The sequence below is a fragment of the Frankia sp. Allo2 genome, from assembly GCF_000733325.1.
Classification (GTDB): domain Bacteria; phylum Actinomycetota; class Actinomycetes; order Frankiales; family Frankiaceae; genus Frankia; species Frankia casuarinae.
Genome location: NZ_JPHT01000029.1, coordinates 1 through 57671, shown reverse-complemented (window position 1 = coordinate 57671; position 57671 = coordinate 1). Strand labels below are relative to the sequence as shown.

The 57671-nt window shown below is 70.1% G+C and carries 51 protein-coding genes and 5 pseudogenes (1 of these 56 running past the window's edge); 19 read left to right on the top strand and 37 right to left on the bottom strand.

Annotation, left to right across the window (positions count from 1 at the left end):
- From ALLO2_RS28350 to ALLO2_RS17510, 11 genes and pseudogenes are all read right to left on the bottom strand, one after another.
- Positions 1-321, bottom strand: a pseudogene (locus tag ALLO2_RS28350) (protein-tyrosine phosphatase family protein) (it extends 130 nt beyond the left edge of the window).
- 845 nt (positions 322-1166) lie between these two features.
- Positions 1167-2402: an MFS transporter gene (locus ALLO2_RS17555; protein WP_023840326.1), complete on the bottom strand. Its 1236-nt coding sequence runs from the start codon at positions 2400-2402 to the stop codon at positions 1167-1169.
- Complete coding sequence (locus ALLO2_RS17550) at positions 2399-2788, bottom strand: CrcB family protein (RefSeq protein WP_011436736.1); 390 nt, start codon at positions 2786-2788, stop codon at positions 2399-2401. The genes ALLO2_RS17555 and ALLO2_RS17550 overlap by 4 nt, the downstream gene beginning before the upstream one ends.
- Positions 2785-3132 carry a DUF190 domain-containing protein gene (locus tag ALLO2_RS17545; protein WP_035733534.1) on the bottom strand — a complete coding sequence of 116 codons (348 nt, stop codon included), beginning with the start codon at positions 3130-3132 and terminating at the stop codon, positions 2785-2787. Before ALLO2_RS17545 ends, ALLO2_RS17550 begins: the two co-directional genes overlap by 4 nt.
- Positions 3129-3650 carry a CrcB family protein gene (locus ALLO2_RS17540; RefSeq protein WP_011436738.1) on the bottom strand — a complete coding sequence of 174 codons (522 nt, stop codon included), beginning with the start codon at positions 3648-3650 and terminating at the stop codon, positions 3129-3131. Before ALLO2_RS17540 ends, ALLO2_RS17545 begins: the two co-directional genes overlap by 4 nt.
- 294 nt (positions 3651-3944) lie before the next feature.
- Positions 3945-4352: an arsenate reductase ArsC gene (locus ALLO2_RS17535; protein WP_035733532.1), complete on the bottom strand. Its 408-nt coding sequence runs from the start codon at positions 4350-4352 to the stop codon at positions 3945-3947.
- Positions 4353-4387: 35 nt separating this feature from the next.
- A complete protein-coding gene (locus tag ALLO2_RS17530; RefSeq protein WP_011436740.1) occupies positions 4388-5173 on the bottom strand; it encodes an MIP/aquaporin family protein in 786 nt (261 codons plus the stop codon).
- Between the two features lie 9 nt (positions 5174-5182).
- The gene (locus tag ALLO2_RS17525) at positions 5183-5704 is read right to left on the bottom strand and encodes an ArsI/CadI family heavy metal resistance metalloenzyme (RefSeq protein ID WP_035733530.1); all 522 of its coding nucleotides are present in this window, start codon (positions 5702-5704) and stop codon (positions 5183-5185) included.
- A 389-nt stretch (positions 5705-6093) separates the two neighbouring features.
- On the bottom strand, positions 6094-7536 hold the full coding sequence (locus tag ALLO2_RS17520) for an alpha/beta hydrolase (protein ID WP_160172418.1): 1443 nt from the start codon (positions 7534-7536) through the stop codon (positions 6094-6096).
- 647 nt (positions 7537-8183) lie between these two features.
- A complete protein-coding gene (locus ALLO2_RS17515; protein ID WP_011436745.1) occupies positions 8184-8564 on the bottom strand; it encodes a hypothetical protein in 381 nt (126 codons plus the stop codon).
- On the bottom strand, positions 8561-8818 hold the full coding sequence (locus tag ALLO2_RS17510) for a hypothetical protein (RefSeq protein WP_023840322.1): 258 nt from the start codon (positions 8816-8818) through the stop codon (positions 8561-8563). The genes ALLO2_RS17515 and ALLO2_RS17510 overlap by 4 nt, the downstream gene beginning before the upstream one ends.
- A gap of 146 nt (positions 8819-8964) precedes the next feature.
- Here ALLO2_RS17510 and ALLO2_RS17505 point away from each other — a divergent pair, with 146 nt between their 5' ends.
- On the top strand, positions 8965-9282 hold the full coding sequence (locus ALLO2_RS17505; protein WP_198031033.1) for a hypothetical protein: 318 nt from the start codon (positions 8965-8967) through the stop codon (positions 9280-9282).
- A gap of 72 nt (positions 9283-9354) precedes the next feature.
- Here the strand turns inward: ALLO2_RS17505 and ALLO2_RS17500 are convergent, their stop codons facing one another.
- The gene (locus tag ALLO2_RS17500; RefSeq protein WP_011436748.1) at positions 9355-9714 is read right to left on the bottom strand and encodes a type II toxin-antitoxin system PemK/MazF family toxin; all 360 of its coding nucleotides are present in this window, start codon (positions 9712-9714) and stop codon (positions 9355-9357) included.
- Positions 9711-9980 carry a hypothetical protein gene (locus ALLO2_RS17495; RefSeq protein WP_035733467.1) on the bottom strand — a complete coding sequence of 90 codons (270 nt, stop codon included), beginning with the start codon at positions 9978-9980 and terminating at the stop codon, positions 9711-9713. Before ALLO2_RS17495 ends, ALLO2_RS17500 begins: the two co-directional genes overlap by 4 nt.
- 658 nt (positions 9981-10638) lie before the next feature.
- Between ALLO2_RS17495 and ALLO2_RS17490 the strand changes: the two genes are divergently transcribed.
- The 5 genes from ALLO2_RS17490 to ALLO2_RS25845 all read left to right on the top strand — a co-directional run bounded on the left by ALLO2_RS17490 (position 10639) and on the right by ALLO2_RS25845 (position 14090).
- Entirely contained in the window at positions 10639-11844 is a 1206-nt protein-coding gene (locus tag ALLO2_RS17490; protein ID WP_011436750.1) for an acyltransferase, read from the top strand.
- Between the two features lie 96 nt (positions 11845-11940).
- Entirely contained in the window at positions 11941-12333 is a 393-nt protein-coding gene (locus ALLO2_RS23520) for an AMP-binding protein (RefSeq protein WP_011436751.1), read from the top strand.
- A 54-nt stretch (positions 12334-12387) separates the two neighbouring features.
- Positions 12388-13257, top strand: coding sequence for a tryptophan 7-halogenase (locus ALLO2_RS17485; protein ID WP_011436752.1), 870 nt, complete (start codon positions 12388-12390; stop codon positions 13255-13257).
- 2 nt (positions 13258-13259) lie between these two features.
- Positions 13260-13838, top strand: coding sequence for an alpha/beta hydrolase (locus ALLO2_RS17480; RefSeq protein ID WP_023840319.1), 579 nt, complete (start codon positions 13260-13262; stop codon positions 13836-13838).
- An 87-nt stretch (positions 13839-13925) separates the two neighbouring features.
- Positions 13926-14090, top strand: coding sequence for a hypothetical protein (locus ALLO2_RS25845; protein WP_023840318.1), 165 nt, complete (start codon positions 13926-13928; stop codon positions 14088-14090).
- Between the two features lie 51 nt (positions 14091-14141).
- Here the strand turns inward: ALLO2_RS25845 and ALLO2_RS24765 are convergent.
- Positions 14142-14804 (bottom strand): annotated as a pseudogene (locus ALLO2_RS24765) (transposase); the annotation flags it as partial.
- Between the two features lie 155 nt (positions 14805-14959).
- On the opposite strand from ALLO2_RS24765, the gene ALLO2_RS17470 reads away from it, so the two are divergent.
- Positions 14960-15436 (top strand): NUDIX pyrophosphatase, encoded by a 477-nt coding sequence (locus ALLO2_RS17470; protein ID WP_198031032.1) that lies wholly within the window; start codon positions 14960-14962, stop codon positions 15434-15436.
- On the opposite strand, the gene ALLO2_RS17465 is transcribed toward ALLO2_RS17470, so the two are convergent.
- Entirely contained in the window at positions 15421-16032 is a 612-nt protein-coding gene (locus ALLO2_RS17465) for a hypothetical protein (RefSeq protein WP_011436755.1), read from the bottom strand. The genes ALLO2_RS17470 and ALLO2_RS17465 overlap by 16 nt on opposite strands.
- Positions 16033-16106: 74 nt before the next feature.
- Positions 16107-17075 carry a tyrosine-type recombinase/integrase gene (locus ALLO2_RS17460; RefSeq protein ID WP_011436756.1) on the bottom strand — a complete coding sequence of 323 codons (969 nt, stop codon included), beginning with the start codon at positions 17073-17075 and terminating at the stop codon, positions 16107-16109.
- A 321-nt stretch (positions 17076-17396) separates the two neighbouring features.
- Here ALLO2_RS17460 and ALLO2_RS17450 point away from each other — a divergent pair, with 321 nt between their 5' ends.
- Positions 17397-18347, top strand: coding sequence for a site-specific DNA-methyltransferase (locus ALLO2_RS17450; protein ID WP_035733520.1), 951 nt, complete (start codon positions 17397-17399; stop codon positions 18345-18347).
- 32 nt (positions 18348-18379) lie between these two features.
- Here the strand turns inward: ALLO2_RS17450 and ALLO2_RS17445 are convergent, their stop codons facing one another.
- The 5 genes from ALLO2_RS17445 to ALLO2_RS17420 form a co-directional block, all read right to left on the bottom strand.
- Entirely contained in the window at positions 18380-18697 is a 318-nt protein-coding gene (locus ALLO2_RS17445) for a hypothetical protein (protein ID WP_011436758.1), read from the bottom strand.
- Entirely contained in the window at positions 18694-21444 is a 2751-nt protein-coding gene (locus tag ALLO2_RS17440; RefSeq protein WP_035733457.1) for a Tn3 family transposase, read from the bottom strand. The genes ALLO2_RS17445 and ALLO2_RS17440 overlap by 4 nt, the downstream gene beginning before the upstream one ends.
- Positions 21445-22028: 584 nt before the next feature.
- Positions 22029-23063, bottom strand: coding sequence for an AAA family ATPase (locus tag ALLO2_RS28345; RefSeq protein ID WP_035733453.1), 1035 nt, complete (start codon positions 23061-23063; stop codon positions 22029-22031).
- A 7-nt stretch (positions 23064-23070) separates the two neighbouring features.
- Entirely contained in the window at positions 23071-23394 is a 324-nt protein-coding gene (locus tag ALLO2_RS25840) for a hypothetical protein (RefSeq protein WP_023840311.1), read from the bottom strand.
- A 137-nt stretch (positions 23395-23531) separates the two neighbouring features.
- Positions 23532-24212 carry a histidine phosphatase family protein gene (locus ALLO2_RS17420; RefSeq protein ID WP_232235164.1) on the bottom strand — a complete coding sequence of 227 codons (681 nt, stop codon included), beginning with the start codon at positions 24210-24212 and terminating at the stop codon, positions 23532-23534.
- A gap of 446 nt (positions 24213-24658) precedes the next feature.
- On the opposite strand from ALLO2_RS17420, the pseudogene ALLO2_RS17415 reads away from it, so the two are divergent.
- Positions 24659-25216, top strand: a pseudogene (locus tag ALLO2_RS17415) (recombinase family protein); the annotation flags it as partial.
- A 52-nt stretch (positions 25217-25268) separates the two neighbouring features.
- Here the strand turns inward: ALLO2_RS17415 and ALLO2_RS17410 are convergent.
- Positions 25269-26678 (bottom strand): hypothetical protein, encoded by a 1410-nt coding sequence (locus ALLO2_RS17410; protein ID WP_041257900.1) that lies wholly within the window; start codon positions 26676-26678, stop codon positions 25269-25271.
- 2751 nt (positions 26679-29429) lie between these two features.
- Between ALLO2_RS17410 and ALLO2_RS17390 the strand changes: the two genes are divergently transcribed.
- Together ALLO2_RS17390 and ALLO2_RS23505 are read left to right on the top strand one after the other, a co-directional pair.
- Positions 29430-29609, top strand: a complete 180-nt coding sequence (locus ALLO2_RS17390) for a hypothetical protein (protein ID WP_023840308.1) — start codon at positions 29430-29432, stop codon at positions 29607-29609.
- Positions 29606-31528, top strand: coding sequence for a toprim domain-containing protein (locus ALLO2_RS23505; protein ID WP_023840307.1), 1923 nt, complete (start codon positions 29606-29608; stop codon positions 31526-31528). Before ALLO2_RS17390 ends, ALLO2_RS23505 begins: the two co-directional genes overlap by 4 nt.
- A 976-nt stretch (positions 31529-32504) precedes the next feature.
- Here the strand turns inward: ALLO2_RS23505 and ALLO2_RS17375 are convergent.
- From ALLO2_RS17375 to ALLO2_RS17340, 7 genes are all read right to left on the bottom strand, one after another.
- On the bottom strand, positions 32505-33557 hold the full coding sequence (locus ALLO2_RS17375; RefSeq protein ID WP_051875355.1) for a zeta toxin family protein: 1053 nt from the start codon (positions 33555-33557) through the stop codon (positions 32505-32507).
- Positions 33547-33858, bottom strand: coding sequence for a hypothetical protein (locus tag ALLO2_RS17370; protein ID WP_011436771.1), 312 nt, complete (start codon positions 33856-33858; stop codon positions 33547-33549). The genes ALLO2_RS17375 and ALLO2_RS17370 overlap by 11 nt, the downstream gene beginning before the upstream one ends.
- A gap of 50 nt (positions 33859-33908) precedes the next feature.
- Positions 33909-34487, bottom strand: a complete 579-nt coding sequence (locus ALLO2_RS23500) for a DUF4913 domain-containing protein (protein WP_011436772.1) — start codon at positions 34485-34487, stop codon at positions 33909-33911.
- The gene (locus ALLO2_RS17360) at positions 34462-36258 is read right to left on the bottom strand and encodes a type IV secretory system conjugative DNA transfer family protein (RefSeq protein WP_084588479.1); all 1797 of its coding nucleotides are present in this window, start codon (positions 36256-36258) and stop codon (positions 34462-34464) included. The genes ALLO2_RS23500 and ALLO2_RS17360 overlap by 26 nt, the downstream gene beginning before the upstream one ends.
- A gap of 508 nt (positions 36259-36766) precedes the next feature.
- Positions 36767-37453 carry a recombinase family protein gene (locus ALLO2_RS17350; protein WP_157493455.1) on the bottom strand — a complete coding sequence of 229 codons (687 nt, stop codon included), beginning with the start codon at positions 37451-37453 and terminating at the stop codon, positions 36767-36769.
- Between the two features lie 166 nt (positions 37454-37619).
- Positions 37620-38864 carry a nucleotidyl transferase AbiEii/AbiGii toxin family protein gene (locus tag ALLO2_RS17345; protein WP_035733439.1) on the bottom strand — a complete coding sequence of 415 codons (1245 nt, stop codon included), beginning with the start codon at positions 38862-38864 and terminating at the stop codon, positions 37620-37622.
- Between the two features lie 8 nt (positions 38865-38872).
- Entirely contained in the window at positions 38873-39400 is a 528-nt protein-coding gene (locus ALLO2_RS17340) for a hypothetical protein (RefSeq protein WP_011436777.1), read from the bottom strand.
- Between the two features lie 166 nt (positions 39401-39566).
- Here ALLO2_RS17340 and ALLO2_RS28340 point away from each other — a divergent pair, with 166 nt between their 5' ends.
- Positions 39567-40094 (top strand): HIT family protein, encoded by a 528-nt coding sequence (locus ALLO2_RS28340; RefSeq protein WP_011436778.1) that lies wholly within the window; start codon positions 39567-39569, stop codon positions 40092-40094.
- Positions 40095-40196: 102 nt separating this feature from the next.
- Here the strand turns inward: ALLO2_RS28340 and ALLO2_RS17330 are convergent, their stop codons facing one another.
- Positions 40197-42644, bottom strand: a complete 2448-nt coding sequence (locus ALLO2_RS17330; protein ID WP_035733435.1) for a Tn3 family transposase — start codon at positions 42642-42644, stop codon at positions 40197-40199.
- 87 nt (positions 42645-42731) lie between these two features.
- Between ALLO2_RS17330 and ALLO2_RS23495 the strand changes: the two genes are divergently transcribed.
- Positions 42732-43298, top strand: coding sequence for a Tn3 family transposase (locus tag ALLO2_RS23495; RefSeq protein WP_051875354.1), 567 nt, complete (start codon positions 42732-42734; stop codon positions 43296-43298).
- Here the strand turns inward: ALLO2_RS23495 and ALLO2_RS17320 are convergent.
- From ALLO2_RS17320 to ALLO2_RS17310, 3 genes are all read right to left on the bottom strand, one after another.
- Positions 43226-44110, bottom strand: a complete 885-nt coding sequence (locus ALLO2_RS17320; RefSeq protein WP_035733433.1) for a ZIP family metal transporter — start codon at positions 44108-44110, stop codon at positions 43226-43228. The genes ALLO2_RS23495 and ALLO2_RS17320 overlap by 73 nt on opposite strands.
- Positions 44111-44525: 415 nt before the next feature.
- A complete protein-coding gene (locus tag ALLO2_RS17315) occupies positions 44526-45911 on the bottom strand; it encodes a HAMP domain-containing sensor histidine kinase (protein WP_011436781.1) in 1386 nt (461 codons plus the stop codon).
- Positions 45904-46578, bottom strand: a complete 675-nt coding sequence (locus ALLO2_RS17310; RefSeq protein WP_035733432.1) for a response regulator transcription factor — start codon at positions 46576-46578, stop codon at positions 45904-45906. Before ALLO2_RS17310 ends, ALLO2_RS17315 begins: the two co-directional genes overlap by 8 nt.
- A gap of 212 nt (positions 46579-46790) precedes the next feature.
- Between ALLO2_RS17310 and ALLO2_RS17305 the strand changes: the two genes are divergently transcribed.
- On the top strand, positions 46791-48065 hold the full coding sequence (locus ALLO2_RS17305; RefSeq protein WP_011436783.1) for a hypothetical protein: 1275 nt from the start codon (positions 46791-46793) through the stop codon (positions 48063-48065).
- A 182-nt stretch (positions 48066-48247) separates the two neighbouring features.
- Positions 48248-48325 (top strand): annotated as a pseudogene (locus tag ALLO2_RS27400) (IS6 family transposase); the annotation flags it as partial.
- Between the two features lie 254 nt (positions 48326-48579).
- Here ALLO2_RS27400 and ALLO2_RS28335 read toward each other — a convergent pair.
- Positions 48580-48672, bottom strand: a pseudogene (locus ALLO2_RS28335) (recombinase family protein); the annotation flags it as partial.
- A gap of 354 nt (positions 48673-49026) precedes the next feature.
- On the opposite strand from ALLO2_RS28335, the gene ALLO2_RS17295 reads away from it, so the two are divergent.
- Positions 49027-50514, top strand: a complete 1488-nt coding sequence (locus ALLO2_RS17295) for a recombinase family protein (RefSeq protein WP_232235161.1) — start codon at positions 49027-49029, stop codon at positions 50512-50514.
- A gap of 102 nt (positions 50515-50616) precedes the next feature.
- Here ALLO2_RS17295 and ALLO2_RS17290 read toward each other — a convergent pair whose 3' ends face one another.
- The 3 genes from ALLO2_RS17290 to ALLO2_RS17280 all read right to left on the bottom strand — a co-directional run bounded on the left by ALLO2_RS17290 (position 50617) and on the right by ALLO2_RS17280 (position 54939).
- Positions 50617-50868 carry a hypothetical protein gene (locus ALLO2_RS17290; protein ID WP_023840299.1) on the bottom strand — a complete coding sequence of 84 codons (252 nt, stop codon included), beginning with the start codon at positions 50866-50868 and terminating at the stop codon, positions 50617-50619.
- A gap of 1846 nt (positions 50869-52714) precedes the next feature.
- Entirely contained in the window at positions 52715-53629 is a 915-nt protein-coding gene (locus ALLO2_RS24735; RefSeq protein ID WP_084588475.1) for an aminoglycoside phosphotransferase family protein, read from the bottom strand.
- Positions 53626-54939 (bottom strand): hypothetical protein, encoded by a 1314-nt coding sequence (locus ALLO2_RS17280; RefSeq protein ID WP_011436789.1) that lies wholly within the window; start codon positions 54937-54939, stop codon positions 53626-53628. Before ALLO2_RS17280 ends, ALLO2_RS24735 begins: the two co-directional genes overlap by 4 nt.
- Positions 54940-55990: 1051 nt before the next feature.
- On the opposite strand from ALLO2_RS17280, the gene ALLO2_RS23490 reads away from it, so the two are divergent.
- The 3 genes from ALLO2_RS23490 to ALLO2_RS17260 form a co-directional block, all read left to right on the top strand.
- A complete protein-coding gene (locus tag ALLO2_RS23490; RefSeq protein ID WP_011436791.1) occupies positions 55991-56584 on the top strand; it encodes an ATP-binding protein in 594 nt (197 codons plus the stop codon).
- A 44-nt stretch (positions 56585-56628) separates the two neighbouring features.
- Positions 56629-57012 carry a recombinase family protein gene (locus ALLO2_RS17265; RefSeq protein ID WP_011436792.1) on the top strand — a complete coding sequence of 128 codons (384 nt, stop codon included), beginning with the start codon at positions 56629-56631 and terminating at the stop codon, positions 57010-57012.
- On the top strand, positions 57009-57671 hold a 663-nt coding region (locus ALLO2_RS17260), incomplete at its 3' end, for a cytidylate kinase-like family protein (RefSeq protein ID WP_232235160.1). The genes ALLO2_RS17265 and ALLO2_RS17260, both read left to right, overlap by 4 nt.

Here is a 57671-nt window from a genome sequence, read left to right as displayed (position 1 = left end):
AGGACGGTGCCGGTGCGGCCGACGCCGCCCCCGCAGGCGACTTCGACCGCCGTGCCGGCCCGTGCCTGCTCGTGCAGCGCCCGGATGTGCCGGGCGGCCTGGTCCTGGTCACGGGGACAGGAGGAAGTCGGGCCAGTCGATCCACGTGCGCGGCCAGTCCAGCTCCCCGTCGTGGCGGCGGCGAAGACGGCTGGTTCCCAGGTAGAGGCGGATCCGGATCACGAAACCGGGCAGACTGGTGCCTTCACCGCCAGCCGGTCGAAGAACACGGGCCGGTAGATAGCGGAACGCTGGAAGAGCCCCTACGCAAAAATCTGACAGGCTCTCACTGCTACATCAGGCTGGAAATCCTCGCCAAATCCGACCCGGCCGGCGACGGACTCACACGACACGCACAAGATAGCCGTGATACCACGGCCACTCACCGCATAACCTGAACATGGAGGATCGCGCAGGGACGATCTTCTAACACCACACCAGCGGACGTGACCCGAACATCGATCGGGAGAGGAATCCGATGACGCGCAAGCACCTCGTCAGCACAGCAGCGAGCGCTGCACTTGCCGCCGGGCTGGCCCTGACCGGCGCAGCACCGGCCCGGGCAACTACCGCCCACGTCGCCCGCAGCGTGGCCACTCCCGACTCCCGCGCCTCCTACCGGCTGTGGACCCAGCGCGGATACGGGTACGCCGACGTTACCAAGACCTGGTCTGCCCAAAAGGGCTACCCGGGCTTCTACCATGGCACCGTCTCAGGCTGGGTCTACCATTACCACGCTCCCGCCAACCGCAAGGTCGCGGTGCAGGTGAGCGCCGACGGCCGTGTTTTTCCCCCGGAGGGCGCGACATCGAGCTACCGGTACTTCTCCGTCAAGTACGCCTACACCAAGCGGGTTCTGGTCCGCGCCTGCCTGTACCGCTCCGGCGCCAAGGGCGTGTCCTTCTGCGGCNCCTGGAAGTGACCAGCGGGCATTCCCCGTTGGCCGCCGTCAACTCCGCGCTCCGCGCGTCCTGCGACGCGCTGCCCGCGGCCAGGTGCGCGATCCACACCGGCCAGGTGAACCCGGGACAGGACGCCCGGGCGTGGAGTGGGTAGGCCTGTTGAGGTGGACGGGCGGGCCTCGCGTCCTCCTGCCCGACGATTAGCGTTAGCGTCGTTGTGCCTGCTCAGGGGCGGATGCGCCGGCTGGCCGCGAGGAGCGCCAGCGCCGCGACCTGCACGGCGGCGGTGACGGCGATGAGGGCGGGGATGGACAGGTCGTAGAGCGCGCCGGCCAACGCGCCGCCGCCGGCGGTGGTCGCGCCGACCACGCCGGCGAAGACGCCGTAGGCGCTGGCCCGGCGGGCGGGCGGGACGAGGTCGGCGACGGTGGCCCGCAGGGTGGATTCCTGCACGCCGATGGCCGCTCCCCACACCAGCGTCCCGGCGACGGCCAGCGCGGGGGTGTTGGTGAACGCCAGCGCCGGGACGGCGGCGGCCAGCGGCGGCAGCACGGCGAGCACACCGGGGCCGTGGCGGTCGTAGGCCCAGCCGGTCGCGAGCGCGGCGAGGGCGTCGACGCCCATGGCCGCGGCGTACACGACAGGCACCGCGGCCACCGGCAGCAGGCCACGGGTGACCGCGTGGAAGGACAACACGCCGAACGTCGCCAGCCCGGTGGTGGTCGCGGCCGTGAACCCGGCATACGTCCAGAAGGCCCGGGGTAGTCGGGCCCGGGGCGCGGCGGCCGGGGCCGGGCCGGTACGGGGGACGGGCACGGCCGGCGGCTCGTCCGGCTCGTAGCCGGCCGGGTCGGGCACGCGGGCCCGCAGCCAGAGCAGAACAGCAAGGACACCCAGGCCGGGCAGGGCCAGGACGCCGAGCGCCGGGCCGTAGCCGGCGCCGGAGGCGAGCACCGCGGCGACGAGCAGCGGCCCGGCCAGCGCGCCGAGCTGGTCCATCGCCTCGTGCACGGCGAACCCGCGGCCCCGGCCGGTGGCGGCGGTCGCGTGGGAGAGCAGCGCATCCTTGGCCGGGCTGCGAACCGCCTTCCCGACCCGTTCGGCGATCACCAACAGGCCGGCCGCCCACAGCACGCCGGTCACGCCGAGCAGGGGCACGGCGGCGACGGTCAGCGTGTAACCGGCGATCGTCCACGCCCAGAACCGGCCGGTGCGCTCCGCCAGCGGCCCGCAGACCAGCCGGGGCAGCAGCGCCGCGGCCTCGCCCACCCCGGTGACGACACCGACCACGACCGCCGACGCGCCGAGGGAGGCCAACAGCGGCCCGGTGACCGACCGGGCGCCTTCGTAGACGACGTCCGCCAGCATGCTGACCACGCCGAAGACCAGGACAAACCGCCACGGCCGTAGCCTGACCGCGGCGGCGGGCGCTGTGCTCGTGCCGTGCGCCGGTCGGATCATCCCCACACCGCCCGCGCCAGGGCCGCGCCGAGAGCGGCGGCGCCGAACGCGGCGAGCACACTGCCGGCGACGTTGGCCGCGGCCAGCAGCCGGGCGCCGTCCTCGGCCAGCCGCAGCGTTTCGTAGGAGAACGTCGAGTAGGTGCTCAACGCCCCGCACAGCCCGGTCCCCACCAGCGACACCACCTGCTCCGACGCCACCCACGCCGGCGGCGCGCCCGCGCCCGCGGCGCCGGCGACCAGGCCGAGGAGCAGACTGGCCGTGACGTTGACGGTGAACGTACCCCAGGGAAAGACCGTGTCGTGTCGGGTCTGCACCGCCCGGTCGGTCAGATAGCGCAGCGGCGCACCGGCCGCGGCCCCGGCGATCACCAGCAGCCAGTTCACCGACTCGCCTCCCGGCCGACGTAGCGGATCACTTCGACCTCGTCGAGGATGACCAGCCCCTCGGTGACGAGTTCATCGAGTTGCGGGAGGAAGGCCCGTACCCGTTGCTCGTCATCGACGATGACCACCGCCACCGGCAGGTCCTCGCTCAGCGACAGCAGCCGGGCGGTGTGCACGATCGAGGATGCGCCGAACCCCTCCACGCCCCGGAACACGCTCGCCCCGGCCAGCCCGGCGCGGTGCGCCCGGTGCACGATCTCGCTGGCCAGCGGCCGGTGATGCCACACGTCGCTCTCCCCGACGAACACCGTCAGCCGCAACGCCCGGCCGCTCAACCTCATCACGCCCGCCTTCCCGCGACCCGTCGCGTCCTCGCCACGAACCATCGCATCGCAGCCGCCGCCGCCCACACCGCGCCCAGCGCGGCGAGGACGCTCAGCACCAGGTACGCCAGTGCCAGCCCGGTCCGCCCGCCGTCCACCAGCCGCTGCGCGTCGAGCGCATACGTGGAGAAGGTGGTGAACCCGCCCAGCACCCCGGTGCCCAGGAACGGGCGGACCAGCGGATGCACCGTCCGCACGTCGGTGATCAGCACCATCAGCACACCGATCGCCGCGCAACCGGCCGTGTTCACCGCCCAGGTGGTCCACGGGAACGTGCCCGGCATCGTCGGCCACACCAGCGACGCCCCGTACCGGGCACATGCCCCCACCGCCCCACCGGCCGATATCACCGCCAGCAGCAGGACCGCGACCGGCGCGTGACGAAGCTGCCGGCGCCGCACCGGGACAGGCCCATCACCATCAGGGTCGGTGCCATCAGGGTCGGTCGGTGCACCGACCGTCTGCTCGGTGTCGTCCACGCCCGCCCCCTACCTGCGCGACACCCGGGCCNGCCAGGCATGACTTGTCACAGGTAGGGACCGTTGGCGGCGCGCTGCCGCGGTTCGGGTCCGGCGGGCCCCACCGCCGCGCGGTGACCGAAAGCCGCCGCCGTCACACCATACCGGCTTCACTGCCACCGGTTCACCGCCACCGGTTCACCGCCACCGGTTCACCGCCACCGGTTCACCGCTACCGCCGGACGTCGTCAGCCCCCACCAGGATGCCGGCAGCCGCCAGGCCGGGCGGGTGCCGGCCTGCCCGGCCTGGCGTGCTCAGGCGGCAGGCAGGAGTTCCCCGATGAGTTTTTCGACGCGGGCGCGGATGTCGTCGCGGATGGGTCGGACGGCGTCGAGATCCTGGCCGGCGGGGTCGTCGAGTGCCCAGTCCTCGTAGCGGATGCCGGGGAAGACGGGGCAGGTGTCGCCGCAGCCCATGGTGATGACGACGTCAGAGGCCTCGACGGCGTCAACGGTGAGGATTTTCGGGGTTTCGGCGGTGATGTCGATGCCGACCTCGGCCATCGCGGCGGCGGCGACGGGGTTGATCCGGTCGGCGGGTATGGAGCCGGCAGAGCGGACCTCGATCTTCCCGGCGGCGAGACGGGTCAGCCAGCCGGCGGCCATCTGGGAACGGCCGGCGTTGTGGACGCAGACGAACAGCACCGAGGGCTTCGCAGACACGACGGTGTCCTTTCCGGTCGGGTTGCCCAGGTCGATCACGAGACACCTCCAGGAAGACGTGAAGGGGCGGCGCCGTTGGGTGCCACGGCGCTGTCCGGGTGGGTGAGCAGCACCCCGGCGGCCTGCGCCGGGCCGGCGGGAGTCGGCGGGTAGAGCAGCCGCACCAGCCCGTAGCCGACCGCGCCGCCCACCGCCTGGGCGGCGATGAACGCGGGCACCGAGGCGGGGGCGATCCCGGCGAAGGTGTCGGAGAACATCCGCCCGATGCTGATCGCCGGATTCGCGAAGCTGGTGGAACTGGTGAACCAGTAGGCCGCGCCGATGTAGGCGCCGACCGCGGCCGGTGCCCGCTCACCCCGCCCGGACCGCACCAGCGCGAAGATCAGCAGGATGAGGCCGGCGGTCGCGACGACCTCGGCGAGCAGATGCGCCCCGGACGCCCGGTGATGCGTGGAGATCGACACCGCCGACCGGTCGAATATCAGGTTCGCCAGCACCGCCCCGGCGACGCAGCCGAGGATCTGGGCGGGCAGGTAGGCGACGGCGTCCCGCCACGACAGCCCCCCAAACGCGGCGTCAACCACCGTGACCACCGGGTTGACATGCGCCCCGGACACCGGCCCAACCATCAGAATGATCGCGTAGAGGCCGGCGGCGGTCGCCGCGGCGTTCTCGACCAGCTGCAGGCCTGTCTGGTCCGGGCTGAGCTGCGCCGCGGCGATCCCCGACCCGACAACCAACGCGGCGAGCAGCATGGCGCCCAGCGCTTCGGCGGCCAACCGCCGCACCAGCGGCGGCCGGCCCTCCCCGTTGTCTGTCACCGTTCGCTCTCAGTGACCGGTGCCGGCGGTGGCCGGCTCGATCGTCACCGCCGGCACCGTGGGAGCGCACACCGGCCCACAGCCACACGCCGACCCGGGAGCACCCCCNGCCCCCGGTTCCACGGTGCGCAGCTGCGGGCCCGCGCCCTCGGCGATATCGGCGAGCACCGTGTAGATCTCCCACGGCGCACCGTCCGGATCATCCACCCACACCTTGTCCTGCAGCGCGTAGCAGCAGGCGGTGTTCTCCNCCNCCGCCGTCACCAGCCCCGCCTCCCGCAGCCGGCTGGCGGCGGCCGAGACCTCCTGCGAGGTCTCGATCTCCACCCCGAGATGGTTCAACGCCCCCGCCACCCCCGCGCCGCGGGCGTCCGGGTTCTCGATCAGCACCAGCTTCAACGGCGGCACGTCGACGGCGAAGTTCGCATATCCCGCCCGCCGCTTCGCCGGCCCGACCCCGAACAGCGTCGTGTAGAACTCCACCGCCGCGTCCACGTCCGAGACGTTCAACGCCAACTGCACCCTGGCCATCCAGCCCACCCCTTACATCGACACCCATCTATGTTCTTGCGGGCCGAGGATGACCGCAAACATAGACGTCTGTCAATGGCTGGGGCATGTCGGCGGCACGGCGACCGCCTCCCCACCGGCGGGCCTCCCGGTCGTCGACCCGGTCATCACCCCCGCGGCGGCCGGCCCGCCCGGTCTCGCCGGGACGATCTTCGCGTGCCGCGCTCCACTCGCCCGCGCCCCGCTGTGCGCCGACCGGGGCCGGCGACCGTTACGCCGGCCCGCGCACCGGCGAAGTCGTCGCCTTTCCGGATAATCCTCACGGTGAGCCTGAATCGCAAAGGCCATGAATCGCAAAGGCCCTGAATCGCGAAGACGCTGAATCGCGCAGACCGAGAGAAGACCGAGACTCAAGAGCCCGCCGCTGTCGGGACGTCAGGGCAGATCGTACCGCGCTTCGGGAGTATCAGGTCGACCAGGTAACGCTCGACAGCCTGGCGGACGCAGCCACTGTCCTGGAAGTAGGCGGTGTGCGTGTAGGAGCGCCATGTCAACAGCACGCTGTTGGCGAGTTGACGGGCGAGGGACACAGCCCCGGAGTAGGGCGTTGCCGGGTCGCCGGTGCTGCCGACGAGGAGAATCGGCGCAGCGCCGGTGGCGTGGAACGGTCCGGTGTAGCGGGAGGCAGCCTTAACCGGCCAGACCACACAGGCAAGGGCACCGAGACCAGAAAGCAAGCCGAAATGGGGACTCTCGCGGTTGAGTTCGTCAGCAAGTCGCTGGTAGGCGCCCACGGTCGGGAAGACCTTGTCGGCGCAGGTGATGGCCGTATGCGCGGCGATGGCCGTATGCGCGACATCGGCGCTGGTGGAGGTGCTGTACGGCAAGGGGAGGATGGCCCCGATCGGGTCCTGCGCTGCGAAGGAGAGCAGCTTGGAACCGTCGTTGTTGTCGTCGGCCAGTGCCAATGCTTCCGCGAGCCGCGGCCACATGGCATGGGAGTACAGCGCGGACCGGACCCCGATCATGGCGGTCACCCAGTTGAGCGTGCGGGCGGCGCCGGTGTCCTTACCGCCGGCCGGGATCGGCTTCTCGATGAGCCGTTCGACCAGGCGGTCGAAGGCGCCGGCCGGGTCGCCGTGGCCGAAGCCACAGTTGGGCCGGGCCTTGCAGTCGGCGAGGAATGCGCCCAGCGCGGTCTCGAAGCCCTGCGCCATTCGGCGTAGGTCCTCCTGCGGTTGGTTCATCCACACGTTCGGATCTTCTACGCCGTCCAGCACCAGCGCCCGGATCCGGGTCGGGAACATGCTGGCGTAGGTGGCGCCCAGCACGGTGCCGTAGGATCCCCCGTAAGAGGTGATCTTGTCCTCGCCGAGCGCGGCTCGCAGCAGATCAAGATCCCGGGCCGCGGCCTCGGTCGACAGATACGGCAGTTCAGCGCCGCTGAACCGTACACAGCCCTGCGCCCACTGACGCCTGTCGTCAACCAGCTCCTGGTACACGTCGTCATCCTCACTCCCAGCGCGGGAAGCGCGGGAGTCGATCGCGAACGGGGAGGTGGCGGCCGGCGGATCATTATCCTGCCCGCTGCTGCAACGGACCGGCGCGCTCCCACCGACACCCCGCTGGTCGAACCCGACGATGTCGAAACGGTCGCGCAACGACGCGCCGAAGAAGCCCAGCCAGTCGCGGATGAACCCGACTCCCGACTGGCCCGGCCCACCGGCCAGCATCACCAGCGAGCCGATCCGCCGGTGTGGCTGGCGAGCCGGAGCACGGATCAACGCCAGGTTGATCGTGCCTGCGGCAGGCCTGGCGTGGTCCAACGGAACGGGCAGAGTCGCGCACTCCAACCCGTTCTCACACGGTTTCCAGGTTAGCTTTGTCCGGGTGGCCGCGGCGGCGGACCCAGACAAGCCCGACCCTGATATACCGGTCAGCAGCGGCAGGCTTACCGCAAGCACGGCAGCAAGGAATGGGCGTGGTATACGGGCTGATCGGGACGGGCGCATCTGGCCTCCGCTCTCCGGTTCGGTCGAGTGCGTGGCGCTTGCGCCCACCTGCCAGCATGAGCATGCATATAGGCCTCGTTCCAGGAACTCGCCCTCACCCGGCCGGGTGGCGTCAGCGAGCTTTACCGCCGGAAATGTCGCGCAGCCCGTACCCGAGGTAGGTGAGCGAGCGTCTGCCGAACCCTCCCGGCTCCCCTTTTCGTCTTCTCGCCGTGACGGCGGCGGCCACGACCCGCCCGCGGGCGCCAAGACGGGTGTTGGCCGCGGTGGAGCCGCCGGGCCGGTGGCTGCCCCGTCCCCTCGTTACCGTCGCACGGCATGCCGTCGGGTGCGACCGGGGACTGACACATCGTGGTTCCTCACCAGCTCACCCTGGCCTGGCGCCGTGACGATCGGCGCTAGATCGTGACCGACTGCCACTCCCGCGGCCCTCACGGACCCGGCCGAGGCGACATCCGTCGTGCTCGCCCCATCCGGGCCGGACCAGCTCACGGGCGGAGATCCAACAGGCGCACCGGCTGACCCGCCCACCGGTCCGGCGCCGCCGTCGCGATCACCGCGCCCTCGGGACGCTCCGGGGCGGGCTCGGCCGCGTACCGCACGTGCGCCGGCGCCCACCCGGTATCACGGGCCACCGCGAGCGCGGCCGCCAGGTCCAGCTCCACGATCGTCACCGCGGGCAGCGCGGCGATGTGCTCGGCGGTCCCCGGCCGGGCCCGGTCCGCCTCCACCAGCGCACACGCCGGCGCGTACAGAAAGTGCCCCGGCCCGGTGTGAGCGCGTTGGATCAGCCGGGAGGCCAGCACGTTGCCGTAGCCGGCCGAGACCATCGCGGTCTCGTCCAGCACCACATGCAGCGCGTCGCTCACCGTCCCAACGCCCGTGCCAGCCGCCGGTCCAGCTCGGCGTCGGCCTGCGCGGCCTCCTCCTCCGTCGGGTCGTAACCACTCCACTCCCGCAGCACCGCCCGCGCCCGCTCGGCGCGCTCAGCCCGCTCCGCTGGCGTCAGCAGCGTGCTCGCCAACCGGGCCAGATACGCCCGCAACGACAGCCCCTCCGCCGCCGCCACCTCAGCCAGCCGATCCCGCGCCTCCGCCGGAATCCGCACATTCGCATCCGCCATGGACAGCCTCCTTTCACCCACCCCACAGGATACGGGTACGTTCGCGTACCCGTATCGAACCCCGGCTACCTGGTAGCGGCGGCCAGCCAGATCAGGGGCGCAGAACTGCCAGCCCGGCCAGCATTTTCGCTGTGATGATCGCGTTGGTGACGACAGTGAGGCAGCGGGCCTGGTCGGTCTGCTGCTCGGGCCCGGAAAGCCGCTACCCTCAAGGCCGTTATCCTCTGCTGCAACCGACCGGAGCGGGGGAAACGATCTTCACCTACGAGTTCGCCACGGTGGAATGGTTGTGGGACCAGGGGTCCATCCGGGTCAACATGCCCCGGGGTAAGGAGCGGATGTTCCCCGGCAGCTACGACGAGCTGGTCACGGTACTGTCCGACCTCGGCGGCCAGGGCTGGGACGTGGCCACGTGCGCGGCCACCGGGAACTGGCTGTTCTGGACGCTGCGGCGGCAACGCTGATGTCGGGCTGAATGGGACGGGGGTTGACGTGGCGAACCTGCGCGGCTCGCCAGCCGTGCCCGCGGCGGCGGGTCAGCAGAAGGCGACCATCTCGCGTAGCCACTCGCCCAGCTTGGCGATTTCGGTGGCCGACGCGGTGCCCAGCGGTGTGGACCGGGTGAACCGTTGGGTGGATACCGCCGTGATCTCCTCGGTGCGCGCCCAGCTCGGCCGGTCCAGGCCGGACTCGGGCGAGTCGATGCGCACGTGATGGTCCAGGCCCCGGTCCCGCGCGGTCAGGGGCACCACGAGGGCCATGTCGATCGGGAACCGGCAGTGCGTCGCCGAGCCGACCACCACGGCCGGGCGCGGGCCGCCCTGCTCGTGCCCGATCGGCTGACCGAAGTCCACCAGCCACACCTGCCAGGACGCGAGTCTCAGCGCCCGGCTCACCGGTGGTACTCCGGATACTCCTCACGTGCATCCGGCAGGCCGTCGCCGGCCGCGTCGTCGGTCAGCCGCGCCTCGGCCCGGTAGCTGGCCCACTCCTCGGGGTCGGCGCGCAGCTCCTCGTACCGCCGCATGATGCGGCTGATCTTGTGTTCCTTGACCAGGCGCCGGACCGCCTCGCCCAGCGGCACGCCATGGAAGTCCCGCTCGGCGATCTCCGCCAGTTCGTCGCGTAGCCCGCTGTCCAGCTGCATAGATGTCGTAGCCATACACTCCAGTGTGGCACGTGCTATGGACCAAGCTATGGCCATGGGTCGAGCTGCGGCCGGAGGCCGACTCGGTCGTGGTCAAGGACGCTGGCCGCTTCGTGCTGTGGGTCGCCCATGTCGCCCGTGCTCGGCGCGATGGTGCCTACGGGGCTCGATGCCCGGCCGCAGGTCCCCGGCCGCACCAGCCTGATCGGGCACGGTTCGGATCGCCGTTCCCCGCGCCAGACATACGCTCGGACGAACGTTGACGTCGTCAAGCGTCGCCCGCGCCCGACCGGCCGATGCGCACCCGGCCGGCATTCCGGGTGACGTGCACCTGCTGTGACCAGCCACGTGCCCTGACCACTCACGTGCCCTGACCATCGGACCGGCTTCGGACAGAACGACGTATCGAGCTCCTGACCCGGGGAGGGACGGGGCCGCCGGCAGGACCACGCGGCACAGGGAAACGGTGGTCCGATCGGAACACGTCACCGGATGTTGCTTTCGTATACCTCATGACACACACAGTAAACACTACCCTTACGTTAGGGTTGAATGGTGTCGGTGCGTGATCGCCCACGAGGCCGGCGATCGAGCAGCGTCACCGGCGCCGGATGTCCACGGAAAACGGATGTTCGGTGGGAAAGGAACGTCCGGAGGAAAGGGACCACACCGCATGACCGATCAGCACCCACCGTTCGCCAGGTCTCCCCGCCGGGTCCCCCACCAGCGAAGCCCCACAGCGGAGCCGATACCCGTACCCACACCCAGGGCCGGCACGCTGGCCGCGGCCTTCGATCCTCACCGCAACAACCTCAACGCGCTGCGTCTCATCCTGGCCGGCGCGGTGCTCGTGTCCCACTCATGGCTGTTCGTCCGGGGAGAACCGGACCCGTTGACACGTCTGCCCGGTGCCCCCGACCTCGGCACGTTCGCCGTGGACGGCTTCTTCCTCCTCAGCGGCTTCCTGATCATCCGTAGCCACCTGCGGGCACCATCCACCGCCCGTTTCCTCTGGCACCGGTTCCTGCGGGTCGTGCCCGCCTTCTGGGTCTGCCTCGCGCTGACCGCCGTCGCGATCGGTCCACTGCTGTGGCGCCTGAACCGGGGCACCACCGCCGGCTACCCCTGGACCGGCCATGACTCGGCGGTCCGCTACCTGCTCGTCAACGCGGCGCTGAAGATGAACCAGTTCAACATCGGCGACCTACGCGCCGGGCAGGCCGTGGACGGCCCCCTGCACACCCTGTTCTTCGAAGCGCTGTGCTACCTGATGGTCGGCGTTTTCGGCACGGTGGGGATCCTGCGCCGCCGCCGCGGGCTCGTCCTCACCCTCGCCGTCGGCGGGTGGCTGCTCGCCGTCGGCGGGGCGCTCCTCGGCGCCAACCGGCTCACCGACTCCCACATCCTGAAGTACACGGCCGTCTTCCTCATCGGGGCGGCGATGTTCCTCTACGCCGACCGCATCCCGCGCAGCCGGGCCCTACTCATCGCCGCCGCCGCCCTGCTCGCCGCGGGCCTGCTCATCCCCCACGCCTACCGGCCCCTCGCCCTGGCCCCGCTGGCCTACCTGCTGCTGTACGCCGGAACCGGACGGGGGCTGTCGCGGGTGGGGGCGCGCCGCGATCTGTCCTACGGCATCTACGTCTACGCCTGGCCGCTGCAACTGCTCCTGCTCGAAGCCGGGGTCGATGCGGGTATCGGTACGGGTGCCGTCGTCGTGCACATCGCGGCCTCCCTCGCCGTCACCTCCCTCGCCGCCCTCGCAAGCTGGTATGCCATCGAAGCACCCGCCCTTGCGCTGAAATCCTGGCAACCGCCGTCGCCAAGACGTTCGACGGACGCGGGTGCGGCGCACCTGTTCGTCCCGCGGAGCCGTTGACCCCCCGCAAAGGCCGACGCAACGCCCTACCCCACAGATGGATCTTCTAAGTAGCAGATCGTCCGGGTCGACGCAGCGGCCGAAGGATCCACGGTCGTGATCGATCCGGTGCCGGCGGTCCAGGCGGCGGCACCGGCCGGCGGTGCCCACGAGCGACTCGCCGCGGCTGGTGCCGCCGGGCTGGTGCTGCTCAGCAGCGGCAGCACCGGCACCCCGAAGGCGATCTTGCACAACCTAGACGCGATCATGGAAGACAAGCTCGGGAAACGGGCGCGCACCGGCGGTCGGCCCGCCAACATCCTCATGTTCCTGCTGTTCGACCACATCGGCGGCATCAACTCGCTACTCGGCGCGCTGCGCGCGGGCAACACCGCGATCGTGCCGCGGCAGCGGACGCCGGAGGAGATCTGCGCGCTGATCGAGCGATACCGGATCCGGTTGCTGCCCACCAGCCCGACCTTCCTGAACCTGATCCTCATCGGCGGCTAGGGTGAGTCCCCCTGCGTGGTGTAGATCGGGATCGGCTGGTCCTACGACTCCGAGGTGTTCTCCGGGGACCGGTTCTTCCTCTGCGGGGACGCCGCCTGCTTCACCGACCCGTTGTTCTCCCAGGGCGTCCACCTGGCCACCCAGTCCGCCGTCTCGGCGGCCGCCGCGATCGATCGGATCATCGCGCACGAGGACGAACTGGACGCCGTCCACCAGTGGTACGGGCGCAGCTACCGGGAAACCTACGAGCAGTACCACGAGTTCCTGGCGTCGTTCTACACGTTCGCCTCGTTCACCGAGCCGGAGTCGGAGTTCTGGCTGCGCCGCCGGATCAGCGAGTCGGACGACGACCGGCTGAACCGCAAACGATGGTTCGAACGGCTGGCCGCGGGCGACGACGACACCGACACAGCCCGGTCGGTCGCGGGCTTCCGGGACCGTGCCGCCACGATGATCTCCATCGGTCGGCACAAGCGCATGGATCTCAGCGACGAGTTCAGCGACGACGAACTCAACGGCGCGCGGGTCCGCTGGATCACCCACCTGACCAAGCAGCTGAACCGCATCACCTGGCTGCGCTGGAACGGCGACGAGGTCCTGCTGCGGCCGTACTACAAGGTCGAGCCGCTGAGTTTCCGGCTGGAACGCAAGCTGGTGATCGGGAACGAGCTGGGCCAGGACATGATCAAATATCCGTTGGAGGAAGAACACCGGCTCGTCTTCGAGGAACTCCTCAAGGACCGGGTCGGTTACCGGGCCCTGATCCGGCAGCTTGGTGACGCCGGAAGGCAGGATGTGAGCAGCCAGATCGTCATCCGGCTGATGGAGACGGGTCTGCTGACCGGTTTCGACAAGAACGACAACCGGGTCCACATCCAGGACCGCCTGCGCTTCGACGGCGTGGGCACCGACTACGAGGTGTGAGCATGGAGCCAGCGGACGGCATGGAGCCAGCGGGCGGCGGCGAGCCGGCGGTGACGTATGTCTTCATCGCCGGCATCGGGAACTCGGGGCCGGAGCACTGGCAGTACATGTGGTACAAGCGGGCCGGCAACGGGGTCTGGGTGGACCACGAGTCCTGGGACAACCCGGTGCGCGACGCCTGGGTGAAGGACCTCGACGACGTGCTCACGGCGATCGACGGGCCGAAGATCCTGATCGCGCACAGCCTCGGCTGCACGCTGGTCACCGAATGGGCGTGCGAGCATGCCGACGACGCCATCACCGGGGCCTTCCTGGTGGCGGTGCCGGACGTGGGCGGGCCGCGGTTCCCGACCGGCGCGGTCGGGTTCGGCCCGCCGCGACACGACCCGTTGCCCTTCCCGACCGTCATTGTCGCCAGCGAGAACGACCCGTACGGCTCGCTGGCGCATTCCGTGGCGGCCGCCGGGAGGCTCGGCGCCCGACTGGTCAACGTCGGCTCGCGGGGCCACCTCAACGCGGACTCCGGGCTGGCGGACTGGCCGGCGGGCTGGTCCGTCTTCCGTGACCACTTCGCGGGCTGACCGCACGCCGGCTGTAACGGCATCGGCCGTAACGGCATCGGCCGCTGTGAAACCGGGCCCCGGGGGCCGGGGGGAGAGAAGGCGGGCGTGAAGGTTCTGGACGCGGGGCAGCGCGACACCGGCACGGGGTTCCAGCGCTGGAGCAACGGTGATCTGGCGGCGGTGGTGGGGGCTGCGGGCGGGGTGGGGGTGTCGACGGTGGTGGGCCTGCTGGCGCCACGGCCTGTGAGTAAGTATTCGGAAGTCGTGTGAGGGCATGGTTGTGGGCGGCGTGACTGTGGGTCACGCCGCGCCGGGTGGTGGTCAGCCGGGTGGCTGTTTCCACGTGGCGAGGTCGTCGGGGCTGGCCAGCCAGGGCAGGAACCGGTCGAGGTCGGTTCCCTGTGGGGGTTTGCCGCCGGCTCGGCCGCAGGCGTCGAGGTAGGCGGTCAGGTAGGTCAGCGTGTTCAGTCCGTGCTTCTCGGCGGTGCCCAGGACGGTCCAGACGGCGGCGGCGAGGGCCGCGGCGTCGTCGGTGCGGGAGCCGTAGGCGTTCTTGCGGGTCACGACCGGGTGGCGCGGGGCGCGCTCCGCGGCGTTGTTGTCAAGATCTACCATGGGGTAGTCGCGGTGCGCGACGACCCCGTCCCACTCGCGTTCGAGGGTGGCGAGGGCGTCCTTCGCCGCGGGCTGTAGCCCTGGGGAGGCCTGCTGCTCGCGGCGGGCGGTGTCGATCGCCTCGATCGCGCCGTCCCAGGCGGTGTAGGCCTCGGCCAGCCGGGTGTCGGCGTCGGGGCCGGGGGTGTCGCGCGCTCGCGCCCACGCCGTGGCCAGTTCCCGGTGGGCTGTGTAGAGCGCGCGGAACCGGTCGAGCCAGGCCTTCTCCCAGTACTCCAGCTGGACCGGGTTCGACAGCCTCGCCCGCGGGAAGTAGCGGCGAAGGTGGGCGACGCAGTAGAGGTTGACGAGGCCGGCGCGGCGGCGGCCGACGGAGACGTAGACCGGGTGCCGGTAAGAAACCTGTCACCAGGTGCAAACGCGGATGATCTTGTGTTGGCTGGTCACGTGTCGCGTTGCGGGCGCGGTTCCTGGTCAGCCGTGGCTTCGGTGGTCGGCCGAGGGCGCCGTCCTACGATGGTGTGGTGACCGACACTGTGGGTGGCCGTGCGGCGTTTCAGGTTCTGGTCCTGCCCTACCGGCAGACCGGGCAGGGCACGGAGTACGCCTTGTTCCGGCGTGCTGATGCCGCCTATTGGCAGGGTGTCGCCGGTGGTGGTGAGGCGGGNGAGTCCCCGGCGCAGGCAGCCCGGCGGGAAACCGCCGAGGAGGCCGGTCTGGTCGGCGAACGTGAGTTCATCGTGTTGGACGCGCGGGCCACGATCCCCGTCGTCTACGTCACCGGGGAGTTCACCTGGGGGCCGGACGTGCTGGTGATCCCGGAGTACGCGTTCGGTGTCCGTGCGGAGGACGCCGAGGTGACGTTGTCGGACGAGCACACCGAGTTCGGCTGGTTCGGCCTCGACGACGCGGTGAAGGTCGTGCAGTGGGATTCCAACCGCACCGCTCTGTGGGAGCTGGACCATCGGCTACGCCACGGCATCGGTCACCGCGCCGCCTGAGCGACCAGGTCCGTGACCCCGCGGCCGAGCACTGTCGGGGTGTCCGTTCCCGACTCGCAGCGGGCGGCTGCGACCGACTTCGCGCACTCACGTAGTCGTCGACGATGCCCCCGCGCGTGGTCCGCGGTGAGGCGTGCGTGTTCGTGGGGATCGTCGAGGAGACCGTCGGGGAGACGCGCGGCGGTCAGAGCCGTGGTGCCCTGCCGGGTGTCCAGCCTCCGCCAGACCGCTGGTCTCGCCTCGCGGAACGCCATGTCGATGAACGCTGTGACCGGCCCGCCGGCGGCGCGTGCCACCGTGAACGCCGCTGCGACCGTGGCGGCGGGCAGGTAGGTACGGTTCTCCTCGTCGGCGAGGGTGCCGGTGGCACGGGTGAGGTCGCGGAGGGCGGGGAACAGGGCGATCGTGGGCGCGCGCAGCCCGATCGTGGTCGGTAGGGCGTGGACCTGGACCGGGCCGGCGGGGTTGAGGAACGCCAGCGAGTTCGCGACCAGTGCCACCGGCCCGGCGACGCCGGTCAGCAGGTGGAGCAGGGCGGTTGTCTTGCCGCTGCCTCGCCCGCCGAGCAGGCACACCGCGCCCGTCGGGGTCAGCACGCTCGCCGCGTGTAACGGGATCCGGGGGTCGAGGAAGAACCGCGCAGGATTGAACGCTTAGCGCCGTCCGGGGCTCACGAGTCGCCGGGCAGGAGTTCGACGGCGCGCAGGCGGTCGGCCTCGGTGGGCTTGGTGTAAACGCGCGTGGTGTCAGTGCGCGCGTGGCCGAGGAGCTCGGCGACCAGGACGAGGTCGGCGCCGCGGCGGAGCATGGCGGTCGCGAAGGTGTGCCGCAGGACGTGCGGGGTCAGGTCGTCGATCCCGACGGAGCGGCCGAGGTCGGCGACGACCTGGTCGACGGTGCGGGTCGACAGGCGGCGGCCGTAGCGGTTGAGGAACAGCGCCGGGTCGGCCTCGGCGTTCGGCCAGGCGGCCCGGGCGGGTTTCCAGTCGGTCAGCGCCCGGCGGGCCCGGGGGTTGGCCGGGATGGTGCGCGGCTTGCCGCCGTCGCGGCCCTTGCCGGCCCGGACGTGGACGGCTCCGGTGCGGGCGGTGACGGGCACGTCGTCGAGGTCGAGGGCGACGAGCTCGGCGCAGCGCACGCCGGTGTTGTAGAGCAGCTCGATGATCGTGCGGTCGCGTAGCGAGGGCAGCCGTTCGGCGGCGCGCAGCACGCGGCGGGCCTCGTCGTCGGTCAGGGCGCGAGGGGCCTGCTCGGGAAGGTCGGCGCGGTCGACGACGGCGCGGCCGAGGTGGCGCCAGGTGAAGAAGTGGTCGAGCGCGGTCAGGTGCGCGTTGATGGTCGCGGGCCGCTTCTTCGCGACCGTGAGCAGGTGGGCCCGGTAGTCGCGGACGGCGAAGTCGCGGGCGTGCGCGTCGGACAGCGGGTCGGCGCCGGTGGGGTCCGCGGCGGCGCCGTCGGTGTCGAGCCAGCGCAGGAACCCGGCGACCCGGGAGGCGTAGGCGCGCCGGGAGTGCTCGGCGAGCCGGACGTGGTCGAGCTCGGCGCGGTAGGCGGCGAACAGCTCGGCGTACCGGTCGGGCGGGCGTTCGCCGCCGCGCCGGCCGCGGCCGGTGGGTGGTGCGGTGGCGCTGGTCGTCACCGACCACGTCCTCTCGGGGTAGCGGCGGTTCAGGCGTGCGGCTGATGGTCCGGGNCGTAGTCGGTTCGCGGTCCCACCACGATGTCGTCCTCGGTGGTGGCCGGGCCGGCGACGTGGCACCGGCAGCGTGCGATGACGCAGCCGTACCGGCCGTGGTCGTCCACGGGGTGGTCGCACCAGGGATCGACGCAGCGCTCGGCGGTCTCGAGTTCGGCGGCCCGGTCCAGGNACCGGCCGGCAGCCTCGGGCTGGCGGGTGGCCTCGGCGCGGAGCCAGGCGATGAGCTCCTCGGTGGTCGCGGGCGGAGCGACGTCGGTGGTCATGGGTTCTCCGGTCGGCCAGGCGGCGCAGGTCCTGCGGGGTCTGCCGGACGCCTCGGTGCACTGTGTGGTGACCTCGCCGCCGTACTTCGGGTTGCGTGACTACGGCGAGCCCGGCCAGATCGGCCTGGAGCCCACGCCCGCGGCCTACGTCGCCCGGCTCGCCGAGGTGTTCACGGAGGTTCGCCGGGTGCTGCACCCGGACGGGACGTGCTGGCTGAACCTGGGCGACAGCTACGCGGGCAAGGCCAACGGCGGCCCGTCGGTGGGCCTGACACGCCGCGCCGACCGGGCCGAGCTGATTCCGCCGCGGCGGAACACCACCGCGGCCGCGCCCTACAAGAGCCTGCTCGGTATCCCCTGGAGGGTCGCGTTCGCGTTGCAGGACGCCGGCTGGACGGTCCGCAACGCGATCGTGTGGGCCAAGACGAACGCGATGCCGGAGTCGGTGACCGACCGGTTCGCCTCGCGTACCGAGACGCTGTTCCTGCTGACCCGCTCGGCGCGCTACCACTTCGACCTCGACCCCGTCCGGGAGACACCGGTCGACCCGACCGGCGGTGCTGAGTGGGCCCAGCGCAGGAAGCAGGGNGTGCCCGGCCGGCGGGGCCGCAACCCCNAGTCGTCGGTGACGGCCGCCGACCGCGACTTCGCCGCCCACCAAGCCGGCCGTAATCCGGGCGACGTCTGGCAGATCCCGGTCGCCAACTTCCCCGGCGCGCACTTCGCCGTGTTCCCGCCCGAGATCCCGCGGCGGGCGATCCTGACCGGCTGCCCGCCCGGCGGGGTCGTGCTCGACCCGTTCTCCGGGTCGGCGACCACCGGCATGGTCGCGCTGCAGCTCGGCCGCCGCTACGTCGGGATCGATCTCAACCCCGACTATCACCGCCTCGCGCTCCGTACCCGGCTGCTGGAGCGGCCGCTGCCCGGTATCGACCAGCCGGCCTCCTGACCAGGCCCACGCGGCTCGATCGGCGCCGTTGATCAGCGGTAGTAGGACATGTCGACCGTCATCGTCAGCCGCAGCTGCGGCGGTAGCTTGTCGCCGTCGTCGTCATAGCGCAGGTCCGCGAAGCCGAAGCCGAGGATCACCGCGTAGAGATGGTCGTTCATCCAGTCGCCGGCGGCGTGCAGCAGGTCGGACTCCTCGCTGCCGTAGAAGCTGACGACCTGGGTGGCGGAGCCTTCGTGGGCGATCTCGACCCGCACCGGGCCGTGGAAGGTTCGTGTGCGCCCGGTCGGGCGGCCAATCCGAGGCACCGCCGTGTCCTGCCCCGCTGGCCGGTCGCCATCCTCGGTCATGACTCCTCCTGATCGTTCTCGCCCGGGTCACGCAGAGGGCGCAGACCCGTGCCGGTGGGCGGGGCGGCGAAGGCGTAGCGGCCGAGCATGTTGATGTGCCGGTCGGCCAGCGGGGACAGCCGGGCGACGTCGAGGTCGTGCACGTCGTGGCCTGCGGTGCGCAGTGCGGTGAGGGCGGCGTCGAGGTAGCGGGTGTTCCACAGCACGACACCGACGCGGGCGAGGTTGACCCGGTGCCGGGCAATGGCGTTCAGCGGCCCGTAGTCGCCCTCGGCGTCGCCGGGCAGGGTGGCACGCCACAGTCGCTGGTCGGACAGGTCCGCGATCCGCGGGGAGAACCGGTAGCCGAGCAGGCGGAACAGGCCGAAGACGATGTCGGAGTAGCTGGCGGTGTCGGTCGCGACCATCTCCGGCTTCGGCCCGGCGTCGAGGGTGAGCAGCGTGTCCAGGATGTAGAGCGAGTCACGGACAGTGCCGGGCACGACGACCGCGCCGATCCCTGCGACCTGGTCGTTGACCGCGTTCAGCCAGGTCACGCCGCGTTTGAGCCCGAAGTAGCGGGGGCTGGGTCCTGCGTTGATCGTGCGGACCGGGACGACGAACCGCAGTCTGTCGACGGAGGCGACCAGCCCCCCGCCCCATGCCTGGGCGAGCCCGATCTGTGCCTGGGCGGTGATCAGAGCCGCGTTCGCCGCGGCGTGGGTGTCGGCGCGCAGGTAGTTCTGGTCGACGTGGGAGAGCCGGTCGCGGCTCAGCGCCGGCTCGCTCGGCTTGGTCACCGGGGTCAGCCCGACGTTGCATGCCTCGGCGACCAGCAGCGCTGCGAGGGAGATGTGCAGGTTCTCCATCCGGCNGCCCGACCCGCCCAGATGGGTGTAGGCGCCGAGGAACCCGGTCCAGGCGTGCACCTCCAGCAGCAGATCGGGCAGGTCGACACGGGGCAGCATCGCCGCGGTTGTCGCCCGCAGCGCGACCAGGCTGTCCGGTTCCCCGAGCGCCTCCAGCCGGCTCACGGCCAGGCGCATCCGCCCGTCGGCCGCCGGCTCGACCCGCACCGGGCTGTCCGGTCCGGCCTCGGCGAGCCGGTCGACGGTCTGGCGCCACGCGGCGTCCAACGAGCCGGCGAGCTCACGCAGGTGGGTCTCGACCGGGGCGGCCAGGCCGAGACCGGCGAGCACCTCGCCGCGGACCCGATCCCATCCCTCGCCGGCGAGCAGCCGGGCCCGCGGGTCAGACCATCGCTGCGAACGCACGGCGAACACGTCGCGCCGGCGCAGCGCCCGATGCAGCTGCTCCAGCACGCACAGCACGTAGCCGTCGCGGTCGACCGTGCCAGCCGGCAACGTCGGGTTGGCCAGCACCGCGCGCCGCCACACCGGCGGCACCAGATCGATGTCGACCTCGTCCGGGCGGATCCGGCGACGGCCGACCAGGTTCGGCAGTAGCCGGACCGCGTCGAGGACCGGCTGGCCGTCGCCGGTCGCTGCCAGCGGCAGCGCCTCGGCGAGCAGGAGGAGAAAAGGGCGGACCGTGCCGTAACGGCGGGCCAGCTCGGCGCGCATCACCNTCTCCAGGCCGGCGTCGCCGGGCACCAGCTCCTCGACCAGAGCGGCGGCCTCCAGCACCCGTTCCCGCGGCGCGACCTGCTCCACGACCGCCCAGGCTGCGGCGACGTCGAGCGCCTCGCCGGCCGTGCCGGCCAGCAGGCCCAGCAGCGCGGACGCCGCGCCGGCGAGGGTGACCGACGCCTTCTCCAGCTTCGGCAGGACGGCGAGGCGTTCCTGCTGCGCGGCGCGACGCGCCGGGTTGAGCAGCCGGGTGGCCATCAGCACGTCGAACAGGTCCAGGGCGTCGTCGACCGCCGCCGCTTCCAGACCGCGCACCGTCGCCAGCAGGGTCGCGGTACGCCGCGGCTCGGCGAGCTCGCGTAGCAGCGGCGCCTTGGCCGCCAGGCCGTAGCGGGCCAGCGTCGCCAGCCGGTTCGCTGGCACCCCCGACACATCCGCCGCGCCGGCGCCCACCACGATGACCTCGCCGGCCCGTGACAGCGCCCGCTCCAAGCCCGGCCCCGACGTCCGCGTCGGCCCCCGCCGCAGCCGCTCCAGCTCGCTTACCCGGGCACCCGGCGCCACCTCGAGGAGACTGCGCAGCCGTCCGGCCAACTGCGGATCGGCCTGCTCAGCCGCGACGGCGAGCTCCTGGTGCACCCGGTCGGTGGCCTCGCTGCGCACGGAGACCACCAGACGGGCCAGAACACTCACCCCTGGCAACAGCACCCGGCTACGGCGCAGCCACGCCGTGGCCTGACCGAACAGCGCCACCGGACCCTCTGCCTGCGTCCACGCCCGGCTCGCCAGGAACGCCCGCAGCTCCGTGGCTGCCTGCGGGTCGGCGAAGTCCCGGTAGCCGTAGACCGACCGGATCTCCCGAGCATGCTCATGCTGCGTCGGCAGCCGCTCGGTGTACCGCTTCACCACCGACGAGTCCGCAACGTCCAGCTGGCCCGCGAGATAGTCCACCACCACCCACGGCACCTCCAGCGGATCGCTCAGGAACGTCCCAAGGAACCGCACCGTGCCCAGCTGAACGGCGAACCCCAGACGCGAGTGCTCGCCCCGGCGCCGGACGACGAGCTCCCGGTCGGCGTCATCCAGAAAGAAGAACCGCTCCAACTCAGCCCGCACAGGTTCACCATCGAACCGCCCGTACGCCGCAACCTGCTCATCCGTCAGGAACTCCACCGGCACACACAGATCATCGACCCGGCGACCGCCAGCGACCGAACCGCCCTAACCGTTCAATCCTGCGCGGTTCTTCCTCGGACCCCTTACCGGCACCCCAAGTAGGGCGACCGCGCCAGCAGCTGGTCAGCTCGGACGCGGGGGACATGACAGCCGATCACGAGCGCTGCTTGACCTCCCACGGTTTGTCTCGCTCTCCGAACTGGACAGTGCGCCACATCGTCNCCCCCGCGCCTGGCCCGATCCCCGCCTCGTTCCTGGAGCGCGTCACCCGCAACCTGGCCGACCGGGACCGCGCCGCCGGCGTGTTCGCCGGGCAGGATCCCCCCGGTACCTCTGCGAGCTGTACGGAATTGATCGCACTCTGTACCGGACCTACGACCTTCCCGCCGAACCCCGCCTGACGGGCGTGCGTGGTCTGCTCGGCGCGGCCTACCCCGCCTCCTCTCAGCCGAGTGTCCGGCCCCCGACGTCGGCGCCCGTACCCCGTACGGGCGTCTCACCCGGGCCAGAGACGGCCGGGCCGCGGCGGTCTGGCCGGTAGACCCGCCGGCTTCACCGGGTTACATGGCGATCTATCTAGATCATCTTCATCGGTGGGGCCGCGGTGAGTTCCCCGTCTCCGGGGGAGGCTGCGGCCGACGCCTGCCATCCTGTCCAGGGGGTGTCCTCTCCGGGGGAGGGAAAGCCCGCCGTATGATCTTCGCCGCGTCCGGCCGGGCAATACGCTCTCGAAGAGCTCCGTGTGTAGCGGTGTCGTGCACGACGCGGCCGGGAAACTCGGTCGTGTTGATGACGATGATGCGTCCGGTCTGGCCGCTTTGCTCAAGAACGGCGAGCCGGTGGCTGCTCGCCGGCGTTGTCGTTGTCGATCCATTCTGGTCGCGGAAGGCACTCGACAGCCCGGCGCGGGTGACCCAATGGCGGCCAAGAGTGTCGCGGCCGGCCTCTACGTCACGGCGTCCGCTTTCCCACCGCTGGTAGGTACGGTCGAGGAGAACTTGCTCGGATGCCTCCAGGCAGATGGCCTGTGGTGGTCCGTATCCGGCCCGACGGAACTCCGCGATACCGGCCTGCATTCCGCTTAGATCTCCGAGGGTGTTCTGCCATCCGACATTCCAGTCCTGCATCCGTGCGACGGCGGCGACTCTGTGCGCGAGATAGGTTCCTTCGGCGTTGATCAGATCATGGAGTTCGGCGGGTACGACAGGNATTCCGTCGAGGCCGTCACGTAGCTCGTGAGGGACAGGCAGAGTCCCCTGCGTAGCCAGCTCGTGTAGAAGTATGCGCATCAGCTCGTCGCGTTCGAGCATCAGTGTCCCGGACAGCTCCATCCCCTGGGCCCCGGCAGCGGTCAGGGCTGAGGATTTGCCGGCACCAGGCGGCCCGACGATCAGGCTAAGCTGTCGGCCAGGATGGGGCAGTTGGCCGTGCTGGGCGACGTGAGCTGTCAGGTAGCGGTCGACGACCCGGTCATAGATCGCGGCACGTTGCTCGCTGGGAACACCACCGGGCAGGGCCTGGTCTGCGGTGGCGTAGGGAGATCTGGTCGACAGGATCCCGCCGGGCGCAAGCAGAGTTTCCAGCGTGTGGGCGTAGCTCCGGTACTCGTCCGAGGAGGCCATCTGTCTATCAGGTCAGGTCGCTACGGTGGCGGCGTACTTGGGCGACGAGCGGCCGCGGCAGCAGGCCGGCATCACCAGCCGCCTCCACGACAGCGAAGCTGTCCGACCATGGCTGAGCCTCATCCCGGTGAGGGTCATGGGCTTGGTATGGCCAGATAGCGAGGATCTCTACCAGCCGTTCACTGGGAAGGTCGCCGCACACATACAGATCGATGACATCGGCGAGTTCCCACCGTCCCTCGTGAAGATACGGGCCGGGGGCATGCAGCCGCGCCGCGTCCAGTGCACCACGCACTGTCGGATCGCTCAGGATGACCAGGGGCAGGCCCATCGCGGCATCCTCGCGAGCCGCGGCCAGTGCTACACGGCCAAGCGAACGGTCGGCGATACGCAGTCGTGCCTGGCTTGCCGTCCGTTCCTGCCAGGCATGACGAACGCGCTCAGCCGATGACGATGAAGCAGAAGGAGTCACGAGTCGCCGTCCTGAACGTCGTCGAAACCCGTCGTCGGTAAGGCGATGAGATGGGCGGTGTCGTTGTGGGAAACCAACGTCCACCGAGCCGAGCCGATCTCGGGAGTACGGTGCACCCAGCGGGTCAAAGAAGCATGCGCCACAGTGAAGGCCACCCGCGCCGAGGACCCGGCGGGTAGACCCAGCAGCAGGGTATGCATCGCCTCGACGGTTTCCGCATGCGCGAGGATGAGAATCCGCTCGCCAGCGTGACGCGTGACGATGTTCTGCAAACAATCGGTCGCCCGGGCGAGAAACGCGTTCCAGCTCTCGGCACCGGCAGCGAACGGGCGGTCCGGCTGGTCAGCAGGACTCGAGCCGAACGCCTCCCAGATATCCGTCCACGGCTTGCCGTCGGCGTCACCATGCGCCGGGCCGGACAGACGTGGCTCAATGTGCGGNGTCAAGCCAAGGCGTGGGGAGATCACGGCGGCGGTCTCACGGACCCGTCGCCGCGGCCCGGCATACACCACATCGAACTGGCGGTCGTGGTGCATCCATTCCAGCCGCCGGCCCGCCTGGTCTACTTGGCCACGCCCCCGCAGCGTCAACCCGGTGCAGCCCCGGTCGCCGCCAGCGATGCCCGCGAGATTGCAGTGCGCCTCTCCGTGCCGAACCAGCACAACATCCGTGTCCACCCGCACCCCCGTTCCACTGCCATACATGATCAAACCGGCACAATCCGCGTTTCCAGCACACAACCCTATTACGGCCTGTGCGCACCTGCTGACTGAACGGGCCGGTGAATGCGAGTCAGGGGTTCGGAGGCCCGCGCGGCCGCGAGACCATCACCCATCCCACAGACCGACCGCTGGCGAGANAACCCGATGGACGGCGCACTGTGCGCTACCACCACCGTGATGTCATCGCGTTCGTCGAGGCTCGCCACGCCGCAGCCAGCCCCCGGACAGAGGGCGGATTGGCGTCGGCGGTTTCGCGTCCGGTTGGGGTACACCCCAACACCACACGATCAACTAGCGCGAGAAGTGTCAGGTTAGAGTCCGTCGCAGCGTTTCTTGACGTATGTCTACTTGGTTCTTAGAGTCCATCCTGACATTTCAGGGTGCGGAAGGGGTCAGGGCGGATGCGGGTCGGCTACGTCAGAGTCAGCAGTGCCGACCAGAACACGGTGAGGCAACTTGACGGGGTGGACGTCGAGCGGGTGTTCGTCGACAAGGCGTCCGGGAAGGACAGCGACCGGCCGAAGCTCGGCGAGATGATCGCGTTCGTCCGCGACGGCGACACCGTGCTCGTGCACTCGATGGACCGCCTCGCGCGCAACCTCGACGATCTGCGCAGCACCGTGCGGATGCTGACGGGCAAGGGCGTGCGGGTCGAGTTCGTCAAGGAGGGCCTGACCTTCACCGGTGAGGACTCGCCGATGGCGACCCTGTTGCTGTCGGTCATGGGCGCGTTCGCCGAGTTCGAACGCGCCCTCATCCTCGAACGCCAGCGCGAGGGCATCGCCGCCGCCAAACAGCGCGGCGTCTACACCGGCCGCAAACCCGCCCTCACCCCCGACCAGGCGCGTGATCTGCGCGAGCGCGCCGCCGGCGGCGCGCGGAAGTCCGACCTGGCCAAGGCGTTCGGCATCAGCCGCGAGACCGTGTACACCTACCTGCGGGCCGCACGCCCGGCCGGATGTGGCAGCGGATCTCCACCATCTGACTCACGTGACCGCGCCGACGGCGCTGTCACCTGCCGGTATGGGGCGGCCTGCCCGGGATCGTCGGCGACGCCGGGATCGTCGATGCAGCCGAGTCGGACGGTGACGGGGGCGACGCCGGCGTGACGCCCGCCCGGGTGGGAGGGAAAGCAGCGCCGAGCAGGCCGGCCACGGCGGGCGGACGGGCGGGGGCCGGGCGGGGCTCTGCGGGATGCTCGTAGGTACGCCGTAGGGCGCGGTCCGGCCCGTACAGCTCGCCGCGGTAGCGTGGTGGATCCTGTCCCTCGGCCGGCACTGTCCCCGCCGCGGTCGCGTTGACGTCGCCGCGCAGATCCCGGCTGTCGACGGCGACGATCTGGCGGTCCGGGCTGTACATCTCGCAGCGGACCAGAAGTGCCGCATCGTCCCCGACCTGCCCGCGCAGGCGGGCGATCTCGTGTGCCACGACGCTTTCGGCCACACGGTGCGGGTCGGCGTCAGCCCGGGGCGTTCCGACGCCGTACAGCACCCAGCTCTGTCCACCGTCGGCGGAGACGAGCAGCTGCCCACGTGGCCCGGCGGTCGGACCTGCCGCCGGCGCTGGGGCGTCGAACTCCCACCGTCCGCGCCGCAACTGCAGCCAGTCGACCGGCGGCGCCGGTTGCCCGGTGTGCAGACTGACCCAGTCGCGCAGCATCTGCCGGTTCTCCGTCGACGCCCTGCCGGGGTCGATGCGCACCCGGGCTATCTCCACGTCGTTCTCGGTCAGGACCAGGGGAGCGGTCGTCGCGCTGCGGCTCAGGGCGTAGCGCACGGGTTCCGCCGGCCCGGCCAGCGCCGGCGCGGCCCCCTGCGTACCGGTAGCGGCATGCTCGGGATCGTCGGGCAGGTAGGGCAGGTCTTCGACGTCGAGCCCTGCTGCTGCGGCCGGTACGCCGGCCACCGCCAGCGGTGCGTGGTCGTGGACCGCGACGACGAGAAGACCGCTGGCGTCGCGGTCAAAGATTTCGACGCGGTAGTGCGCCCGATCATGCAGATCCGTGCCATCGCGGCGGTCCGCCTCGACGGCCTTCTCAGCCTCATGCATGGCGAAGTCGGCCGCATCGCCCTCGCGCAAGACGATGCGTAGGCCACGCAGTGTCCAGATCTGCCTGTCGGGCGAGGTGGACACCAGCACCGTCCAGGCCGCCGCGGGAAACGGGGGAGCGGTTTGAATGCGGCGCAGACCAGCGTGGACAGGTGCCCAGTCGGATAGTGGTGTCCTGACGTCGGTGTGCAGAGTGATCCACTTGTCGAGGAGGCCTTCCTCGGCTGATGCGGCCACATCCAGTCGGACTGCGGCAGCCTGCTTGCCGTCGATGGCCAGAGTGGCGTCGAGAATATTGCCGACTCGGGTGGTAGCGACATCGACGGTGATTCGTTGGCCGACGCCGGCGGTCGCCAGGGAGGCGGTCAGCACACGTTGTTCGGTCAGGGCGGCGGCGAGGGCGGATACATGTCGTCGAACGACATCTGCCCCAGCAGGGCCGAGATCGGCACCGTCCGTCGCCGTCGTGCCACGATAGCCGCCTCCCTGGACCGCTTCCGAACCCGTCGTCTGCCGTGCACGTTTTGCGTTGTCCGTGACGCTAACGGGTGACATGCTCACATGGCGGAGCATTATGGGGGAAACAGCAGGTCCGAGGGGAGATCATGCACTTCTCTGGCTGCGTGACGTCACGATCAGGCCGAGGTTTCCGCACTGTCCGTCGCAGGGATGTCCTGCGTGGGCAGGCGGCTGTCCGCGCTGGTGGGGCGGCCTGTCGGCGCCGCCGTAGGGGTGGACGGCGAGGTACGTCGGCGCCGGGACAGCGGCGGGNAGTTCAGCGCGGCGAGCTCCTGCTCGGTCCATCCGGCGTCCACCGCGGCGGCGCGTCTGGCCGCGTAGTCGTCGTCCGCGGCCGCGATTTCCTCGACGGCGGCGTCGGTCAGAGCGCGTCCTTCGGCGCGGGCGGCGGCGAGCAGCTCGGCCGTGCGGGCCTTTGCCCGCGCGGGCCCGTCGGCGGCGTCGGCGCGCCGGGCCGCCGCGAGACCGAGGTCGCCGATCGCGGCCACCCGCCCGCCCAGTGCCTCAAGCGCCGCCTGTTCCGCGGCCTTTCGGGTTGCCTGGGTTGCCATCGCCTCNCCGTCTCCTGCCGTGAAAACGCGGCGACCGCCCCGTCCAGCCGCCGCTTTGGACCGGGCCACGCTGGCAGCCGCCGCCGGGCCCTGTCACCTCAGATCGCGGCAGCAAGATATCCATCCGTCCCACGGATGGAGGGTCCGCGCCGGCGGGCGCGGACAGGGCGGCCGTGACCGGCACGAGTGGGGACGGCAGCGGCCTGTCTGCGCGGCCGCGCCGCTACCGGCCCCCGGGACAGGGCCGGGCGGTGTACCGGATACGGCTCGCGGNCGACGAACTCGCCGAGTTGCGCGAGGCAGCCGGACGCGTCCAGATGAGCCTCAGCGGCTACATCGCCGAGGCAGCCCTCACCGTGGCACGCAACACGCGACCGCCGACCCAGACGCCGTGGCGGGACGCCCTGGTCCATCTGGCCGAGGCATCCGCTCAGCTACGCCGCGTGGGAGGAAACCTCAACCAGCTCGTCGCCCGCTTCCACACCGTCGGTGAGCCTCCCGCCCGGTTGGAGGAAGTGCTGCGGATCGTGCTCGCCCACGCGGAACGGGTGGAGCGGGCCGCAGACCGGACCGCCGCGAAACTTCCATGATCGGGAAGGTNGTGCGGGGGAAGGAGGTCCACGGCCTGCTCTACTACCTGTTCCGCGAGTCGGAGGAGCACGTGGACCCACATCTGGTCGGCGCCTTCGACGACCACGAACTCCTCGAACCACCACGCCTGCCTGACGGAAGCCGCGACATAGGCCCGTTGGGCCGGTGGATGAACCAGTTCATCAAACTCACCCCACCGCAGATCCGTCCGAAGGCGATCGTGTGGCATCTGTCGATCTCCGCCGCACCCGAGGACCGGACGCTCACCGACGCCGAGTGGCGGCAGGTGTGCGCGGACATGGTCGTGCGCACGGGTCTGGCCCCGGCCGACGATCCACACGGCTGCCGGTGGGCTGCGGTGCGCCACGCTGACAACCACGTCCACCTCGTCGTCGTACTGGCCCGTGGCGACGGGCGACGGGCTCATCCGGACTCCGACTACCACCGGGTAGGGGAGGTGTGCCGGGACGCAGAGATCCGCCACGGCCTCCGCCGCACCCGCCCACCCAACCGCACCGTCGGCCCCCAGACGACCCGCGCCGAACGCGAGAAAGCTGCCCGGCGTGGGCAGAAGGAGCCGGTGCGGGTCCGGCTGGCCCGCACGGTGCGCGCGGCCGCGGTGAGCGCGCATGACCGGGACAGTTTCGCCGCCGCGCTCGAGCGGGACGGGTTGCTGGTCCGCTGGCGGCACAGTGACCGGGACCCTGGTGAGATCACCGGCTACGCGGTGGCGTGGCCCGATGATCTGACCGGCGACGGGCAGCCAGTCTGGTACGGCGGGTCGAGGCTGGGCGCCGACTTGTCCCTGCCGAAACTCGCCCGCCGCTGGACCCCACCCGCGGATGGCGACGTCGCGGAGGGGCGGCGGATCGTCGATCCGGCCGCCCGCCGGCAGACGGTCGCCGACGCGGCCCGCGCCGCCCGCGTCGCTGCCGGCCATATCCACACCGCCGCCACCGATCCGGCCGCCGCGGGGACGGGGGAACCGGCCGCGCATGCCGCCGGCGACCTCGCCGGCGCCGCCGCCCACCTGTTCGGCGGAGGCGGGCCGGGTGTGCTCGACGGCGCCGCCCGCCGTCTGGTGCAGGCCGGCGCTGCCCCCTACGGCCGTACCCCCCACGCCGATGGGACTGCCGATCTGCTGCGTGGGCAGGCGCGGCTGCTGCGTGCGCTCGGGCGGATCGGCGGGCAACGCAACGATGCCGCCGAGTTGCTGCTCGCCCTGGCCGAGCTTGCCGAGGCCATCGCCCGGCTGCGCCGCGCCCAGCAGGCCCTCGACGCCGCCCGCGACGCCCAGGCCGCCGGCGATGCGCTGCGCCAGCATACCGCCGCCCTGAGCCCGCCGCGCCCCCGCACCGCCGCGGTGCGGGCTTCTACGGTGGCCGCACCGTCGCAGGACGCCCGGTCGACCCTGGCTGATCCGACGCCGCCCNCCCNCCCTCNCCGGTAGGAGCCGCCCGCCATGCCTGACACCGATGCCGCTCTGCGTCAGCGTCTCGATGACCAGCAGACCCTGCTCGACGCCCAGCAGCAGCAGATCGAGGATCTGACCGCCGCCTACGAGGCGCTGACCGACACTGTCGCGGCACTGCACCGCCGCCTAGCGGCGGTGGAGTCGTCGGCTGGCTCCCGGCCGTGGTGAGCGGACCGGGACCGGTCGAGCCGCAGGTCGCTGCCCACCTGTCGGCCGCGGCCGCGCAGGCGGGCAGCCGCGACGGCTGGGCCCGGTGGCTGGCGCTGGCCGGGCAGGCCCGCACGCGAGCAAACCCGGTGCGGGACGCTGCCCTGCTCGTCGACCCGCTGACCCGCCTGTTCCACGCCCGCGGCTACAGCCTCGCCGCCGGCGAGCGTGGCCAGGTGCGGATGGACCGCGTCCACCGCACGGTCACCCACCCCCCGACGTTCCTCGCGGATCTGGGGATCATGCAGGATCTCGCGCATGCCGCCGCCCACCTGATGCTGCACCCGGATCTTGGCCCGCAGGTCGACTGCGTCGGGCGGGACCGCGCCGAGGCGCTTAGCGTCGCCTACCTCGTCGCCGCCCACGCCGGTGTCCCCCTGCCCGTCCCTGATGCCCTGCCCGATCCGCGGCAGTGGGCCGCCGGAGCGGATCCGGCCGGCGTCGTCCGTGAGGCCACCCGTCGGGTGTGGAGCGCCGCCGACCGGCTGGGCCATGCTCTGGCTCCCGGCCCGCGCCCGGGTGCCCAGCAACTCCGCGAAGCACGCCGGCGCGCTAACACTCCCCGGACCGAAGGCCTTGCCACCCGGGCGCGGACGCTGCGCGTCCACGCGGACTCGTCGCTACCGCCCCCACCCCGACAGGCCAGCGCCGAGCATGCCCGGCTCTACGACGCGATCCGCGCAGCCGCCCGCTGGTACACCCTGCACCTCACCGGCGCCGCCGACGGCCCGGCCGGACGGATGCTCGCCGAGCGGGGCCTGGCCGACGTCGCGTCTGATCCGCGGTGGATGGTCGGCTACGCCCCGCCCGGCTGGACCGGGCTCGTCGACCAACTGCACGCCCTCGGGTTCACCGAGCAGGAGCTGCTCGACGCCGGCCTGGCCGCTCGTACCCGCCGCGGCACCCTGGTGGACCGGTTCCGTCACCGGCTGCTGTTCGGCCTGCGTGACCCCGACGGGCGGATCGTCGGGTTCATCGGCCGGGCGCTTGACGGGCAGACCCCGAAATACCTCAACAGCCCCACTACGGTTCTCTTCGACAAAAGTCGGCTGCTGTTCGGCCTGGCCGAGCAGCGCGACCTGCTCGCGGCCGGCGCCCGGCCGGTCGTCGTGGAGGGGCCCACCGACGTGCTCGCCGTCGCCGTCGCCGCCCGCCAGACCGGCCGGGCCCTGGCCGCGGTGGCGGCCTGCGGCACCGCGTTCACCGCCGACCACGCCCGTGTGCTGGGCTCCGCCACCCCCGGCCGGGACGGGATCACCGTCGCCCACGACCCCGACCCCGCCGGGCTGCGTGCCGCCGCCCGCGCCTACCAGGTGCTACGCGACCTCGACACCCGCCTGCACCACGCCGACCTGCCCGCCGGGGCCGACCCCGCCGGGCTGCTGGCTACCGCCGGCCCGGACGCGCTGCGCGCCGCGCTGAGCGACCCGGCGCGGCTACGGCCCCTGGCCGCCGCCGTCATTGACCAGCGCCTTGCCTGGCTCGACGACGACCACCGCCGCTTCCTCGAACATCAGTTCACCGCCCTGCGGGCGGTGGCACCGATCATCGCCACCGAGGATCCCGCGCTCGTCGGCGGACTCGTCTCCTATACCGCCGGGCGTATCGGCCTGGACGCCAGTGATGTCATCGGCGCGGTCTTCGACGCCGTCGGGGACCTGTCCGGCGCGGCGCTGGCCCGTCTGCACAGCGGCACCGGCAACCGGTCCGCCGCCGAGATCAGCGCCGCCGCTGCCCTGCCGGGTGCCGGGGGGCCGCGGGCCGCGGCGGCGCTCGCCGCCGCCTACCCGTCCTCCACCCGCCCTGTCCTTGCCGCCCTGTCCCTGCCGCCCCGGCCCGCCTCGGTGGACACCGCCGCCGACCAGTCCCGTGCCCGCTGACCTGGAGTCCCTTTCGTGACCGACCCGCAGCCCACCCAGGCACCCCCCAGCTACCCGGATCCACTGACCGACGCCGTCAGCGCCGCCGCCGAGAAATCGATCGGAGCGCTGACCGCCGTCACGTTCGCCGCGCAGATCCTCGTCGAACGCAAATCCGGAAAGACCGAGCAGGAAACCGCCCGGCTCCGCGACCAGCAGGACGCCTGGGCCTCCCACCACCATGCCCGCCGCTTCCCTCACGGCGACGGTCCGGGCAACAGCGCCGACCGAGACGGGTCCGCGCGGGACCGCGGCGCCGATCGGCAGGACTCTGCCGCCCGGCAGCACCGCACCACCGACCTGCCTGCCGAGGACCGGGCCGCCGCCAAACAGGCCGTCAGCGCGGTGTTCGCGGACAGGCCCGCGCTACGGGACGCGATCCGCGAGGCGGACGCGTTCGACGCGTTCGCCCGCCGGCTCACCACACTTGCCCGCGACCTGTCCCTGCATCCCGCCGACGTGCTCCGCCATGCCCGCGGCATGGCCGGCGGACTGGAACGGCGGGACGCAGCGACAGCCGCGGCGACGTTGCACGCCCGCCTCGGCTGGCTGGCCGACCCCACCACCNCCCCCCGCTGGGCCCAGCAGCGGGCGCAAAAAGCGCACAACGCCGCCCACCGACAGGATCGTGTGACCTCGCGCAGCCCGCAGCCCCGCCGCCCCACCACCTCCTCCCAGACCCGGCAGAGCCGCGGCGGCTCCGCCGGGCAGACCCGCCGCGCCGCCTACCCCGCCAGCCCGCTTCGCCCCACCCCACCCACCGGCCCCGCCAGCCCACCCCGCACCCCAGAGGCCGGCCCCACGCCACCCCGCACGGCCGGTCCACGCCGCTGACCCCCAGCCGGACCGCGCGAGGCGGCTACGGCTGTGACGGGTCTCCTGCTGCGGCGAGTCCTCGAGGAGGCAGGCAAGAATGCTGATCATTACGGCATTGTCATTACCGGCGGGGGTGGCCCTCTTGGTGGGGCGATGGTGGAGACGGGGGCTGCATCCGCTGGTTGCTCTCCTGCCGCACTCTCGCGGTTGCTATCGATTGGAGGGGTCGAGGGAAGCCGGCGGCCAGGGTGCCACCGGCCAGGCAGGGCAGGAGGTCCGTCGCTGGGAGAGGGGAGTTCGTCCAGGGGGCGGCCAGCAGCGGACGGGCCAGGTCGATCACGTCCTCCACCATCTCTTTCTCGACCGTGGCCCGTGCCAGCGCATGTACTCTGCGCGCGGCCTGCGCAAAGCGGCGTGTTTCGGTGGGGGTCCATGTCCGGGTTCGTTCGGTGTGGATCGCTGCAGCCGTCCGCGGAGGGTGCCGCCACAACCCGTCGGGCTCGCGACTGTTCAGGTACAGAGACGTGTTTCCGCGACGGAACACGCTGGTGGTGTGCACGGGAACTGTTCGGAGATCGATGGCGTCTGCTTCACGAAGAATCGCCTCGAAGCAGGCGTCGTGAATGGTTGGATCGATCGGCCGGCCGTAACCGTGTGCGGCGACCTGCGTCCAGTACCGGTCTAACACCCCCAGCCGGCTCAGCGCCGCGGGGACGGCGAGAAAGGCCACCTCGACGCGGTAGCCGGCCGCGGCGAAACGCCGCGCCGGATGTTCGAACTCGTCCGGAAGTCGCATCGCCGACTCCATGAGCACGTCGATGCGGTGGTCGATAGCCCATTCCTGGGCCTTCTGCATCCACCGGCGTCCGTCGATGCTGGTGTAGGCGCCGGCTGTGGTGTCGTCCGCTGCCATGAGCGACGGGTACATCGGGTGATACGGCTTGAGAACATCCAGGTCGATGTGGATGGCTCCGCCGCGCCGGTCGAGCGCCTGAGCCACCATGAGCGCCGTGGCGGTCTTACCGGCNCCCGTCTGTGCTGCGAGNAACNCCACGNCCGGCGCGGCCTGCCTCGGCCGTCCGGCATACTCCGTTGGAACGATCAGATCATGGAAGATCTGGTCGTTGCGGGCCTCGGACAGCCGGTAGCGCTCCCGGTCAACATCACTGGCCACGCATCGACTCCAGGTAGCGCAGTGCCGCGGCGGAGGCACGCCGCGCCTCGGTGACGGCCTGCGGGTCGTCGGGGCGCAGCTCCCGCCGGAGGTCGGCAAATGCCTTCATCTGCTGCCGCCACCCCGCGACGTCTGTGGGGCTGGAACCTCCCGGGTCGTCGGCCGCAGCCGACACCAGCGAGGCGTAGCCCCCCACAACCTGGTTGATCTCCTCGACCGCAGTCTCACAGGACGCCGCAGTGGCGTCATGCCATTCGAAGGCTGTAAGGCCACCCACGACGGACTCTTCGGTGTTCTCCATGCTGTCTTTCTCCTCTCCCGCCGGTCAGTGAGACAGGATTCTCCACGCCCTTATTTCAGATAGGCGCCGGCATCGCCGTCGTGGCCGTAGGGGTCGTTGACCTCCGGGGCGCCGGCGGGCCAGCCGGCGGATGGGGGGACGGTACGCAGGGACTGGTCGGGTTCATGGGGGTGGGTGGCGCGGTCGGGGTTGCAGCGGGCGAACGGGCCGGTGGGGCTCATCAGCCGGTGCAGGTGGGGGTAGAGGTGGTGGGTCAGCCAGTCGGAGATGCCGGTCTGCGGGTTGAGTCGGAAGTGTTCGAAGGTGCGCCAGCAGGCCTCGAGGATGAGGCCGGCTTCGGTGTGGTCCCACCAGTGGGGGCACCAGCGGAACTCCCCGCCGAGTGGCCGGGCGAAGGCGGGGGCGAAGAACTGTTCGACGAACGCGACCACGTCCGGGTAGAGCGGGTCGGCCTGTTCCTGCTGTTCCTGTCCGCGGCTGTCGGCGCTGCCCGCCGGGGCGGTCGGGGTGCTGGTGAGGTCGCTGAAAGCGGCGTCGTGGTCGTCGATGGCGGTTTCCAGGCGGGCCAGGCGGGCGGTGAGCGCGTCGAGTGTCACCTGCAGGTCAGAGGTGGGTGAGGGGGCTGTCATCGGTCTCCTCCTCGCCGGCGGGGTGGGCGCCGGTGGCGCGGGCGGTCAGGGTGGCTTCGGCGGTACGGATGGCGGCGGTGATCTCGGTGGCGCGGGGGCCGGTGTACCAGGGGCGCAGGGCGATCGCGGCGATGCGGGAGCCGGTGGCGAGCAGCAGCGCGCGGCCTTTGGGGATGGCGCGGATGTCGGCGGCCTCCAGGATGCGCTGGCGGCGGCTGCTGACCGTGCTGGAGGCACCCTGCGCGGAGTAGCTGATCGAGGTGGTGTCGACGTCGTGGTCGCCGACGAGGCGGGAGAGGTCGTCGGCGAGGCGGGGGTCGTCGATGCCCGCGCCGATGATTTTGATGGTGGCCGCCGACCACAGGGCGTCCATGCCGGCCTCGCCCCAGACGCGCACACCTTGGCGGTAGGACTGCAGGATGGTCAGGGGGACGATGCCGCGGCTGCCGAGGTGGGAGTACAGGTCGGGCAGGTCGGCGATCTTGCAGATGTTCGCGGCTTCGTCGAGGACGAGGGCGAGCGGCGGGTCGAGGCGGCCGCCGGNGCGNTCGGCGGCGGNGACGGCCGCGCGGNCGATCTGGTCGGTCAGCGCGGCGACCAGCGGGCTGGCGGCGCCTTCGTCGGTTTTGGACAGCAGGTGCAGCACGTCGCGGCTGGCGGGGATCGTGGTCACGTCGAGGTGACGGTCGGTGTGGCCGGGGGTGACCCAGGCGAGGATCCGGTCGTTGCGTAGGCAGCGGGCGGCGGCGCGGGCGGTTTCGTAGACGCCTTCGCGGGTTTCGGGGGCGCCGGCCTGCCGTCCGCGCAGCCCGGCGGCGACGGCCGGGTAGCCGCCGGCGGCGAGGAGTTCGGCGGGGACGGGGCTGGCGGAGTCGTTGAGCCATTCGTAGACGTCGAGCAGGGTGCGCCCGCTGGTGGCGGCGGCGAGGAACAGGGCGGCGAGCAGGTCCCCGGCGGCGGCCTGCCAGAAGTCCCCGCCGGTTTTCTCCCCGCGGATCTCCTGGAGGAAATGCCCGGCGAGCCGGTCGGCGTCCTCGACGGCGTGCACGGCGGCGAGCGGGTTCCACCACCAGGTCTGGGGGGCGTGGGCGATGGCCTGCGGGTCGAACGTCCACACCCGGCGGCCGTCGCCGGCCCGCACCTGTGCGGTGGCGGCCCACAGGTCGGCCTTGTTGCCGGTGGCGAGTACCGGGCCCGGCGCGGCGAGGGTCATCGGGATCGCCAGCGCCGTGGTTTTCCCGGCCCGGGGAGCCATGACCGCCAGGAGCACGTCCTCCCAGGATGCGCGTAGCGGCAGCCCGCGGGGCAGCAGGTCACCGAGGAGCAGGCCGGCGTCGTCACCGAGCCGGCGGGCATCGGCATCCGACAGGGAGGGGCGCAGCGCGCGGGCACGGTCGGCGGCGCCGGCAGGGGTGAGCGTGGCCAGGTCGGCCGGGTCGGCGAGGGAGGGCAGGGCAAGCCGCCAGGGTGCCGAGCGGCGCCGACGCCGCCGTGCCCGGCGCACGGCGCGCACGGCGACGACGGCCAGGGCGGTGGCGGCGGCGAGGGCCAGCACGGCGAACACCACAACCCACCCGGCCGGGGTTGCGCCGGTGGCCCGGGTGGCGTCGCCGGCGAGCACGGCGGTGACGAACGCGCCGAACGCCGGTGGATGGCCGCCCCCGACGACGGCCGCCAGGCGGACGGTCATCCATGCCAGCCAGCCGACGCCGATGCTGCCCCACAGGCCGCCGAGGATCACCCAGGGCAGGACCGGCCCGCGGCCGTTCACCGCACGTCCCACATTGCCGCGTCGCGGATCGCGGCGTCGGAGTCGTACAGCTCCGCCTCGGCGGGCAGCAGGGTCATCTGCACGGGTATCCCGAGCCTCCCCCCGGTTTTGATCAGGTATTTGCCGCGGCCGGGGTGGCGGGCGCCGGCCCGCCNGGAGNCCGGCGCGCTCCAGGAGGTGACGAGCTGTTCCTCGGCGTCGGTCAGCGGGGNGATCTGCTGGACGCGGGCGAGTTCGCGGGGCGGCAGGCCGGCGAGCACGGTGATCGCGGCCCGGTCGATGAAGCCGGCGGCCTTGGCCCGGTCCTCCTCGGTGGGTAGCGCGTCGAGGTCGGCCAGCGAATGGGTGACCATGAGGCTGGCCATGCCGCGGGCCCGGTTGAGCCGGGTGAGCGCGTCGGCGTGCTCGACGNGGCCGGGGGCGCCGCGCAGCGCCCGCCACAGCTCGTCCATGACCGCAAGATGGGGTGCCGGTAAGAAACGTGTCACCAGCCGCAAACGGCGATGATCTAGCTGGCCTGCGGCGGGGCGGCGTCGAGCTGGTGGCGGGTCCGGCCGGCGGCGCGGAGTTCGCGGAGGNCGGGGNTGTGGTTGTAGAGGGTGCCGGGGCTGACACCGAGGAGCTTCGCGATCGAGGTGACGCTGGCGTCCGGGTTGGGGAGCATGTCGCGGGCGGCGCGGATGATCTCTGGGGTGGCGACGGTGGGCCGGCCGCCGACGCGGCCGCGTTCACGGGCGGCGGCCAGGCCCTCGCGGGTTCCAGTAACGATGAGCTCGCGGATGAACTCGGCCAGCGCCGCGAACACGTGGAACACGAGCCGGCCGCCGGGGGTGGTGGTGTCGAGGTTATCGTGCAGGGAGGTGAACCCGACGCCGCGGCGGCGTAGGTCGCCCACGGTGGTGATCAGGTCTTGCAGGGAGCGGGAGAGCCGGTCGAGGGCGGGCACGACGAGCGTGTCCCCGGGCTGGGCGAAGGCCAGGCAGGCGGTGAGCTGGGGGCGGTCGGTGTCGCGGCCGGACTGCTTCTCGGCGAAGATCCGCCGGCAGCCGGCGGCGGTGAGCGCGTCGATCTGGCGCTCGAGCTTCTGCCCGCCGGTCGACACCCGGGCGTAGCCGATCCGGATGTGGGTGAGCACCGCCGGCTCGGCGGCGAGGAACTTCGCGGGCTCGAAAGCTGCGGTCACGACCGCGATCATCTCAGCAAACGGTCCCGCCGGGGTTGTTGACGGTGCCGGTTTTTGAAGGAGTTTTTGACGACTCCAGGACTGTTGTGGATCATCTCGGGCCGAGCTTCAGGAAACGTAGGTTTCTTGAAGCTCGGCTACTTCCAGGGTGGCGCAGAAACGCTGCGAAGCAAGTCCTCTATCGCGTTGGTGGCCGGGGCGCCTGGCCCGGGTGAGGCGGGAGCGTGCGAGGCTGCGCGGGCGGGGTCCGTGGACCGGGTCTGAGAGATGGTGGCCGGGGGAATGCCAGCGCGTGGAGATCCGAGCGGGGAGGGGACCAGCCGCGTCCTGGTGCCCAGGTGCTGGTCGGAGACGCTGTGGTCAGCTCTGCCACGAAGCCTGCCGCGGCGCGTTCCATCGCGTCGAAGTCGGGGTAGCGCGCGAGCTGTGGCTGGTCGGCCTTGAACNTGTTCACCGCCGACCGCCAGGGAACGTCGAGTTCACCGGGTCTGCGGCCGGCTCCGTAGACGTGGTAGGGATGGGGCAGGCCATCGCGGCCGAAGCGGACCTGGTTGTTGACCTCAAGCGCCTCCCGCATGTGACGGGCCTCCACGGAACAGGTACGGATCATGTAGTGGATGTCGAAGAGGTCCTTGTAGCGGTGGCGAGGGCCAGGTGCGACCTGGCGGGACGAACCGGGGGCTGGCCCGCTCAGCATGGAGATCTTGTCTGCGAGCTGGCTGGCCGTGGGGTACATCATGGGGGTAACGGGCGCCAGGCCGGGCACGGCGATGCCAACGATGGACCGTTCGGCGTGGTGGGCCGGGCCGAACAGAGGAACCCGGTCGGGCGGCTTGATGTCGATCTCAAGTCCGATTGGGTCGTCGACGGGACGTGCCTGGCCGGGCCCGTATCTCGGGTCGATCGGCTGGGCGACGATCACTCCCATGATTTTCCCGCTGTCGTAGACCCTGACATCGGCGCTGTAGCGGACCAGTCCTCCAAGGCCCAGCCCACGCTCAGCTCGGGCGGTGTCGCCCGCGTTCACCGTGACCGCATCCACAGCCTGCTTGACATGAACGCCGTAGGATTCCGTGATGTCGAGAGCGCACAGGTCCAGATCGAACGCGGATCGGGCCATCACATACGCGGGATGGATTTCGTTCGGCTGAGCGGGAAGAAAGTCGGCAGGCCACGAGAAGTCTGTGGCGGGCCGGGAAGGAAGCGCCAGCGAACCGAAGATGATCCAGTCGTGCGGGGTTCGGTTCATGAGGCGCGCTGCGAAGTCCCCGGTCAAGATCTGGTGAAGTGCGCGGTCGGCATTGAACTCCGCTGCGCGAGCCCGATCGGTGACGTAGGAACGGAACTCCGACCATNAGGGGAACGCCTCACGGAACTCCGGCCCGATGTGGGAGTCGGGATTATGGCTGTCTGTGTCGGCCATGGGCTTGACTAGCGCTGCGGGTGGGCGGGGAAGTCTACGCTGTCCTCGTCCGCCGCACGCAGAATCGACTCCAACGAACCCGCGGTTTCACCGCTGTAGGGCGATGTCCTGGCGGTTACTTCCAGACCTCGAGCCAACTCGGTCTCGTTCGCTAGGTGGGTGCGCAGAAAGGCGTGGGCGACGCGGCCGAGTTCGGCGAGGTCGAACCGCCCGCTGTAGGTTAGATCGCGCAATGTGCGTGCGGGAGTGGTCACAAAAAGATCGGACCGGGTCGTCCACTCATCGGCAGCTACCTCGCCAGAGTGCAGGACGATGCCAGGATGAGAGCTCCTTGGCCGGGCTGGGCCAGCGGGAAGCGTGAACTCCACGCCGAGTCCCGGCCGGTCACCAATCCCGTAGACCCGCAGCGCCGTGGCATGGGAGACAACGCCGCACCCCGGGGCATCCCGCAGCCACCCCGGCCGCTCCGGATCCAGCATCAGCCACTGGCTGTACAGCCGCGGAAAAAGATGCCTCCCACCAGCGCGAATACGCATCACCCCCTCGATGACAGGCTCAACGACCCCTGCTTCTTTGAAACGCCCAAGCTCGACGACGGAGACACCGGCTCTCTCCGCTTGCCGCTCCGTGACACACCCCCACTGACCTTCAGCCAAATCACATAGCGTAGCGACCCGATCGATCATGTGCTTATGCTAACGTATGGCGCCCGTTGGTGTAGACCGCGCAGACACAGCGCAGGGCACGGAGGGCGTGGACATGAGCAGCGAATGGCTTACCACGTTGGAAAGCGGTGAGGAACCCCACGTTCTCCATCGAATGCGCACTGGATGGGCAGTGCTAGGCAGCACGCAGCATCTCCCCGGCTACTGCCTGCTCGTCTACGCCGGATCGGCAAACCATCTGACTGACCTTCCCCGCCCAGAACGAATGGACTTCCTTTTTGACCTGTCCCTTCTCGGCGAGGCCGTCTCGCAGGTATGCGCGGCTCGGGACGAAGACTTTCTGCGGATCAACTACGAAGTGCTGGGGAACCTCTGGCCGCATCTCCACGGCCATGTACACGCACGTTACAGGTGGGAGGAGGAGAGTCTCCGGGTCGGCCCCGTTTACCTATATGGCGCGGAGCGGACGAAGAAGGAACACGCGATTAGCGCGGCACACAACCAGCTTCACGCCGATCTACGAGCGGCACTATCCACCCTCACACGCGACGCGTATGGCACGTGACGAGCGTCGTTGAACTCTCCTGGCGAGGGATGCGGTTACCAGCCGGACCCGGCATGTCTCAGTCTCTTCCCCCCGACCCGAGGCATGCCAGGCTGTTCGGGTCTACACCAGCGGCGCCGCGGCGGACACGCTGAGTGTCAGGCGGCTGGTCATGTCGAGTTTCACCTCGCCGTACGGGGCGACGTGCGTCCAGAATAACGGGGTCAGGCCGCGCCGGTCGGCGTCGGTGAGCTGCTCGGCCCAGGCGTCGTCGGCGAGGACGTCCTGGACCATGAGCGTGTTGACGTAGACCAGGGCGGCCTGCAGGACCCGTAGGCAGAGGACGGAGAGTTCCTGTTCGTCGCGGCGGTTGGTGGCGATGTCGCCGCCCTTGCCGAAGAAGATGACGCTGTTGGCGCGGTTCCAGGACTCGACGACGTTGAGGCCTTCGCCGATCTCGCGTTGCAGGTCCCGGTCGCGTAGGTAGCGGGCGACGAACAGGGTCCGCTGCGCCCGCCCGACCTCGATCATGGCCTGGTAGGTGGGGTGGATCGCGTTGGTCCGGGTGAAGCGGCGCAGGATCGCCTCGGCGGAGGCGGTGCCGGTCCGGATCGCGGTGGCGTATTTGATCATCTGGTCGTACTGTTCGGCGACGACATCCCAGCGGATCGGCCGGGTCAGCGCCGGACCGAGCCGCGGGTAGGCGTCCGGTTCGCCAGCAGCCGGCCGGTAGAGCCGAACCTTGTTGATCCGCTTGATACGTGGGAGCAGGTCGAAGCCGAGCAGACGGGTGATCCCGAAGCCGATCTCGGACTGGCCGTGGGAGTCGACGTAGGTGCCCTCGACCTCCATCGCCGTACCGTGCCGGATCGCGCCCTCGACCATCGCCGCGACCTCGGACGCGGTGCAGCTGATCAGCTGAGAGTGGATCGCCATGCTTTTACGTTCGACGTGCCAGTAGATCAGCACGCCGCGGCCGCCGTAGCGGGAGTGCCACTCGGTGAAGATGTTCTGGTCGAACGCGCCGAAGTGCGTCGAGTCGCTGGCCACCGCGGTGGAGCCGGAGCCCCAGACCTGCTGCGCCCGGGCGGCGAAGGTGGCGTTGGCGATCTCGACGGCGACCGTGCGGGCGAGCTCGGCGGTCAGATACCGGCGGCGCACGTAGCGCAGGTCGTCCTCGCTGTGGCCGTTCTGCGCGTTGCCGGCGACCGCGCGGATGCCGGTGTTGGTGCCGTAGGCGTAGATCGCGAGCATCAGCCGTTCGGCGAGCACCTCGGGGGCCAGGTCGCCACGGCCGGCCATGGTGGTCGCGGTCGCGAGGCAGCCGGTGCGCAGGACCGCCTCCTTGAGCATGTCGATCAGGGGGACGGTGCCCCACCGGGTCCGCACCTCGGCCTTGAGGCGGCGCAGGTTGCGCGGTTCGGGTGCGGCGTCGAGGTCGGTCAGCCGGATCGGGCCGTTCCTGCCCCGCTCGGCGATCTCCAGCCAGGGCAGCTTCGGCAGCGCGGTGTCGAGCGCCGCGAGTTCGGTCCGCATCTCCTCACGTAGCTGGTCGATGAAGGCGGTCGGGTCCAGCGGCTTACGCAGGGCGGCGTAGTGCGTGGCGCGCTGGGCCTCGAAGTCGGCTGGCAGGTCTTCATCGGGGTTGCGCCACTTCTCCGCGCCGACGACCCAGATCTCCTTGCAGCGCAGGCTGTCGCACAGGGCCTGGAAGGTGCAGATCTCGTAGACGCCGCGGACGACCCGCTTCGGGCCCTTGGCCGGGTCGGTGAACACCAGCTCGTTCCAGTCGCCCAGCAGCCCCTTGTGCGTCGGGACCGTCTCCCNGACGGGGAGGTACGTCAGCCGGGTGTCGGCGTATCGGCGGATCAGGTCGAGGGCGTCGAGGNCCGGCCGGTGGGTGTCGTTGTTCGACCGGAACTCCAACACGTCGAGCAGCGCGATCAGCCCGCGCCGGTAGTGGTTCGAGTACGACGCCTTCAGCGTGGTCCGCACGGTGCGCCGGTACACCGGCCCCTTCGTCTTGAACTCGGCCACCAGCTCCCGCAGCGTCTGCTCCCCACCCGCGACCGCCGGGAACACCACCTCACGGACCGGCTCGTCCGGACTGCTGAGCGAGGCCTCAGCGATCGCGAACAGGATGTTCTCCTTGCCGGTCACCCGCTTGAACGCGTTGATCAGCTCCTCGGTGACCTTCCGGTCCGCCCGCGCGCCGATCCGGTGCACCGTCGAGATCAGCAACTCCACCAGCGTGTCAGTGATCTCCCCGTGCCGGTGGTGCAGCAAGGCCGCGAGCAATGTCAGCATCAGCGGGTCGGGATGGTCACGCAGGTGCGACGGGGACTCCACCGCGGCCCGGGTCCGCCACGCCGCGACGACCCGCGGGGCGACATCGGCGAACAGACCGTCGGGCAGGTCGACCGCGCGGACCGCACGCAGCTTACGGATCTCGGTCAGCATCGAGTCCAGGCTGACGTTGCCCGGCACCGACTTGATCAACGCCAGCACCGACTCCTGACCGGTGTCGTCGTCCGGGACATCGACCGCGACCAGGGCGCGGATCAGCCACATCTACCAGAACTACGTACGGGCCGAGACGCACGCCGCCGCGAACGCCCCGCTGATCGCCGGGCAGGCCGACATCGCCACCGCGCAGGCGTGGGGCGGGGCCTGGTCGCCGCGGTCGACGGCACCCGGTTCGTCGTGCCGGTCCGCTCGATCCACGCCCGGCCGAACCCGAAGTACTTCGGCCGGCGTAAGGGCGCCACCTACCTCACCATGGTCAACGACCAGGGCGTGGAGGTGGCCGGAATGGTGCTGTCGGGCACGCCGCGGGACTCGCTGCATGCCATCGACCTGATGTACCGCAGGATCTTCAAGACCCTGCACGTGCTGGCCTACGTCGACGCCGAGTCCTACCGGCGAGCTATCAAACGGATGCGCAACCTGCAGGAAGGCCGCCACGGCCTGGCTAAGCACGTCTTCCNCGGCCGGCGNGGGGAACTACGCGAGCCGTACCACGCCGGCATGGAAGACCAGCTCGGCGCGCTCGGCCTGGTCATCAACTGCATCACGTTATGGAACACGGTCTACCTGGACGCGGCGTTGGACAAGCTGTGCGCCGAGGGCTACCCCGTCAACGGGCCGACGGGTCAGGCACCGCCTGCGGTGACGACGGCGTCGGTGAGGAACCCGGCGGTAAGCCCAGCCAGGATCCCGACGTAGAGCAGGTCCTTGCGGCCGAGGCGCGACGCCACCCCGATGAGCTGCACGACGACGTAGAGGATCGAACCCGCCGCCAGCGACAGGAAGATCACGCTCAGCGGGTCGCTGGNGAACTGCCGGCCGATGGCAGTGCCCGCCACGGTGGGACCGCCTCCGATGAGCCCACACAGCAGCAGGAAGCCCCAGCCGGGCCGGTCGGTCTCGGCGGCGAGCGGCGCGACGATCCCGAAACCTTCGGTTGCGTTGTGTAGCGCGAAGCCGATCACGAGGAGGGTGGCCAGGGCGATCTCACCCCGGCCGGCGCTGCCGCCGATGGCCAACCCCTCACCGAAGTTGTGCAGGCCGATGCCCACGGCGATGGTCATCGCGAGCCGGCGGGCCGGGGAATGGCCTGACTCGACCGGCGGTGTGCGTGCGGTGAGCTCGTCGGCCGCCATGGCACCCGGCCCGACGCGACGCGGCCGCCCGGCCGCATCGACGGGCTGTGGCCGGTGAGAACGGCGCGCGAGCGCACGTTCGTAGCCGAGCAGGCCCAGGAGCCCGATGGAAAGGCCGCCCAGAAACAACGCTCCGTACCCGAAGACTGGCGCGAGGCCGCCCGTGTGGTCATGCACCTTGCCCAGCGCGGCGTCGAGAGGCTCCCAGGCGTGCGCGAGCACGTCCCACACCAGGAAGATCAGGATACCGACCGCTGTCGCGTTGAGAAACTGGCTCACGGCCGGCATCGGCCGGCGCAGCCGGCCCAGCGGAAGACCGAGCAGGATCGTCACGCCCGCGACTAACCCGAGAATCAGTGTCCGTGTCTCGCTCACATCAGCCCCGTCGTCGTGTCCCCCACCGATGGAGCCGAAGCTTAGGTTAACCTCAGCTACGACACAAGCATGCGATCGCAAGCCGCGCTTGCCGCGGGAAGCAGCACCCGGACGTGCCCCGGCGCACGCCGATCCGGCGAGGCCGGCGACGTCATCTGGCACGAGTTCATGGGCGAAGTGGGCCGAGACCGGCCCGGCCGTACACCCTCCACGGCTATGAGCTGTTCAAGACCAAGCATCCGAGCCGTCTTCCAGCCGTAGGGGCCTGATCCAGGGCGGGCTGAGAGCTGAGGCGTGTTCGAGGTCGGATCTTCGCGGGCGACCCGACCGGCGCCCGCCACGGCTGGCCGCGCGGGCTCGAGCGGCCGGGGCTTGCGAGCTGAAGCAGTTTGCCCGAACCGCCGGCCGCGACGAGCTAGTGCTGGGTGCGGGCGGCGCGGCCGCCGGGGAACATGACGGCGAAGGTGGCGCCGCCGTACTGGTTGTACTGTTCGACGAGCGAGACGTCGCCTCCGCCGCTGCGCGCCACCCGTTTCGCGAGCGAGAGTCCGAGGCCGGAGCCCCCGTTCCCGCTCCAGCCGGGTTCGAACAACGTCTCCACCCACTGGTCGGGCACCCCGGGGCCGCTGTCGGCCACGAGTAGGGTCACGTTTCGGCCGTCGGCCCGCGCACTGACCCAGGCGCGGTCCGAGACCTGGAGTGCGTTGTTCAGGATCGGGGCGAGCGCGCGGATGGCGAGTACCTCGGGAACGTTGATCGAAAGCGCCGGGGACAGGTCGACGTTCACGTGGCCGCGGGGCAAAGGCAGGCCTTTGAGCTTGACCGCCAGGTCGTCCAGCTGCGTGCGGTCGCTGTGAAGCGCCTGGCGGTGGCGGCGGGCAAGGTCCAGCAGCGCACTGATCGTGTTGGACATCGACGCGCTGGAGTTCTTGATGAGTGCGACGTCCTCGCGCGCCTGGTCGTCCAGATCGGTGCGCAGCGCGAGCAGGTCGGCGGCTCCGTGGATGGTGGTCAACGGCGTCCGAAGCTCGTGGGCGAGCTCCGAGGTGAGACGCTGCTCGGCCCTGATGACGGAGGCGACCTTGTCCAGCAGCCCGTCCAGGGTGCTGCCGAGAGCCCGGATCTCGTTGGTCGGGGCTCCGAGTGCGAACCGGCGCTCGAGGTCGTGCTCGCTCCACTCGGCGGCCGTGCGTGCCATCTGCTCCACCGGGCTCAGCACCCGCCTGCTGATCCACGCCGCCGAGCCGGCGGCCATGAGGACGAGCAGCGCCCCGGCGATGATGGAGACCACCATCGCTGCCTGCTCGTTCCGCTCGTAGGGAGCCAGGGGCTCGGCGAGGATCACCACCCCCTGCAGCTTCGATGAGGTCGTGAAGGGCAGGGCCATGATGGCGAAGGGTTCGCCGCCTTCGACGATGCGCTGCCTGTCCGTTGTGGAAAGTTCCTTGTACTCCTCCTGCATGGAGGGCGGAATGGTTCCGGCGACCCGTGACCCCGAGGTGTCGTAGACCGCGACGCCCGGGTTGAGCTGGGATCGGGGCACGTGGAGGGCCCCGTCGGGTGACGCCGCACTGATGCTGGCCACCAGGGCCTTGACGTGATCGTTCAGCACCCTGTCCGTGGTGCTGCGCGCGGCGCCGGCGAGGGAGATCTGGACAACGATCACCAGACCGGCGGCGACGGCGCTGGCGAGGAGGGCCGTGATCGTGACGAGCTGTGCCCGCAGACTCAGTCGGTCCCGCCACCGCAGGCGCCAGGTCACGACCCGGGAAGCCCAGTTCGCCACCGTTCGCCTAGCCATCCTTCCGCGTCATCGTGAATCCGACGGCTCGAATCGTCTCGATTCCCGTCGGCGAGTCGATCGACTCGAGTTTGCTCCGCAGACGGCGGATGAAGGAGTCGACGGTGTTGTCGCTGACGATCGCTCCGTCGGGCCAGGCAGCGGCGATGACACTTCTTCTGCGCACCACCTCGTGCGGCCGAGCGGTGATCGCCGNCAGCATCCGGAACTCGGTGGGGGTGAGGCGTACCTGTCCCGCCGCGGTGCGGGCCGAGTGCGTGACCGGGTCGAGGACAAGCCCGCCCGCGCTGATGGCGCTGGCAGGTCCACGGCGCGCCAGAACCTCGAGGCGTGCCAGAAGCACCCGCAGGTCGAACGGCTTGGTGACATAGTCGTCCGCGCCGGCGGCGAAACCGGCAAGATGGTCGTGCGTCGCACCGAGCGCGGTCAGGAAGAGGACGGGAGCGCGCTGCCCGACTGACTTGAGCGCCTGGACGACATCGCGGCCGTCAGCGTCCGGCAGGCCGATGTCCATGATGATCACGCCGACGTTGTTGTCCGGGCTGAACTGGCGGAGCGCCTCGCGGCCATCGTGGGCGACGACCACCTCGTAGCCAGCCTGACGCAGCCCTCGGACAAGGATGGTCCGGATGGACTCCTGGTCCTCGCAGACCCCGATCGTGATCATCGCTTCCTCCGTCAGTACTGCGACCCTTCATGTCCGGTCCGCATGATGACGAGCAGAACCTGCACGCAACCTTGACGGCCAGTCGGCGCTTCGCGGCGCAGACTCGGCGGCGGGCGCCGAGCCGAGGTGTTCTCCGCGTCGCGGCGACGCCTGCTCGTGACCCAGACGCTCGGGCCGACACTCGTACAGGTTGATTGCAGGATCTCTTCGCGATGCTGCCACACATGACCACCGAACTGACCGTCAGCCGACCCTCCTCCCGGGAGGGCGAGATGCTGAACAAGGTCCCCGAGATCACGATCTGGTTCTGGGTAATCAAGATCCTCTGTACCACCGTCGGCGAGAGCTTCGCCGACTGGATCAACATGACGCTCGGCGTCGGCCTCACCAGGACGGCGCTCCTGTTCACCGCTGTCCTGGCCGCGGTGCTCTATGCGCAGATGCGGCTGCGCCGATACGTGCCGTTGGCCTACTGGCTCACCGTCGTGGTCGTGAGTATCACCGGCACGCTCTACACCGACATCCTCACGGACAGCCAGGGCGTTCCGCTGAAGGTGAGCACCACGATCTTCGCTCTCCTCCTGGCGGTCGTCTTCGGCGTCTGGTACGCGCGTGAGCGCACCCTGTCGATCCACAGCATCACCTCGACGCCCCGCGAGGCGTTCTACTGGCTCGCGGTCCTGGTGACCTTCGCGCTCGGTACCGCCGCCGGCGACTGGACCCTCGAACTCAGCGGCTGGGGCCCGGGCAAGGCGGTCCTGCTCCCGGCCGCCCTCATCGCGATCGTCGTCGTCGCCTGGCGGTTCGGCGGGCAGCCGGTGCTCGCCTTCTGGTTGGCCTATATCCTCACCCGGCCGCTGGGCGCCAACATCGGCGACTGGTTCGCAACCCCGAAATCCGAGCAGGGACTGGGCCTGGGCACCGCTCTCACCAGTGTGATCTTCCTCGTCGCCATCGGGGCCACCGTCCTCTACCTCACCTGGTCGAAGGCGGACGTCATCCCCGAGTCGGAGGCGCCGGACACCGGCGTCCACGGCGCGGGCCCCGGCCGAGAGCGACTCGCCCTCAGCCTCTACGCCGTGGCCGCACTCGCGGCCGGGCTTCTGCTCCACCACACCGCGCAGACCCCGCACACCTCTCCGATCGCGGCGGAGGAGGGCGGATCGGCCTCCAACACCATCCAGCTCACCCCCGCCCAGGCAGTCGCTCACTTCCCAGCGGCCGATATCGCCAGCCTCAAGGCGATCGTCGACGACACGCTCACCAAGGTGAACACGGGCGACCAGAGCGGTGCCAAGGCCCGGATCAAGGGTCTCGAGACGACCTGGGACGATGATGAGTCCACGCTCAAGCCCATGGACAGCAACGCCTGGACGTTCCTCGACGGTCGGATCGACGACGCCCTCAGCGCAGTGCGGGCATCCCACCCTGACCCCGCCAGCGAGAAGCAGGCGTTGACCGCGCTGTCCACGTCTTTGGGCGGCTGACGAGTCACCGGACGGTGGATGGTCATCAAGCCGGCTGCCGCGCCTCTGTGGGAGAGGCACGGCAGCCGCCTCGGCGAGTGCGCGGCGTAGGCGGGTCCTGTCGGCCTCAAGGACCCNGCTGGTTGGCACTGTTGCGTCGGCGAAGCTCGCCATCTCGGCGACCGATCAGTCATGCTCGAGTGATGCGTCGACGTCGTGTCCGTCCACCGGTTCCGACGTCAGAATTCGCCGGGTTCCGGTTCCCGCCGAAGGTGATTGTCCAGGGCGGCGCCTGTGGGCGTGTTCCCAGGGGGTGGGGCAACGGGGCCCGGTAGGGACGGGATTGCCTAGCTAGGGGGACCGCGCCGAGTGCGAACCAGCCGATCAGCGGCCAGCGCAGCTCCCGGTGATTGAACCAGGCCCGGCTGCCGTTGCTGGACAACTGGGTCAGCGTCAGCACGGGCACCGCGAAGCGCAGCCCGAACAGTGCGGTAAACACCGGCAGGAGCAACACGCCGCCGCCGACGCGGCCAACAGCGTCAGCCCGGGCGTTGAGCTTCGGTTTCTTGCCGCGGAGCCGGCCCTTGGCCTTGGCGATCTTCATGCCTTCCCGGGTCCGCATCCGCAGACCCGCGGCGCCGGCGGTGAGCTGCTGCTGCCGCTGGGCATCTTCCGGGACCGCAACTTCGCGCTCTCGAACGTCGCCGTCGCCGCGGCTGGCGCGGCCGTCCCGGCGGTGCTGGTGCCGCTGTACTTCTATCTGGAATCGGTGCGCGCGATGTCCGGCGCGGACGCCGGGCTCGTGGTCGCGCCGATGGCGATCCTCGCGATGGTGTGCGTGCCGATCATTGGGATCTTCGGGGACCTGATCCATCCGCGGGTGATCCCCTCGGCGGGTTTCGCGCTGTTCGCGGTCACGCTGATGATTTTCGCGATGTTCATGACGCCGGACTCAGTCATTGGCTGTTCGTAGCATATGGGTATGGGCGAAACGGGCACAGGGCCAGGGCAGGCGCGGATTCGGCGTCAGGCGCGGTACGGGCGTAAGCGGGCGTCGCGGGAGGACTGGGCGGGGCAGTCCGCGGCGATCTACTGCCGGATTTCGCACGTGGCGGACGAGGACCAGACGGGGGTGGACCGGCAGGAGCGGATCTGCCGGGAGGTGGTGCGCCGGTTGGGGTTGCGGGTGGCGCATGTGTTCGTCGACAACAACCGGTCGGCGTGGAAGCGTGATCGTAAGCGCAAGGGGTGGGATCGGCTGTTGGAGGTGGCGCGTGCTGGTGAGGTTCAGCATGTGGTGGCCTACCATCCGGACCGGCTGATGCGACAGCCGAAGGATCTTGAGGAGTTGTTGGCGATCTCGGATGATCGGGACATCACTCTTCATGGGCAGGCCAACCAGCGGGACCTGTCCGATCCGGATGACCGGTTCTTCCTGCGGATCGAGGTGGCGCATGCGTGCCGGTCGTCGGATGACACGTCGCGGCGGATGAAGGACGCGATGGTGGACCGGGCCAACGACGGGAAGCCGCATCCGGGCAAGCGCCGGTTCGGCTACACACCGGACGGCATGAGCATCGTCGAGGCGGAGGCGGAGGTGGCGCGGGACATCGCCGCGCGTTACCTGGACGGCGCCACGTCGATCCAGATCGCCGCTGTGCTCAACGAGCAGGGCAAGGTGACCGCCAGCGGGCGGCCGTGGGACGAGTTCTCCGTGCTGGCGGTGTTGGACTCGCACCACGCGGCGGGNATCCGGGNGTTTNGAGGNGAGGAGATCGGTCAGGGGATCTGGCCTGCGATCTTCGATCCGGGGACGTGGGCCGAGATCCGCGACCGGCGTTCCTACCGGGCCGCCGCGCACGCGGCGACCAGGACCCCCGCCCGGTTCTTCCTGCTGCGCGGGATCGTGACGTGCAAGCGGTGCGGCACGCGGATGGCCGGTACCGGTGGGCATGTCTCGCCGGGTTACCTGTGCTCGCGCAAGTACCGCACGGATGAGCAGAAGTGCTCCCGGCGGATCAACGCTCCGGCGTTGGAGGCGTTCGTCACGGATGCGGCGGTGGATCTGCTGACGCGGTTGGACCCGTCGGGGCAGGAAGCCGCCGCGACGTTGACGGATGCCGACCAGGCCGCGATCGAGGAGGACAACGCGGAGCTGGCGGAGTTGAAGGCGATGTGGAACGCCCGGGAGATCAAGTCGCGGGAGTACCGGGAGATGCGCCGCACCGTGGAGGAGCGGATCAAGAAGGTGCAGCGCAAGACGGTGGTGCGCCCGGCGGTGGAGGTGCTGGCGGGGCTGACCGGGCCGCATGCCCGCGCGGCGTGGGNTGCGCTGGTGGAGGCCGAGGAGTACGAGCGGATGAACGCGGTGCTGCGGTTCCTGTTCGCCGCTGTGGTGATCGACGAGTCGCGGGTGCCGCGTGGCCAGTTCGACTACAGCCGTATCCACATCGATCAGAACCCGCTGTGACCCTGGCGGGTAGCAGACGCGCAACGGCCGCGGGGCCGCCCACGGTGAACGTGGGCGGGCGCCCCGTGCCGTTGTCGGTCTGTTCGTGCCGCTGTGGCGTTCTCAGGCCGCGTGGGGGCCGTCTCGCCCGTCGTCGGTGGCGGTGTCGGGTGGGGACAGCAGTCGGGCGAGGCGGTCGGCCGAGCGGCGGCTGATCGTGGTGGTGAATCCGGCGCAGACCCGCGCGAGGTGAAACGCCCGGTCGGTCGGATCACCGCCCGGCGGGTCGGTGGTCGATGGCTGGTCCGGTGGTCCGTCGTCGTCGGTGGGGGTCGGCGTGGAGGGGGGACGACGGGTAACGGACGGACCGACCAACGGCACCTCACACGGCGATGCGCCTGGTCGGGTCGACCGGGCGCGCGGTGCGGGGACACGGCGAAACAGGCCCTGACATCAATCACAACGCCGACCGGCGGCTATCTATTCCAAACGCAGGCAAACACAGGCAAACAGCGATCAGCGGTGTAGCGCGTAGCGGTGGTACCCGCCGTCCACCGGCCGCCAGAGCCGCGTGGACGGCTTGGCCGCGTCGGGCCGCTACCCGCTACACCTCTACGTCCGCGCAGGTCAGCGCGGCCACGGCGTGTAGCGGCGTAGGTAGCGCAGCCGCTACCCCCGCCCCACGCCGCTACCCCCGCCGGACCGCGCCGCGACGAGCCCGGCCGGATCGGGACAGCATCGCCGTCAAGCTGCCCGCCCGGAACGTGCGGGCGGGGGTAACCGGTAAGGCCCGCCTGGGCGACCCGAGAGCCGTATTAGGCCGGGTTGACGGGTCGGGCCGCGCCGCGGGTTACCCGTTACACCGATGCTCGTGCGCAGGTCAGCGCAGGTCTCACGAGTAACCGAGGGTGTAACTCTGCGGTTACGGTCCTGCCCGGCGGTTACACGTCGACGGGCCGCCACCGGTGTCCGTGGGCGGCCCGGTGGCGGGTTCTCAGGCCGCGTGAGAGTCCTGCTGCCCGTCGTCGTCGGGCGGGGACAGCAGTCGGGCGAGGCGTTCCGCCGAGCGGCGGCTGATCGTGGTGGTGAATCCGGCGCAGACCCGCGCGAGGTGAAACGCCCGGTCGGTCGGCCCNCCCGCCTCTGGCGCCGGTTCGGCGCCATCCGCGCCCGTGCCCGCCGCTCCGGTCCGCGGCGGCCCGTCCGCGCTGTGCGGTGGATCGTCGCGCGGGTCGGTGTGAGCGGGACGGGGCAGGCGGGACGGATCGACCACGGCACCTCACAGAACAGGCAGAGGGGGAATTCGGCGAATAAACGCTAACCGTGCGATCCGCTTTCGCCAAGAGCGGCACGTTCCGCAGGCCACCCCCCTGCCCGCGACCATGATTAGATAGGATGCCAGTAGGCAACTAAGTCTTGGCCCACTTGGGTACACCCCAGATACCCTCCGAGCTGCGCAGATGCGCCACGCCGGGTGTACCCACTAAGCAGGTACACGGTTGGGGTCTCCGTTGGGTACGCGGACGGGGCACCGGTTGGGACATCCGGCAAACGGGGCATTTTATCGCAAAAGCGGCACGGCGGTGTGGGCGAGATCACAGCGAAAGGGGGTTCCCTGTGGGCCTGCTGGCGTCCGTGCCAGATGCCGCTGTCAGGGAAAGCCGACAACTGTGGTTGTCGCTCGGCTGCCATGCGCGCGAGCTATACCGCTGCCGGAGAACGGCACGGAAAGGGGCCACATCACGGCTCCGCAGGCCGCTCCTATACTTTCAACAGTACCCGTTGGGTATTTAAGTCGCGGAGTACTTGGGTGGGTGTGAAAGGTGCTATGACCTGCGCCAGTGCGGCATCGCAGACCCACCCGTCTTTACGGGGGGTCNGGCGGGCGGGCCGATGGGGGGTCCGGTGGGCGGACCAACGGGAAGCCGGACAATTCTGGCCAAGCAGGATGTAGCGGACCTGCGGCCGCCTGCGGACGCGCTGATGCCCAGCGGCCGGGGCCACGGCCGTCCAGAACCGACGCCCGGACCCACCGGACACCCACCGAGGCGCCTCGACTGAACACGTAGACCGTGGGGGTACGAGTCGGGATGTCCTCGGGTGACCCCAGCGGCAGCGCGACCTGCGCCAGCACGCCCCAGCGGGATAGCGGCTCAAACGGGAGATCGGAACGGCGACCGGTACGGCTACACGACGGGCGGGGGGCGTGCCGCGATGATGTTCAGAGCGCAGGTTGCCATGGCCACGGTCGCGGACCGAGGAGTCCCCGTATGGAATCCACGCGTTTCCGTGCCTCGGATTGCCATCCATCGTCTTTTGAAGCCTGCTGAGCTACGTAACAGGCCATGCGTAGCTCGCGAATGTCCCGGAGGGTTTCGAAGCCGCTCCAGTTCGTGACGTCGTGGCCGTAAACCTCGACGAACTCAGCGTACTCTCCGGCTGTGATCCAGGCGAAGGAGCTGTGTTTGATGGCGGTCGATACGAGGTCCCATTCAGGTGGGCCGATAGAGAAGCGTTCGAGGTCGAGGAGTACGGTTTGGCCGTCAGGGGTGACCACGAGGTTCCCTCCCCACGCGTCGCCGTGAACGGCGCTGAGCGGCAGCCCTGGCGGCAGGCTGTTGTACCGACTTGTTAGAGTCTCGACTCGGTTTCGCAGCCAGTGACGGTCAGCGGCGGTTAGCGTGCGTGCCCCCTCGATGCGCTCGCGTAGCCGTGTCATGGGNGACAGGGGNTCGAGCGTAAATCCAGTCGGTGGTGGAATGGCGTGAAGTGCCCGCAATGCTGCTGCCACCTCCCGTGGTGTCCCGTGTCGGTGCGGGGGTAGTTCCTGCCAGAACGTCACGGCGTGCCCGCTGATGACAACTGGCTGATGGGCGGCGCCTGGCAGCGCCAGCGCGCGAACGGCAGGGAAACCGTTCTCTTCAAGCCAGCGGGAGACCGTCACCTCTTTGGCTGCGACTTTCTCCTGGCCTGCGCGGCTTATGCGGGCGATAATGCCGCCCGGGAGACGGAAGATGGTGTTCTCGCCCTCCCGGAGGAGTTCGGCCGAGCCGTACGGAACACCCGCGTGGACGCAGGCTGTCCGCAGTAGTTCTGTACTGTCCCCGCTCGGCTTGTCGCGATGCTGGCCGCTCATGCGGAGCTGGTGACCGTCTGAATGTTATGCCTGAGTTCCGCGACTTCATCGATCCGTTCGTGTCGTTTCGCGAATGTTCCTAGCTCGCGTATGTCATCTGCCGCCCGTCGAGAATGTACTTGTCCTGCGGCGCGGAGTGCCGCGGAGCCGACGATGGCCGCTTCTTGCGGGTCGCCGGTCTTCATCATGAGCGACGCGAGTTTTGTCTGGCTGATGGCTATGGACCGGGCGAACGTGGCGCTGTGTCCAGTGACCGCACCGTCCAGACGCCGCGCAGCCTCCGGCGCGTGCCTGGCGTTTCTGACCGCCAGATCGAAAACGGCGTGACCGGTGTCTCCGACGTGTTGAGCGAGGTCGTAGTAGGCCATCCAGACCGGATCGTTTTCCGGCTCGGACTGGCTAAACTCGTCGTCGGCCTGGCCGATGATCCGTAGCGTCTCCTGCTCCCGACCCAGCTTTGCGAGCGCACGTGCCTTGGCGGCAAGGAGCATGGCGCGTTCGGTGGGCGTAAGGCGTTCGGCACGAATGAAAGCGACGTCTACCAGCGTGAGGCCCATATCAGGGTCGCCTCGCCAGATAGCCTGCCTGGCCATCGACGAAAGCGCTTTTGCTCTCAGGTGCCAGTCACCCGCCTCCTCGGCACACGCGAGCGCGAGAGAGAACATTCTTCGAGCATCCTCGTGGACGTAGGCGTCGAACGCCATGAACGCTGCGGTATGCGCGAGGAAGCCGACCGAGGTAAACAGTTCGTCGCGCAGACGTTCCGGGCAGCGTGCGTTCAGGAGATTCACGGCGTAGCGGAGCTGGCCGGCGACCGCCTCGCGTACGAGCCCGCCGCCGTACGTGTGGTCAACCGTTCCGAACAGACGCGCCGCCATTCGCAGTTGATCAATCTCTTCGCGCCCCACGACGGCGGGCACGTCGGGAGGGGGACTCGTGGCCAGCTCGGTGAAGGAGCCGGTCACGACGGCGGCGCCTACGCCTGCCATGGCGCGCAAGAACTCGCTTCGGTTCACGTCCTCAGTGTTCCGCTCTGTGCGACGTGGTCGACGGAAGCCCAGCTCCCGATCTTGCTTGGTGGCCAGGACGGCGTGAAACGCCTGCCGGTACAGCGCGTCAGGCCAGCGGATCAAGCCGCGTTCCAGCTTGCCGATGTAGTTCCCGTCGATCGCCGTCTCACGCCCGGTCTGCTCGTAGATCCAGGCGTTGACCATCTCGGCTAGCTCGCGTCGGGCCAGGGGCTCGCCTGGTGCCTCGGGCGACTCCACACGGACGCGGGCCGCCCGGAACAGGTGGTTCGGTTCCGCCATCGTCTCGTTCCTTCCGGGGCGCTAACGGCCCATCATGGCACGCCCGCCATGCGGCCGTAAGTGGTCCGTCACGGGCCGTAGACGATCAATCCCCCCTATCATCCCCTTGACATCCCTGCTCCCTGACCTGCCGGCATGAGCCGTGGACGCGCTGAACTGAAAGAAGGCCACACGGTGGCCGAAGAACACGCGGCGGAACGAGCGGGAAAGGGCGTCGGCATCATCATGGCCGGAATTAGCCTACGAGTCGAGTTGGAACGTCTACGTGATCGTATGCGCGCCGTTGGGATGACGCATGAAGAGATCGCCGCCGAGTTCTCGCGTCGCTATCGGCTGCGCCCCCGGCCCGCTTTTCGCCACGCTCACGGCTGGACGCTGCAACTGGCCGCTGACCGTATCAACGCCCGTGCCGCGGATCTGGACATCGACCCACAGGGCAAGGCGACCATGACCGTGCCTCGCCTGAGCGAATTGGAGAACTGGCCAAATTCCACTCGCCGCAGGCCGACCCCGCAGATGCTCGCGCTTCTCGCCTCCGTATACGGGACCGACGTACACAGCCTCTTGGACATCGCCGACCGCGAACACCTCCGACCGGAGGACAGGCTTCTCCTCGACACGATGAAGGCGGCCGGTCATAGGCCACAAGACCCGACGTCGGACGCCGATACGCCGGGTATCCCCGAGCGGCCGTTCCCGCCCGCACGGCCGCCGCGCTCTCCCTATTTCGGNCTCNCCNCCCNCCCGCCACAACCAGAAGACCTCACCACGACGAACGTGCTGCTCTATCTCCAGCGGCTCAGGACAAGCCCCGTCGCGGGCGCAGGTGGCCCTGAGCCCGATCACATCGCGTGGGCAGCTCTCACCGAGCGGGCAGACGCCATCGCCCACGAGTTGCGCTGGCTCACCAGTCACGTGACCAGAATCGCCGGACGGATCAGTACCGCCCCCGACCATCACAACCCGCAGGAAGGCGGCGGGTGCTGCCGTGCTCGCCCCGGCGTCCCGGATCACGACTCAGGCCATTGCGCCGACCTATAGGCGGTATCCGATGACAGGCACCCAGCGTCTCCGGCCAGCGGTCTACGTCGAGGTGTACCGGGCTCCCGCGACCGCCGCATCGGTGGGCGACATACGGCGGCATGTCGTCGAACTGGTCCAGCAACGAGGAGCCGAAGACTGCGCCTATACGGCCGAGCTGATCGTGAGCGAACTCGCCACCAACGCCGTGAAAGCGTCTGAAACTGCGAGACAACCGATGATCGCCGTCCGGACGTCCTTCATCGGCCGCCTACTCACCGTCGAAGTCTGGGACGGAAGCCCTGCGCTACCGGAGGCAAGACCCACCGATCTCGACTCGGAAGGCGGCTTGGGACTATTGCTCGTCGACGAACTCGCGCAACGCTGGTCGTACTACCTCACAAAATTAGGGAAGGTCGTTTGGGCGGAGATCCCCCTCCCCGAGCCCGTCGCCGTGGATAACCTCTCAGGCCCAAAACAGACAGACTTGCCAAGACGCGAGCTGCTTACGGGGCTACGCACGCGCCTATCGGACTTCTCAGCCGACTTCGTGACCGACATGGCGACACTCCGGCGCGTCGTGGACCGCCTCCGCGCGCTCGACGACTGGACGACTGGCGAGTAACTGCCCCAAACTCAGGAACTCATTACAGAAAGCCGGGAGTCCAGATGGAACGACCGTTGGCCTATGGATACTTCAGTCTCACCGCAGAGGATGACGACGAAGTCTCCCGCCTCAACAGGCAGGTCAAGGACTACGCCGACGCCGAGAGCTATGTCCTCGCCGAGATCTACGTTGACCGCAACATGCCACCGGGCCGACTCATTCGACCTGCGCTGACCACGCTGCTCGACTGCCTCCGCCACGATGACCGCTGTAGCGTCATCGTGCCTAGCGCCGACCACATCTCGCCCTGGCCGCTGATTAGAAAAGCGATAGCAATGGAAATCCAGCTTCTCGGCGCGAAGCTGGTCGTCGCCAGCAACACAGCTCACGAACCGCCCGGCGTCGCCGCATGGCGGGCCGAACGGGACACCGGGCAACAGCTGTGACCACATCTCACACCTCCAACATTGCGTTCGCCGGGCTCACGGCGGCCGGAAAGACGACCCACGCAAAGCGGCTGGCGGACGAACTTGGCTACCAGTACGTCTCCGCGACCGAGATCCTGTTGGAGATTCTCGGAATAGAGCAGACCGGCGAGTCCGTCTGGCTCACTCGACTCGGTGAGACCAACGCGGCCCGCAGCAACGGATCAGTAGACGCCGAGTTGGAGGAACGGCTCGTCTCGCTGAACCGGACCCGACAGAGAACCGTCTTCGACACGTGGGCACTCGCGTGGATCGGTGACAGCCCGCTCCTGCGTATCTGGATCGAATCCGACCTCGAATCGCGAGTCAGAAAATGTCTTGTCTCTCAGGGTGATCGAAGAACGAGCCCCGATCGGTGCAGATCCCTCCTCGACGAGAAGGACAGTTTCAACCGTCAGCTATTTCAGCGACGACACGGTTTCGACCTGTTCACCGACAGGCACCGCTATGACGCCGTCCTCGATAACAGCCATCTGATACCTAACCCTACAGAGTCCGCGGCCCGCTCCGGGATCGAGGCATTCGCGCCCGTCATCCATGCCGTAGCGACCTGCGTCATGGCCGACGACCAGGCGGAAGCCGAGCGCCTGATCCAGACCCATCCGCAGGAAGTTCGACGG

Coding starts and splice junctions, on each gene's coding strand:
- ALLO2_RS17495 (WP_035733467.1), bottom strand. CDS start 9,980: ATGGCTACGACATCTATGCAGCTGGACAGCGGGCTACGCGACGAACTG.
- ALLO2_RS17305 (WP_011436783.1), top strand. CDS start 46,791: ATGCTGCCACACATGACCACCGAACTGACCGTCAGCCGACCCTCCTCC.
- ALLO2_RS17315 (WP_011436781.1), bottom strand. CDS start 45,911: ATGGCTAGGCGAACGGTGGCGAACTGGGCTTCCCGGGTCGTGACCTGG.
- ALLO2_RS17490 (WP_011436750.1), top strand. CDS start 10,639: ATGACCGATCAGCACCCACCGTTCGCCAGGTCTCCCCGCCGGGTCCCC.
- ALLO2_RS17370 (WP_011436771.1), bottom strand. CDS start 33,858: ATGGAGAACACCGAAGAGTCCGTCGTGGGTGGCCTTACAGCCTTCGAA.
- ALLO2_RS25840 (WP_023840311.1), bottom strand. CDS start 23,394: ATGGGCCTGCCCCTGGTCATCCTGAGCGATCCGACAGTGCGTGGTGCA.
- ALLO2_RS17390 (WP_023840308.1), top strand. CDS start 29,430: ATGCCTGACACCGATGCCGCTCTGCGTCAGCGTCTCGATGACCAGCAG.
- ALLO2_RS23490 (WP_011436791.1), top strand. CDS start 55,991: ATGACAGGCACCCAGCGTCTCCGGCCAGCGGTCTACGTCGAGGTGTAC.
- ALLO2_RS17480 (WP_023840319.1), top strand. CDS start 13,260: ATGGAGCCAGCGGACGGCATGGAGCCAGCGGGCGGCGGCGAGCCGGCG.
- ALLO2_RS28340 (WP_011436778.1), top strand. CDS start 39,567: ATGGCGCCCGTTGGTGTAGACCGCGCAGACACAGCGCAGGGCACGGAG.
- ALLO2_RS17445 (WP_011436758.1), bottom strand. CDS start 18,697: ATGACCGAGGATGGCGACCGGCCAGCGGGGCAGGACACGGCGGTGCCT.
- ALLO2_RS17280 (WP_011436789.1), bottom strand. CDS start 54,939: ATGGCGGAACCGAACCACCTGTTCCGGGCGGCCCGCGTCCGTGTGGAG.
- ALLO2_RS23500 (WP_011436772.1), bottom strand. CDS start 34,487: ATGACAGCCCCCTCACCCACCTCTGACCTGCAGGTGACACTCGACGCG.
- ALLO2_RS17340 (WP_011436777.1), bottom strand. CDS start 39,400: ATGCGTATTCGCGCTGGTGGGAGGCATCTTTTTCCGCGGCTGTACAGC.
- ALLO2_RS17265 (WP_011436792.1), top strand. CDS start 56,629: ATGGAACGACCGTTGGCCTATGGATACTTCAGTCTCACCGCAGAGGAT.
- ALLO2_RS17510 (WP_023840322.1), bottom strand. CDS start 8,818: ATGGCGGATGCGAATGTGCGGATTCCGGCGGAGGCGCGGGATCGGCTG.
- ALLO2_RS17555 (WP_023840326.1), bottom strand. CDS start 2,402: ATGATCCGACCGGCGCACGGCACGAGCACAGCGCCCGCCGCCGCGGTC.